The sequence below is a fragment of the Acinetobacter sp. CFCC 10889 genome, assembly GCF_003268395.1.
Taxonomy (GTDB): Bacteria; Pseudomonadota; Gammaproteobacteria; order Pseudomonadales; family Moraxellaceae; genus Acinetobacter.
Window position 1 is genome coordinate 1 of sequence record NZ_LQXQ01000035.1, and the last position, 42,762, is coordinate 42,762.

Consider the following 42,762-nt stretch of genomic DNA (forward strand, 5'->3'; position numbering starts at 1 on the left):
CTATACAAAAAATAAGCCAAATATTGAATTTGGCTTATGATCTCACTGACTATTTTAAAGCTTAGTCAATAAATGTCGCACCCGCCATATACGGACGTAATACTTCAGGAATTTCAATCGAACCGTCCGCACGTTGATAGTTTTCCATCACAGCAAGTAATGTACGACCTACTGCCAAACCTGAACCATTCAACGTATGCACAAATTCAGTTTTCTTTTGGTCTGCACGGTAACGAGCTTTCATACGACGTGCTTGGAAATCCCACATATTTGAACATGAAGAAATTTCACGATAAGTATTTTGGCTTGGTACCCAAACTTCCAAATCGTAAGTTTTACATGCACCAAAGCCCATGTCACCACCGCATAACACGATCTTACGGTATGGCAAACTAAGTGCTTGTAAGATGCCTTCAGCATGACCTGTTAAATCTTCCAAAGCTTGCATAGAATCTTCAGGTTTTACGATTTGCACCATTTCAACTTTGTCGAATTGATGCTGACGAATCAAACCACGGGTATCACGACCATAAGAGCCCGCTTCACTACGGAAACATGGCGTATGTGCCGCATATTTCAATGGCAAACGTTCAGGATCAACAATTTCATCACGCACGAAATTGGTGACAGGCACTTCCGCAGTCGGAATTAGGTAGTATTCTTTTTCACCTTGTAATTTGAATAAATCTTCTTCAAATTTAGGTAATTGACCTGTACCACGTAGAGAATCTGCATTGACCAAATATGGTACATAGGCTTCGGTATAGCCGTTTTTAAGCGTATGGGTATCCAACATGAATTGGGTCAACGCACGTTGCAAACGCGCCAAAGGACCTTTCAATACACTGAAACGTGTACCTGTGAGTTTGGTTGCAGTTTCAAACTCCAAACCACCCATCATTTCGCCAAGATCAGTATGGTCTTTGATCTCGAAGTCAAATTGGCGAGGTGTGCCCCATTTCAAAATTTCAACATTATCACTTTCGTCTTTACCTTCAGGCACAGACTCATGTGGCATGTTTGGAATAGACATGAGTTTTGCATCAAGTTCTGCTTGAAGTTCATTCAGTTCAACTTCTGCAGCTTTGATTTCATCGCCAATCGCAGACATACGTGCCATGATTTCAGATGCATCACCGCCTGCTTTTTTGATTTGACCGACTTGTTTCGCACCCGAATTACGTTCCGCTTGCAAGTTTTCAGTTTTCGACTGAATGTCTTTGCGGCGAGCTTCTAGTGATGCCCATTCGTCAACGTTAAGTTGTACACCACGTTTAGCTAAGGCTAGGTTTACAGCCTCGATATTATTTCTGATTAATTTTGGGTCGATCATAGTCAATCTAAATAAGAGAAAAAAACTGTCTATAGTGTAAGCGCTTCATTGCAAAAAATACAGTGACAGCGCTCACTCACACGATAGATTTAATTCATTGGTTGAAAAATTAGCTTATTCTGCCTGTGGTGCTTTTTCTGCAACCGCTTCAACTACAGGTAAACTTGGTAAATATTCAGCTTTGACCAAATCTTTTGCCACCAAATATGGCAACGTCAGCTCAGTCATCCCCTCTGCATAAGATGCCAACTCATACAGTGGATAGACAAACACAATGCCTTTAGGACCATAGTAATAGTTATCACTGAGTTGCAATTTTTCACGGGTAATATCGTGCTGTGTCAACCAATTTGCATTGGCATCGTATAATTGTTCTGCAACTTTGGCTTCAACATTGGGTTTTAAAATATCAGTCAATGCCAAACGCTTTTGTGTGGTCAAATCAAAAGTGACATATTCATTATGATACATGCCATGTGCTGCACCTGCTGCATAGCTATACGACTGCATCATAAATGTTGCTAAATTATATTGTTGAGAAATAAAGCGCACATAAATACTTTGTTGACTCAATCCTTTAAGATCAGCAGCCTCACTTGCTGCCTGTGTTGTATGTGCATCTTTTTCAAATGCTACAGGCACATCTTTTTTAATGCGATCCAAGAAATATTCATCAATCCAAGGCACATTGCTTTGCACCGTTTGCAAATCATATTGTGTACAACCATCTTCATCGCATGACTGTTTTTTTGACAGTTCGACACGGGTCATTTTGGCTTGGATCAGTGGAATTTGTATCGCTTGGGCTTGGCTAGCTGACTGTGCCTCTGTAGGTGATGCGGGTTTTTCTTGACAGCCTACTGCGAATAAAACCGCTGTACATACAGGAATCGCATACAACCATTGCTTTTTTGCACGAAGTAACATGTCTGGTTTCGACCTTTATACTTTATAAATCTACTAATTAGATACTATACAAATCTCTGTTATCTAATGAAATTAAAAAGTGTAGTTTTATCGTATTTCATAGCTTAAAACAGCAACAGTTTAAATATATAACCAATCAAATTTTTAAATGTACCAATAACAATCCGACATATATCAATGCCGCATCTACACAAATATTAACTTATCATTTTGATTTATTGAATAATATCTAAACCCACCCAATTACAATGAAAACCCAAAGGTACTCGAACACCCAAATCAATTTCAGCTTGCTCTTGAATTTCTAAACCATTTACTTTGAGAATAACCACTTTCGAACTTTCACCATCCAAGTGATGCAAATACATCATCAAATAACCTTGACCTTCAGTGCAGTGTTCATGCTCTGCAATAAAACTTACTTCACCAATCGCCCATTTTTCACCAAAATCATACGTCACAGATTGATTTAAAACCAAGTCATGAATAATCAGAAAGTTAAATAAGCCTGATTCGGGAAAACTTAATGTATAAAGATAACGATACGCAAGACCATTAAAGCGCATATCAATTTTTGGAAATTCTTGAATCCGATTATCCAGCGCTGTTCTTTTTAAATGTTTTAGATCTGAATCAACAACCCATCTTTCTAACTTCGCCCGCTGTTGTTCGTAAGCAGCGTGTTGTGAATGCTCAAAATCAGTATCATGCACCAATACATCTAAAACAATTTGTCCTGTTTGATCTCGATACGCATTGGCAGCATGAAAGACAAAACAAGGATCTACTTCAATCCATTGAATATCTTGAGCATTGCCATATTTTTTCAATATGCCTATTCGCGCAGTATGCTGAATATTCCAATGATATGGCACACTTTTACCCTGTAATAATCGCTTAAATGAATAGGTCAGTGGGAAATCAAAAATAATCACATCTAATTCTGTGATTAAACAATCATGAATCATTGGACCATGCTGTAATAGGATTTGTGTCAGGTGAATCAAATCACCATATTCATCAATCACTTGATAATAGGCATTTTGAGCATCCAAAGCATCATAACTAATCGCATGCAAATGCCCTGTTTTATTGTCTTTTCTTGGATGTGCTGTAAATGGTAAATCTGCATCACTATTAAACAACTGATAACGTTGCGCATTCAACTCACCATCCAAACAAATCGGAAATGCACCTGCTTCAATCACCGCCCATAATTCGCCTGCATGTCGGAAAATATTGGTATTGACCACATCATGTGCACCACGGCGATAACCAGCAATTTGGGGTAAATTCTTAATTTTTTGAATGCGATCCGTTGCAATCATGGTGCTTTTAAACCAAATGGCTTGACCGTCTTGCAACTTCAAACCATGAATCATTCCATCACCTAAGTACCAATCGAATAAAGTGGGATTTTGAACATAAACAGGATTTGAACCAATTCGAAGCAATAATCCATTTAAATGTTGTGGAATTTCACCAGCAACTTTAAATTCACGAAACTCTGTTTCTGCGACGGGCTGATAGACTATGTTTTGGTAAATATTATGCTCTGTAGATGTAGAACGTCTTCTTAAAAATGTTCCAATTATTGTAATTATTTTATGGAAAACCCTATTCTTCAATGATTTAAAAGTCGTCATCTTTGCATAGGGAAACTCTTTTTTACCTTGATGACAAGACATTCAAGCACCTTTTTTTATTTCAGAGAATATCTTTTAGCTTTTGAACTTATTCTTGTTCTTTTATATCTGAAAAATAGAGATAAAACAAAACATGTTCAAGACCTCTATAAAAATCAATCTCGCCTTGCTCAACTTCATTAGACATAAAAAAAGCAATCCGAAGATTGCTTTTGATCATGCCAAATCAATTTTTAAATAATCAAATCATTCACTTTATGAGCGAATGAACAATCATCAATTATTGATCAATAATATCCGTGCCTTTCGGTGGTGCAAAATTAAAGGTTGAAGCTGGTAATGACGGGTTGAGCTTCACATTGTTAAATTTTACATGCGTTGTTTGACCTAAGGAATCTTGTAAAATCATCAGTGATGGTGCTTTATTTACGCCAAAACTAATGGTTAAGCTTTGGAATGCACCCTCTTTATCTTTAGGGAACAAGGTGTAATACGTTTTGGTACGGTCAGGCTGAGTAATACGATAAGCTTTTTGAATTTGCGCTGTATTACCTGAAAGTAACAATGCTGGTGTATTTGCTACTTGTTCATCTAAACTTTGACGCACAGCTTGCTGCAAATCTGGATCATAAATCCATACCATTTTACCAGTCGTTGCAATGGTCTGTTTTGCAGGCGAGGTTGTTTCCCAGTAGAACTTACCAGGACGTGCAACTTTCATTACGCCCTTAAATGTTTGGTTCATATGTTGTGCTGTTAAGCCTTTTTGTTGTGCAACTTTACTGCCACCAGAAGCTTTTGTGGTTTGCTCAAAATTGGCAGACAAACTATGAATACCGCTGAGTTGTTTCACCAAGTTATTGGTTGCTTGTTGCTCCGTTGCGGCAGTTGCAGCAAAAACTGTTGTGCTCATTGCAGGTGCAAACAGCGCTGCACTGATTGCGACTGCACTCATGGTTTTACGAAGCATGTTCATAGGTTCACCTTTTATATATTTGCGCTATAGCAATTTGTTAGATGATTTATCATAAACCAATTTTTAACGCTAATATTAGAGAAAATAAGAAGTTTTGTATTGTTATTGGGTGGATTTGTAGAAATTCATTCATCATGATGAAGATCAACTTCAAATCTTAATATTTTTTGAATATAAAAAAACCCGCAATAAAGCGGGTTTTTCTGCATCATTAAAGCTTACACTTCAACAGATACATAGCGACGGCCAAACTGACCTTTCACTTCAAATTTGATCACGCCATCAGCAGTAGCAAATAAAGTATGGTCACGACCCATACCTACGTTTGTACCCGCGTGGAACTCTGTACCACGTTGACGAACGATGATGTTACCAGCAGTCACAGCTTGACCACCGTACATTTTAACACCTAACATTTTAGGGTTTGAATCACGACCATTTCGTGTCGAACCACCGGCTTTTTTAGTTGCCATGTCTACTTACTCCTAGTGATTAGCCTGCAATCGCAGTAATTTTCAACTCAGTGAACCATTGACGGTGACCTTGTTGTTTACGGTAATGTTTACGACGACGCATTTTAACAATACGGATTTTGTCGTGACGACCATGACCAACCACTTCTGCAGTTACTTTTGCGCCAGCAACAACTGGAGCACCGATTTGAATGCTTTCGCCATTCACAACCATTAATACATCATCAAATGTAATCGTTGCGCCAGTTTCAGCTTTCAACAATTCTACTTTAAGGGTTTCACCCTCAACAACACGGTGCTGTTTACCACCGCTTTGGATTACTGCGTACATAGTGTACTCCAACTTGCCCGTATCGTCGTGCCGAAAAAGGAATATTTCGATCTTATAACGAACGCTACTGGGGGTTATACAAGGGCAAGGATTTTAAGGGATAATGACATAAACAACAAGCCATTTCCGTTAAATATTCAAGTTGTATGTAAAATATGCAAATAGAAAATTGGTATTTAAGCTTGAGTGATTGAATTTGTATGGATTATTTTTAAATTTACAAAAATTGAAATAGATTTTAAAACGAATTCCGTTACTATGGAGCGCAAAAGAACGACTTACACAACTATTCAATCGATATCATATTTTGGACAAATTAAGAACATTTCATTAAGATTCAGTACAATGTCTGTTTTCTAAAGTAACATTGATCGTTGTTAATTGTTTACACTAGTCACTTAAAAATGCATTTGTATGAGGTTTCCTTCACATGACCATCGACTTTAAGCAAGATATTCTCGCGCCTGTTGCTACTGACTTTGCAGCGATGGATACATTTATCAATGAAGGAATTACTTCAAAAGTTGCTTTGGTGATGGCGGTCAGTAAACATGTGGTTGAAGCAGGTGGTAAACGTATGCGTCCAATCATGTGTTTACTTGCAGCAAAAGCATGTGGCGCACATGATGTAGACATGGATCAGTATCGTAAACTTGCTGCAATTATCGAAATGCTACATACCGCAACTTTAGTACATGATGATGTTGTCGATGAATCAGGTTTACGTCGTGGTCGCCCTACTGCAAATGCAACATGGAATAATCAAACTGCCGTTTTAGTTGGAGATTTTCTGATTTCTCGTGCATTTGACTTATTGGTAGATTTGGACAATATGATCTTGTTGAAAGATTTCTCAACAGGTACTTGTGAAATTGCCGAAGGTGAAGTTTTACAACTCCAAGCACAGCACCAACCTGATACAAATGAACAGACTTATTTAGATATTATTCACGGTAAAACTTCACGCTTATTTGAACTTGCAACTGAAGGTGCAGCGATCTTAGCGGGCAAGCCTGAATACCGTGAACCATTACGTTTATTTGCAGGTCATTTTGGCAATGCTTTCCAAATTATTGATGATATTTTAGATTACACCTCAGATGCTGAAACATTAGGTAAAAATATTGGTGATGATTTAATGGAAGGTAAACCTACTTTACCTTTAATCTCTGCTTTACAAAATACCACGGGCGAGCAACATGAAATTGTCCGTAAAAGTATTGCCACGGGTGGTACTGAACATTTAACTGAAGTGATTCAGATCGTACAAAACTCTGGTGCGCTTGATTATTGTCGTCAACGTGCAACAGAAGAAACTCAAACTGCTATGCGCGCTTTAGAACATTTACCTGAAAGTGTTTATCGCCAAGCTTTATTTAATTTAGCACAATTGGCGTTGCATAGAATTCAATAAACTCAACTTATAATTTGCTTATGCATATAAAATTTAATGATATTTTTCTAAAAATGCAGGAACAGCTTGAGTCTCCTCAAGCTATTCCTAGTGAATCTCTCCTCATTGAACTCATCAATCGCATTCGTCCTCGTGACAGCCATGATGTAGAACAGACACAGCAAAATGTGCAGGCTTTTATTCAAGCCTTGTTAATCACTCCAACCGCAGCTTTGAATGTGCAAGGTTATTTATTTAAAATAATTAATCAGCACAAACAAGCAAATTTGTATGCGGATAGTGGTATTTTATCGCTTGATGGCTTTTGGAATCAGCTCGCACAGCGTGTCGGTGCTTATTTTTTACCCTTACTCCGTGATGAAACAGATCTTCGTGATTTAGTTGGCAATGTTTTTCACCAACGAACTGATCGTTATTGGCTTGAACATGTGAAAGGTGAGCAATGGAATCAGCTTTTTCTGATTTTAACCCAAGGGCATTTCCCACAAGCTGAACTGAATGTTAAACGGGAAATGATCACTGCGATCACTGTTTTGTCTTATCGTATTAGTGGTATTGGTTTATATCCTGAGTTTATTAATGCCTATCCTGAACTGAGTGAATATGAATCGCCTTTTTTAGTGCAAAATCGTGAAATTGTAGAATTCATTAATGCCTACAAAAAGCAATATCGTAATGCTGATGATATCGCCGTCATCCCACCTCCTGATGCTGATCAAGCCTTAGTGATGATCGAACAATGTCGTGATGTGGTATTAAAAATTCGCCGTGCGACCAAACGAATCGGGGTCAGTTTAAGTTTGACCTATTTATTATCATTGCTTGAACAATGTTTGGATCGTGTCGAAATTTTACTGAATCTTATTGTTGAAGAAAATAAAGTTCGTGCACTTTCATGTGGCGAATTTCTGATTGATTTGGTCAATGCAAATTATAATGAAACCAGTGTACGTCATTTGCTGAGAACCAACAGCGAACTGATTGCTCTACAAGTTACTGAAAATGCAAGTAAAACAGGTGAGCATTATGTAAGTACTGACAAAAAAGGCTTTTTTGCCATGTATAAGGCTGCAGCAGGTGCAGGCGTGATTATTGCCACAATGGCAACACTAAAAATTCTGAGTGCACGCTTGATCTTAGCGCCATTTTTACATGCCTTTATTTATAGTATGAATTATGCCTTAGGTTTTATGCTGATTCATGTCTTGCATTTCACTGTTGCAACCAAACAGCCTGCGATGACAGCCGCCGCTCTCGCTTCTACCGTTCAACATCGTAAAGGCTCAAAAACGGCGCAAATTGCAGAACTTGCGGGTTTAATTATTAATATTATACGTACTCAATTTATTGCGATTTTGGGGAATATTTCCATTGCAATTCCAACCGCAGCACTGATCACATGGCTTTGGCAAGTGTCAATGCATGAGCCTTTACTCACGCATACCAAAGCCAATATGCTTTTACACAGCTTAAACCCATTTACTTCTTTGGCTGTACCACATGCTGCGATCGCAGGTGTATGTTTATTCTTATCTGGTCTCATCGCTGGATATTTTGACAATATGGCGATTTATCGCAAAGTTGGTCCACGTTTAAAGGCGCATCCAAAACTTAAGAATTGGCTAGGTCAGCCTAAACTTGATAAGTTTGCAGACTATATCGAACGTAATCTTGGCGCATTAGCAGGGAATTTTTTATTTGGTATCATGCTCGGTAGTATGGGAACAATAGGTTTTATTTTAGGCTTACCGCTTGATATTCGCCATATTGCCTTTGCATCGGCAAACTTTATACAGGGCTTAATGTCTGTAAATGGTTCACCTGATATTGGACTGATTATTATTTCCTTCTTGGGTGTATTGCTGATCGGTATGACCAACTTGTTTGTCAGTTTTAGCTTAACGATCACTGTGGCACTGCGTGCACGACAAGTTCGTTTTGAACAATGGAAGCCTTTGGCGAAATTGGTATTTACCCATTTCTTTACACGCCCACTCGACTTTTTTTGGCCACCGAAACAGCCTTTACAAGTAGAAGATCATTCATCCGTAGGGCATAAAAATAGTCATTAGCAAAATTGTTATCATTTTGTGCAAATGATTAAAACTTCAAAAAAAAGAAATTACTATAAATTACTCATTTATAGTGACTTGAAAAAAAGTGTACTGACAAGTACACTTTAGCACACTATTTAATCTCAACATGTGTGATTAATCATAGCAAGGTCAGTCAATATGCCTTATACCTATCTATTCATCCTTGGTTGTATTGGATTCAGTATAAGTTGTATTGGACTAAATATTTCATATATACAACAACTTGACCATACCATCCTACATTGGATGAGTGTGCATCGCATTGATTTTTTAAGTCATGTTGCGGTCACCTTATCTTACTTAGGGGGCTTACCTGTCATGTTATTCTTATGTGGACTATGGTGTTTGCAGCAAGCGTATGTAAAAAAATATGTAAACATTGCATTGATCAGTTTAAGTCTGTTAGGTGCTTCGGCTGTAGGTTGGGTATTAAAATATTATATTCATCGCCCTCGACCTGAAGCAATGTACCAAATGGTACAAACCTATGGTGCGTCATTTCCGAGTGCGCACAGCATATATGCAGCTGTACTTGCTTGTTTAATTATTTTTATATTTTATCGGCAAACACAAGCTAAACTCTTCATCATTTTTGCTTGTGTTTGGTGGCTGAGTATGGGATTTTCGAGGGTATATGTAGGTGCTCATTTTCCAACCGATGTTCTGGCGGGATGGAGTATTGGCTTTCTCTGGGTTGCATTAATCTGGCGCTTGCTTTTGAGACACATGTTGAATATGAACAAATTATTTTTAGATAAAAATCTAAACGAGGTGGAATAATGATGTCGGCAAAGCTTTGGGCTCCTGCCCTTACTGCTTGTGCTTTAGCAACAAGTCTTGCACTTGTGGGTTGTAGCAAAGATCCAAAAGATGCACAGCAAGGTGGCGCTGCTGCCCAAAAAATGCCGCCGACAGAAGTTGGTGTCATTGTTGCTCAACCACAAAGTGTGGAACAATCTGTTGAATTATCTGGTCGTACTTCAGCTTATCAAGTTTCAGAAGTTCGCCCACAAGCAAGTGGTGTGATTTTAAAACGTTTGTTTGCTGAAGGTAGTTTTGTACGTGAAGGACAACCTCTGTATGAAATTGATTCAAGTACGAATCGTGCGAATTTGGACAATGCAAAAGCTTCGCTTGTTCGTCAACAAGCAAACTTAAATGCACTACAAGTTAAAGCCAATCGTTATCGTCAGCTTGTTGGGATCAATGCTGTTTCTAAACAAGAATATGATGATTTATTGGCACAAATAAAATTGGCTGAAGCTGATATCGCTGCATCAAATGCTGTGGTTAAAAATGCACAAATTGACTTAGGTTATTCAACTGTTCGTTCACCAATCTCAGGGCAGTCAGGACGTTCAAGTGTCACTGCAGGTGCTTTAGTGACTGCAAACCAAGCCAATGCATTGGTTACCATTCAACAACTTGATCCAATTTATGTTGATATTAACCAATCAAGTGCTGAATTATTACGTTTACGTCAACAACTTGCTCAAGGCAGCATTGACCGTAGTAATAACACCAAAGTTCGTTTGAAACTTGAAGATGGTAGTACCTACCCTGTGGAAGGCAATCTTGCATTTTCTGATGCCAGTGTAAATCCTGATACAGGCTCTGTGACTTTACGTGCAGTATTCTCAAATCCAAATCATTTGTTACTTCCTGGTATGTTTGCCAATGCGCAAATCGTACAAGGTGTCATTCCAAATGCGTATTTGATTCCACAAGCAGCGATTACACGTACACCAACAGGTCAAGCTATGGCGATGTTAGTGAATGCAAAAGGTGCAGTTGAAGCACGTCCAATCACCACTGCGGGTGTTCAAGGTCAAAACTGGATCGTAACGCAAGGTTTAAATACAGGCGATAAAGTCATTGTCGATGGTATTGCCAAAGTTAAACCTGAACAACAAGTTGTTGCTAAACCTTATCAACCACAAGCTGCTGCGCCTCAAGGTGCAACACCTGCTGCAACTCAACAAAAAACAGGTGGAGCAGCACAACCTGCTCAGCAAGATAAAGCAACTGAACAAAAAGCTACTTCAAATGCATAAGGGGTAGACTCAATGGCTCAATTTTTTATTCATCGCCCGATTTTTGCATGGGTGATTGCACTGGTCATTATGTTAGCGGGGATTCTCACGCTGACAAAAATGCCTATTGCACAATATCCAACGATTGCACCACCGACAGTTACAATTTCTGCAACTTATCCAGGTGCATCAGCGTCTACTGTTGAAAACACAGTGACCCAGATCATTGAACAGCAAATGAATGGTTTGGATGGCTTACGTTATATCTCGTCTAACAGTGCGGGGAACGGTCAGGCATCTATCCAATTGAACTTTGAACAAGGGGTTGATCCTGATATCGCCCAAGTTCAAGTGCAAAACAAATTGCAATCAGCAACTGCGCTTTTACCTGAAGATGTTCAACGTCAAGGTGTAAAAGTCACCAAGTCTGGTGCAAGCTTCTTACAGGTTTTAGCGTTCTATTCTGAATCAGATAGCTTGTCTGCAAATGACATTAAAGACTATGTAAACTCTAATGTTTCTGAGCCTTTAAGTCGTGTTGCGGGTGTAGGTGAAGTCCAAGTATTTGGTGGCTCTTATGCCATGCGTATCTGGTTAGATCCTGCCAAGTTAACTAGCTTAGGTGTTACACCAAGCGATGTTGCAGCAGCTATTCGTGCACAAAACTCACAGGTTGCTGTTGGTCAATTAGGTGGTGCTCCTTCGATTGAAGGTCAGGTTCTAAATGCAACTGTCAATGCACAGAGCATGTTAACCACACCTGAGCAATTCAAAAACATTTTCCTACGCAACACCAGTGATGGTGCACAAGTACGTTTAGGTGATGTTGCACGTGTTGAGTTAGGTGCGGATACCTATCAGTTTGATTCTAAATTCAACGGTAAACCTGCGGGTGGTGTTGCAATTAAACTTGCGACAGGTGCCAATGCTTTAGATACATCAGAAGCTGTTGAAGCACGTATGGTTGAATTGCGTAAAAACTACCCAACGGGAATGAAAGATAAACTCGCATTTGATACAACACCATTTATCAAAATTTCAATTGAAAGTGTGGTACATACACTGATTGAAGCGATTATTCTTGTATTCTTTGTCATGTTCTTGTTCTTACAGAACTGGCGTGCAACCATTATTCCAACCATGGCAGTACCTGTTGTTGTATTGGGTACTTTTGCGATCATTAATATTTTTGGTTTCTCGATCAATACCCTCACCATGTTTGCCATGGTATTGGCAATCGGTCTCTTGGTGGATGATGCCATCGTTGTGGTGGAGAACGTTGAACGGGTAATGCAAGAAGATCATTTAGATCCAGTTGCAGCAACAGAGCTTTCAATGCAGCAAATTACGGGTGCCTTGATTGGTATGACATCGGTACTTACAGCTGTATTCGTTCCAATGTCTTTCTTTGGAGGAACGACTGGGGTTATTTACCGTCAGTTCTCGATCACCTTAGTGACAGCGATGATTCTGTCTTTGGTTGTAGCAATCACCTTTACCCCTGCGCTATGTGCGACCATTTTAAAACAGCATGATCCACATCAAAAGCCAAGTAATAATATCTTTGCACGTTTCTTCCGTTGGTTTAATGCTGCTTTTGATCGTACTGCGGACAAGTATCAAACGGGTGTCAATTTCATGACACATCATAAACTGTTCTCTGGAATTGTTTATGCTGCGGTAATTGGCGTATTGGTTGTATTGTTTAAAATGTTACCTTCGTCTTTCTTACCTGAAGAAGACCAAGGTGTAGTCATGACTTTGGTTCAATTACCACCAAATGCAACCTTAGACCGTACTGATAAAGTCATTAATACCATGACGCACTATTTCATGGAAAATGAAAAAGCCTCTGTTGAGTCTATCTTTAGTGTTTCTGGTTTCTCATTTACAGGGATGGGGCAAAATGCTGGTCTTGCATTTGTTAAATTAAAAGATTGGGAAGTTCGTACTACACCTGAACAACAAATCGGCAGTATTATTCAGCGTGGTATGGCGCTAAATATGATTGCAAAAGATGCATCGTATGTCATGCCACTCCAATTACCTGCTATGCCTGAATTAGGTGTAACTGCTGGCTTTAACTTCCAGTTAAAAGCCTCTGCAGGTCAAAGCCATGAACAACTTCTTGCTGCACGTAATGCAATTTTAGGTATGGCTGCTCAAGACAAACGTCTTGCAGGTGTACGTCCAAATGGTCAAGAAGATACGCCTCAGTACCAAATCAACATTGATCAAGCACAAGCTGGAGCAATGGGTGTAAGTATTGCAGATATCAACTCAACCATGAGTATGGCGTGGGGTGGTTCATATATTAACGACTTCATTGATCGTGGTCGTGTGAAGAAAGTTTATATCCAAGGTGAAGCTAGCGCGCGTATGATGCCTGAAGATTTGAACAAGTGGTATGTACGTAATAACAAAGGTGAAATGATTCCTTTCTCTAGTTTTGCGACAGGAACTTGGACTTATGGTTCACCACGTTTAGAGCGCTATAATGGTATTTCTTCGATGAACATTCAAGGTTCACCAGCACCAGGTACAAGCTCTGGTGATGCAATGCTTGCAATGGAAGAAATCGTGGCTAAACTACCATCGATGGGTTTACAAGGCTTTGACTATGAATGGACTGGTCTATCTTTAGAAGAACGTGAGTCTGGCGCACAAGCACCATTCTTATACGCACTTTCATTGTTAATCGTATTCCTCTGTCTTGCAGCACTGTATGAAAGTTGGTCAGTACCATTCTCTATTCTATTGGTTGTCCCTTTAGGTGTGGTTGGAGCAATGATATTAACTTGGTTAGGTTTAACCATTAAAGGTGATCCAAACTTATCCAATAATATCTATTTCCAAGTGGCGATTATTGCGGTCATCGGTTTGTCAGCAAAAAATGCGATTTTAATTGTAGAATTTGCCAAAGAATTGCAAGAAAAAGGCGAAAGCCTATTTGATGCTACGTTACATGCAGCAAAAATGCGTTTACGCCCAATTATTATGACCACACTGGCATTTGGTTTTGGTGTATTGCCATTAGCTTTAGCAAGTGGCGCAGGTGCAGGCAGTCAACACTCAGTAGGTTATGGGGTACTTGGTGGTGTAATCACTTCAACACTATTGGGTATTTTCTTCATTCCTGTGTTCTTCGTATGGGTGCGTAGTATCTTTAAGTACAAACCTAAAAATCAAAATCTTCAGGAGCATAAATCGTGATGCAAAATCTATGGTCTATTTCAGGTCGTGGCATTGCGGTATCTGCACTTGCGCTTGCTTTGACTGCATGTCAAAGCATGCGTGGCCCAGAACCCGTAGCACAAGCCAATATTCCAACCAATTATCTTGAAAGTGCATCGGGTACTTCTATTGCGGAACAAGGTTATAAAGACTTTTTTGCAGACCCACGTTTGCTCCAAGTGATTGATCTTGCTTTAACCAATAACCGTGATTTACGTACAGCGACATTGAATATTCAACGTGCGCAGCAACAATACCAAATCTCTGAAAACAACCAACTGCCAACAATTGGCGCAAGTGGTGGTGTGTTACGCCAAGATCAAGGCGTTGGTGCACAAACACGTTATAATGTTGGCTTAGGTGTTACTGCGTATGAGTTAGACTTTTGGGGTCGTGTGCGTAGCTTAAAAGACAATGCCTTAGATAGTTATTTGGCAACAGCAAGTGCACGTGATGCAACGCAAATTTCACTCATTGGTCAAGTTGCACAAGCTTGGCTCAATTACTCATTTGCCAATGCACAACTCAAACTTGCTGACCAAACATTAAAAGCACAGCTTGACTCATATAATCTCAACAAAAAACGTTTTGATGTAGGAATCGACAGTGAAGTACCTGTACGTCAGGCACAAGTTTCAGTAGAAACTGCACGTAATGATGTTGCGAATTATAAAACGCAAATCGCACAAGCACAGAACTTATTGAACCTTTTAGTGGGTCAACAAGTGCCTGCAAACTTATTGCCATCACAACGTGTCACTAAAATCACCAATAATGCAGCTTTAGCTTCAGGCTTACCAAGTGATTTGTTAACACACCGCCCAGATGTTCGTGCGGCTGAATACAAACTCTCTGCTATGGGTGCGAATATTGGTGCAGCAAAAGCACGTTTATTCCCAACCATTAGCCTCACAGGTTCAGCAGGTTATGCATCAACTGATTTAAGTGATTTATTTAAATCAGGTGCTTTTGTTTGGTCTTTAGGTCCAAGTATCGACATTCCTCTTTGGGATTGGGGTACACGTAAAGCCAACATCAAAATATCTGAAACAGATCAAGAAATTGCTTTATCTGATTATGAAAAATCAATTCAATCTGCTTTCCGTGAAGTAAATGATGCATTGGCAACTCGCCAAAACATTGGTGATCGCATCTCTGCACAACGCCGTTTGGTTGATGCAACCAATACAACGTATAAGCTTTCAAATGCACGCTTCCGTGCAGGGATTGATAGCTTCTTAACTGTATTAGATGCTCAACGTAGCTCTTATGCAGCAGAACAAGGTTTATTGTTGCTTGAACAAGCCAACTTAAATAATCAAGTAGAGTTGTACAAATCTCTTGGCGGTGGCGTAAAAGCCAACTCATCAGATCAAATCGTAGTACAACCTTCAACAGCTGAATTAAAACAACAGCAACCTGCAAAGTAATTTTTTACGTGCAGATTTGACTCAATAAAGAAAGCTCACTACGGTGGGCTTTCTTTTATGCAAAATAAAAATACTCAATTAAATGAGAAATCAAAAAATGTCACAACACAGAACACAGCTTTTATTTGAAATTCGGGATTGTTTAGATCACTTACATATTCCAACCCAAATTTTAGATGTTGAAATCACAGAAGTGATTAACCAATATTTATCACCATTTTGGAGAGGTTCAAGCTCTAAAATTGATTGGCAACTTCTAACAATGTTCAAAAAACTGATTTTCCTTACCATATTCCAATTGATGCACAACTCACACAGCAACTTCTATATCAAACAAATTTTCGAGTATTGCAACAAAAGACACCCATTATTTTATATTTTTCAGGATTAAGCCCATGTCTATTACTACACAATTGTGAATTGCCAAATATCATTTTCTATCTTATGGATGAATTTTGCTATTTAGATACCCTTTTCATCTTTGCTGCACAGCCTATTTTAGAACAACAAAAAATTACTGATTTCTTGGAAATTCAATTCTTTGATTACTTTTGTGGGCAAATATAAATGTTCAAAACTTTAGCCTAAATCACATCACCCAAAGCAGCACTATAGGCAAAGTTAATACTGAGCACAAAGTTTGCAAACTGATCACCCCTGCCATCAGTTGATGATCACCACCCAAAACTTTCGTTAAAATATAAGATGCAGATGCAGTCGGCAAAGCAAAAAACAGCACAAGCACTTGGGTTTCAAGCTGAGTTAAACCCAGCCATATACAGACCATATACGCCAAAGCAGGCATAATCAACAACCGAGCAAAAGTATTTAACAACAAAACCCAAAGCTGTTTTTTTAATGCCATAAATTGTAATGCTGCACCGACACAGAGCAAACCCAAAGGCAAACTACAAATCCCCAATTGCTTAATCAAATCAGCAAAACCTGCCCACAAAATCAGCCCTGAAAAATTAAAAATAATCCCTACAATGCACGCTAAAATCAGTGGATTTTTCAATAAAGAAACAAAAATAGATTTAACATTCATACTGTCCTGACGGGTTAAGGCGAGCACAGATAAAATATTGACTAGAGGAATACACATTGCCAAAGTAATCGCCAAAATCGTTAAGCCTTGCTGGCTAAATAATGCTGCGACTATCGCCAAACCCATATAAGTATTGAAACGTACCATGCCCTGCATATACACACCAAAACGTGCAGCATCGGTTTTTTGTACCGCACGAATGATATACAGCACGATACAAGTGATCAGTAAAACCAAAGCCAAAACAGTAAAAATGGTTTGCAGCATAGCAATATGAATCGTTGCCGTGGCTAAATTTGCAAACAACATTGCAGGAAATAGCACATAATAATTCAGCTTTTCTGCACCACTCCAAAACCCATCACTCAAAAAACCTGTTTTTTGTAGGATATTTCCTCCAACAATTAAGACCAGTAAAGGAAACAATGAAATGAGAATCTGAGCCATGTGCTATCCAGATGACGAAATTTTGCAACAAGAGAATAAGAACTTTACACCATTTATCAAAATTTTTATTTATATTTCCACTTTCATAAAGTATTTCATTTGACAAAGTAAATTTTCAAAAAATAAATAAACCAATATATTTCAATTATTTAAAATAAAATTATTTTAAATAAAATGCACCATTATGGTGCAAAAAATCCAACTTAGTGCAATGTTTTGCTTTATATCGAGTCTTATATCTTCTTTTGTATTTTTGATCATTTTTTTCCTTATCATCCCCTCTTCACGCCCACAAATAGCTCGTTATACTTGAACCAAACTGTGACACATAGCACCAAATCAGAGCCCTTATGCAAAATATAGACCTACTCTTTCTCTTACTCGGTGCAATTCTTGTACTTGCAATGCATGCAGGATTTGCCTTTTTAGAACTTGGTACAGTGCGCCATAAAAATCAGGTCAATGCGCTAAGTAAAATTTTAACTGATTTTTCGATTTCAGCGATCGCCTATTTCTTTGTCGGTTATTACATTGCGTATGGTCAGCATTTTTTCCATTCAGGGACACAACTTTCAGCAGAGCATGGCTATAACTTGATGCGCTGTTTCTTCCTGCTGACTTTTGCTGCAGCAATTCCTGCCATTATTTCTGGTGGTATTGCTGAGCGTGCCAAAATGCGTACCCAAGCAATTGCAACTTTATTTTTAGTTGCTTTGGTTTATCCGTTTTTTGAAGGTATCGCATGGAATGGTAACTTTGGCATACAAGATTGGTTAAAGCATACCTTTGGTGCATCTTTTCATGACTTTGCAGGATCTGTTGTTGTTCACGCCATGGGTGGCTGGATGGCGCTTATCGCTGTAATCTTACTTGGTGCTCGTCATGGTCGCTATAAAAAAGATGGTCGTGTGAGCGCACATCCACCATCATCTATCCCATTTCTTGCACTTGGTTCATGGGTTTTAATTGTCGGTTGGTTTGGTTTCAATGTTATGAGTGCACAACGTTTAGATGCCATTTCAGGTTTAGTGGCGATCAATTCACTTATGGCAATGGTCGGTGGTACGATTTCAGCAAATTTCTTTGGCAAAGAAGATCCGGGATTTTTACATAATGGTCCATTAGCAGGTTTGGTCGCAATCTGTGCAGGTTCTGATATTGTGCATCCAATTGGGGCTTTAATGATTGGGATGTTTGCAGGCTTCTTCTTTGTTAAATTATTCACCTATACCCAAAACAAACTTAAAGTAGATGATGTATTAGGTGTATGGCCTTTACATGGTGTATGCGGTGCTTTTGGAGGGATCGCAGTAGGTTTATTTGGTCAAACATGGCTCGGTGGTTTAGGGGGCGTTTCAATGATGTCGCAAATATTAGGAACTGTCTTTGCGATCATTATTGCTATAGTTGGTGCATTTGCAGTCTATGGGATTTTAAAAGTCACAATGGGCATTCGTTTAAGTCAAGAAGATGAATTTCGTGGTGCTGACCTATCCATTCATAAAATTTCTGCAAATTCAGAAGATGCTATTTTTTAAACATATTTTTGATTTAGATATAATTATTTTGGATGAAATCACTGAAGCTTGGGTTCCTGTGATTTCTCCCTATGGTCAAGCGATTTTAATTTGGAAAAATTGTGATTAAGCTTAAATTATTGTAAATAACTCAACGCTTGTGCAAATACCTCATCCTGACTTTGTGTAGCATCCAAACGTTTCATCCGCTCAGGCTCACGTGCATGAATTTCAACAAAGCCTGAACGCACTGACTCAAAGAAAGCGACTTTTTCTTGCTCAAAACGATCTAAAGCACCACGTTCTCTCGCACGGGTCATCCCCAGTTCAATCGGTGCATCCAACCAAAAAGTTAAATCAGGCATCCTTGCAACAAAATTCTGATTTAAAAGCTGTAACTTTTCACGGCTTAAACCACGCCCTGCACATTGATAAGCAAAGCTTGAATCTTATATTCCTAACTAAAAATAAGTAAACAAACATCGTTATATCCTAATTAGTTATAATGTAAACTTTTATACAGCTTAAATTAATAAACTTCTTTAGAGTCAAAAGAATCTATGTTGAAGATGTCTTATAATATCTAAACTAGGTATTAGGAACTAAATTGAGAATGACTAAGATCATCGGAATTGCAGCTGTAGCTAGGTCAGGGAAAGATACTGTCGCTTCTATGTTATTAAAGCATGAAGGAGTAGCTACATATGCATTAGCTGATCCTCTAAAACTCGGGTGCCAAATTTTATTTGGACTTACCGATGCAGAGACTTGGCATGATGATCTAAAAGAAAAAGTGATACCACATTGGGGATGGTCACCTAGAAAAATTTTTCAAACCGTTGGAACAGATTGGCTTAGAGATTTAAACTCAGATCATTGGCTATTACGAGCCAATTTGGCATTCAAACAATATAAGACTGATAAATCAGATAAATCACAAGTAGACTTCACTGACCCTATAGCGCCGTTCAAGTTAGCTGCTCAGGCCATATTTGGAATTACTCAAGATGAAGCATGGAACCCTTTATTAATAAATAATAAAATTGAATATTGGGATATGACACCAAATGAAATGATCAACTTTCTTTATAATCATACTTATAAAGAATTCAAAGACTATGATTTTTTGAGAAGCGAAAGACCTCTGACATTTTTTTCAAAAGAAATCCCTGTCTATGGTAATGATAATATTGTAATAATCAAAGATGTTCGATTTGAAAATGAAGCTGATTTTATACGGTCTCATAATGGAAAGATATGGCATATTAAGAGAGATAATGCTACAAAAGTGATAAGTCATTCTTCTGAAAGAGGAATAGAAATTAAACCAGAAGACATCATTATTAACAACAATGGCTCCTTAATGGATTTGGAAGCAGCTGTACAAAAAGAATGGAATGCTTATTATTAACTAAATCTATCAACTATGGTCATGTAGCCTACCAATACCCCTTTACAATGTAGGCTACTCAATCTCAATTTATATAATTAACATTAGCCTTATTGCCTAAATATTTCATAACTATATTGTTTTAAAGGCTTTAAGGCTATTTGCATTTTAGGGTGGGATTTTTATAAATCTCACCTTATTTTTAACTTAACAAACTCTAATTTTGCAATCTAAGGTTGAAACTACTTGAGCTAATCATTTTTAAAATTTGCATTATAAGGTTGAAAGTGAATTTAGCTTTTTAATAATCCTTTTAGTTGACTCAAATACTCATTTGCTTTTTGTTGAGAATTTTCTTCTGATAAATTTAAATCGGATTGAATCTTAATGATGCTTTGTTCAAACTGGCTCAATTCCACATCACTCAATCGTTGTTCATCTTTGTACATATCTATAGTTGCCCGACACAAATGAATGAAGTGTGCTGTTGTTTTGTGCTGATAATTACAACAAGCATGAATTATATTTTTGAGTCGTCTGTGGCGTAGCTCAATATTGATTGGTTTATAAGTTGGATGGCTTGCGCTAAAAAATAGTGCCTTATCTATGGCATCACCGCTATACCAACCTTTATCCAAATTTTCTTGTGCTGCTTGAATGTAAATTTCTGCTACTCGCTTCCTGTCAGCCAAAATGTATTTCTCAATTTCAGCTTGGTCAGTTAAAAGCTCAATTGGTTCAAACTGAACTTTAGTGCCGTATCTGTTTTGGGTAGATTGATCATTTACTCGCAGAAAAATGGTTGCACCTATTTCTATATCTGATAGCACGGTATTTTTGACAAGTTGGGCTTGATAATTTTTTACACTACCGATCAGTTCAGCTTGAATATACTTTGTTCCAATTTTTAAGATACGAAACTGTCCAAATGCTGTCATTTTTTCTTGCTTATTTGGCATCTCACACCAAGCCTAATGATTATCCTGTGATAAATTTTAACATTAAGTCTTTATTATGAAATGAAAAAGTAGTCAGATTTGAAATTTTTAAATATTGCATTTCAAGGTTGAAAAACCTACGTTTATTGCATAATATTTAAGTATTGCAAAATAAGGTTGAAAATAAAATGGCTTCTGCACCAAACAATACCGAATCTACTCTCGCTAGTTTTATTTGGAGTAATGCCAATGACCTTCGTGGAGGTGGCTTTCAGCATATAGATTTCGCCAAGGTGATTTTACCTTTTACGATTTTAAGACGTTTGGAATGTGTACTTGAGCCAACGAAAGAAGCGGTTCTCAACACTTATACGCAATTTAAAGATCAAGGTTTAGCCATTGATGACATTCTAACCAATGTCAGTACAAATCCGTTTTATAACAAATCCACCTATAATCTTTCTAATTTAGGTGGTACAAAAACCAAAGCTAATCTTGAAGATTACATCGCCAATTTCTCTGAAAATGTACGTGTCATCTTTGAACAATTTGATTTCAATACAACAATTAATAAATTAGCCAAAGCCAATCTATTACTGCGTATTTGCAATAATTTCGCTGCCATCGACTTACATCCGAATGTTGTGCCTGACCGTACCATGAGTAATGTCTATGAACATTTAATTGCGAAGTTTGGTGCAGAAGTCGGTACGGGGTCTGAGGACTTCATGACTCCGCGTGATATTGTGCATTTAGCAGCAACTTTATTGCTTGAGCCTGATAATGAGCTGTTTGAACAAAAGAACGGTTTAATTCGTACCATCTACGATCAAACCTGTGGTACTTCGGGTTTTTTAACCGACATGATGAACTATGTAGAAGGCTATAAAGACCGATATAGTGTTGCTCCTGTACTTGTGCCTTATGGTCAAGAGCTGATAGAAGAAACTCATGCTGTCGCATTGGGTTCAATGTTACTCAAAAAATTAGAATCTGACCCAAGTCGTGATCTTTCCAAAAATATCAAATTAGGCAGTACATTAAGCAAAGATCATTTTTTAGATCAGCGTTTTCATTACCAATGTTCCAATCCGCCTTTTGGACTGTCTTGGGCAAACGATGCCAAAGCCGTACAGTTAGAGCATAAAGAAAAAGGCTTAAATGGGCGTTTTGGTGCGGGTTTGCCTAAAGCCAGTGACGGCTCAATGCTTTTTTTACAAAATCTAATTTCCAAACTAGAACTGCCTGAAAATGGTGGTGGTCGTGGTGCGATTGTGCTATCAGGTTCACCATTGTTTAACGGTGGTGCAGGCTCAGGCGAGTCGGAAATTAGACGATTCATTTTAGAAAATGATTATCTCGAAGCAATTGTGGCATTGCCGACTGATATTTTCTTCCGTACAGGTATTGGTACATATATTTGGTTAATTTCAAACCGTAAACCTGAGCAGCGCAAAGGCAAAGTGCAGCTCATTGATGCAACAGGCATGGGTTCATCCATGCGTAAGAATGAGGGCAACAAACGCAAGTTTATTGACCAAGATGCCATTGATGAAATTAGCCGTATTTATGCCGACTTTGAAGAAAGTTCGGTGAGTAAGATTTTTGACTATACCGATTTTGGCTACCGCCGAGTCAAAGTCTTGCGTCCTCTACGCATTGATCTGCAATTTGATGCGGAAAAACTTGAACTATTTAAAGAATCAAAAGAATTTGGCAAGTTATCAGATAGTGATCAAAATTCAGTATCGGCTTATATTGAACAGCAGTTTGGTGACAGCAAAGACTATGCTTGGTTTGAGAATACATTCCTGAAAAAACTACCACTCAGCAAAGTCAGCAAAGGCTTAAAAAATGCCTTGATCGCTGCGTTTGGGGTGCAAAATCCTGATGCAGAAGCCGTAGAAATTAACGGTGAAGTGCAAATGGATAGTGACCTGACTGATTATGAAAATATTCCGTTAAATCAGAATATTCAGGACTATATGGCGAAAGAGGTACTTCCTCATGCGCCTGATGCGGTGATTGATACCACTTATACCGATGCCAAAGACGGTCAAGTCGGTGTGGTGGGTTATGAAATTAATTTTAACCGCTATTTCTATGTATTCGAGCAGCCACGCCACCCGAATGAGATTATGGCTGAAATTAAAGAGCTATCTGCCGAAGTGGCGCAATTGCTTGGGGAGGTTTAAAGATGCAGTTTAAGCAATACCCAAGTTATAAACCAAGTGGTGTGGAATGGTTAGGTGATGTACCTGAACATTGGCAACAAAAACCTATTTGGAGTTTATTTAAGCGTATTAAAAGGACTAACTTTCCAACTGAACGCTTACTTTCTGTTTACCGTGATTATGGTGTTATTCCTAAAGATAGTAGGGATGATAATCATAATAGAGCATCAGAAGATTTAACTCCTTATCAGCTTGTATGTGCAAATGATCTTGTCATCAATAAAATGAAAGCATGGCAAGGCTCTATTGCTATCTCTGAGTTAAGAGGTATTGTTAGCCCTGCATATTATATTTACCAACCTAAAGCTGAATATCACTCAAAATATATTCATTTTCTGATTCGTTCTGCGTATTACATTCAAAGTTATAAAAACTATTCAAAAGGGATACGAGTTAATCAATGGGATTTGGAGAGCGAAGCATTTACCCATATTGACTTATTGCTTCCTTCTTTAGATGAACAACAAAAAATCGTTGCATTCCTCGATACGGAAACCACCCGAATTGACAACCTCATTGCCAAGCAAGAAAAGTTAATCGAACTTTTAGAAGAACAGCGTAAGTCGATTATTTCTCATGCTGTCACTAAAGGTTTAAATCCTAATGCACCCATGAAAGACAGTGGTGTGGAATGGTTGGGGGAAGTGCCTGAGCATTGGACAGTATTAAAAAACAGGCATATCTTCAATTTTAGTAAGGGTCTAAGTATCACTAAAGAAAACTTACAGGAAAATGGAGTTCCATGTGTAAGTTATGGGGAAGTACATTCAAAATTTGGATTTGAATTTAACCCTGAGATTAATGACATGAAATTTGTGTCAGAAGAATATTTAGAAACCTCAAAAAACTGCCTTTTGAATAGTGGTGATTTTATATTTGCTGATACATCAGAAGATTTTGAAGGTTCAGGTAATTTCTCATATTTAAATAGTAATTCCCAAGTTTTCGCAGGGTATCATACTGTTATTGCTCGTTTAAAATCGAAACAAAAACCGAGATTCTTTGCATACATATTTGATTCAAATGCACATCGCAAACAAATTCAAACACAAGTTAAAGGTATTAAAGTTTTTAGTATTACCCAAGGTATATTAAAAGACATATATTCTTGGCTGCCGCCAGTTCATGAACAAGATTTAATTGTTAGGTATTTAGATAATGAATGTAAAAAAATATCATTATTAAAAGCCAAGCAAATAGAACTAATCGAAAAGCTTAAAGAATATCGTTCTTCGATTATCTCCCATGCTGTTACAGGGAAAATTGATATTCGGGAGTTCTGTTAATGAATTTTTCGATCATGGCTCAATATTTATGTACTTTGGTACATAAATATTGCATTATTCTATTCAACATACCTGCCATGCCTAGGTTCAAGTTCGCTTGTTCACGCACAAATCGGCAGGTTTTTTTGCCTGAGAAATGATGATGGTTCAATTCACTAAACAGGCAAAAAGCAACCAAGAGCATCTTCAAACATGGCAAGACCGTGGTTTAACTATTCCTGATCTTGTACGGGCAGACCGCTATTTAAGCTTTATTGGCTACTATCGTTTATCGGCTTATACCATTCCTTTTCAGATAGTAAATAATATTTATTTGTCACCTAACGAGAATGTTCATTTTCCTAAAAGTCAAATTCCTTTTATTTATTTACCCCTTACAGCCCGTATTATTCCTCATAAATACAAAGTAGATACTTCATTTGATGATGTACTCAACCTGTATATCTTTGATCGGGAGTTAAGGCTCTTGGTCATGGATGCGATTGAACGTATCGAAGTCGCTATACGGGCACAAATTTGTAATGTACTGTGCCATCAATCAGGCAATGCCTTTTGGTACACTGATGAACAGCATTTTAATTATAGCTATGCCCACATGCGTTTACTTGCCAGTATTGAACGGCAATTATTAGATGAAAAAGAACGCTTGATACGTGACGAGAAAGCCATTGATAAACGCCCACTCTCGCAAGCTGATAAAGATGCTTTAAAAGACAAAGTGCGTAAAGAAAACTTCTTACGCCACTATTTATCTAAATATGACAGCCCGAAATTACCGCCTTCGTGGATGATGATTGAAATGCTGACTTGGGGTGAACTCAGCCATCTTTATGTTGGACTCAAATCGACTCAAGCCAAAAAACAGATTGCTCAAAACTTAGGAATACATGCCGAAGTTTTAGAATCATGGCTGAAAACCCTGAATGATGTACGCAATATTTGCGCCCACCATAGCCGACTATGGAATAAAGAACATGGGCGCAGCATTAAGATTCCAACTTCAAATGCAATTCAATGGCTTCAACAACCAATCATATTGAGTAATACCGCGATTCGCTATGAGAAGCGTACCTATATGCTTTTGGTGGCAATACAAACCTTACTTTATAAGATCAGCCCAAATTCAACATGGGCAAAACGACTCAAAGATTTAATTGAGCAGTATCCATCACTCTCTAAAGCCAATATGGGAATGCCTGAGTTATGGCATCAAGACCCATTTTGGCAACAGGCATTACAACAGAATTAAAAATTAGGGGAAAAAGCATGAATATTTTGGCAGACAAAGCCCATTACGAAAGTCACTTAGAAGCCTATATTGTGCAAAAACTGCAAGCGCAAGGTTGGGTGGTTGGGCAAAGTAAAAATTATCATACCGAATATGCACTCTATCCCGAAGATTTAATCACATGGATTCAAGCCACACAGCCTGAAAAGTGGGAAAAACTGCAAGCCTTGAATGGCAATAATACCGAAAAACGCATCATCGACCGCTTGGATGATGAACTGAATAAAAAAGGCACAATCCATATCTTTCGTAATGGCTTTAGCATGGCGGGCGCAGGCACAATCGACCTCAGTGAAAGCGCACCCGAAGATGGACGCAATCAAGCTGTCATTGACCGCTATAACGCCAATATTTTACGTGTTGTACCACAACTTAAATATCACCCTTCTAAAGATGCAGGCATTTTAGACCTTGTATTCTTTATTAACGGCTTGCCAATGGCAACGGTAGAAATTAAGACCGAGTTTAACCAGTCTTTAGAAGATGCCATTGAGCAGTATAAAAATGACCGCAAACCGATAGACCCGAAAACAAGACGTAAAGAGCCATTGCTGACACCTAAGCGTGGTGCAATTGTGCATTTTGCTTTGTCTGAATCTGAAATTGCCATGACCACGGCTTTAGATGGTGAAAACACCTATTTCTTGCCGTTTAACAAAGGTAATCAGGGACATGCAGGCAACCCCCCTGCGGATGCAGCCAAAGGTGAAGATTATCCAGTGGCGTATTTTTGGGATTATGTCTGCCAACGTGATAATTGGCTGAAAATATTCCATAACTTTGTCTATGTGGAAAAGAAAAATAAAGTCGATCTATATGGTAATTGGACGGTACAGGAACGCCTGATTTTCCCGCGTTATCATCAATTTGATGCGGTCAATAAAATCATTGCCGATGTGCAAGAAAAAGGCGTAGGACTGAATTATCTGTGTGAACACAGTGCAGGCTCAGGCAAAACATCGACAATCTCTTGGGTGTGTCATTCACTGGTGCGTTTGCGTCACAATGACGGTACACCGTTTTATAACTCCGTCATTGTGGTGACAGACAGAACGGTACTGGATGACCAGTTACAGGAAGCGATTCAACAATTAGACCATCAGAAAGGCTTAATTGCTGCAATTAACCGTGATGACAAAGAACATGCAGGCAAATCGAAAAGCAAACAGCTTGAAGATGCACTGTTGTCCAATAAACAGATCATTATTGTGACCATTCAGACTTTCCCGCATGTGATGGAAGCGATTCTGACCAATACCAGTTTAAGCGACCGTAACTACGGTATTGTGATTGATGAAGCACATACCTCGCAAACAGGCTCAACAGCATCTAAACTGCAAGCGACATTGGCATTGCAGTCGGGTGAAGCAATGGCTAACCTGACTGTTGAGGAATTGCTTGAGCAGATTCAAAAAGCCCGTGTACAGTCCAAAAACATCAGTCACTTTGCCTTTACTGCAACTCCAAAACACTCGACTAAAATGTTGTTTGGGCGCACTAAAAATGGTGAGCCTGCCAGTGATGATAACTTGCCTGAATCCTTCCATCTATATCCGCAACGTCAAGCCATTGAAGAAGGCTTTATTTTAGATGTACTGCAAGGCTACGTGCCTTATAAAACAGCTTTTAAACTCGGCGGTGAAGCTGTTGATGATGATAAACGGGTCAATTCTAAAGCAGCCAAGAAAGCCTTAGCCCGTTGGATGGCTTTACACGCGACCAATGTCACGCAAAAGGTGCAGTTTATTATTCAACACTTTCACCACAATGTTGCCAATTTGCTTAATGGTCAAGCCAAAGCCATGATCGTGACCAGTTCACGCCCTGCGGCAGCACGTTATAAAATTGCCTTGGAAAAATATATTGAAGATAACCCTGAATACAGTGCCTACCGTGTCTTGGTGGCATTTTCGGGTAAGCTCACGGGCAAACAGATTAGCCATGAAGCAGATGGTGATACCGAAAACGGGGCGCTATTTCAAGTTGGTGAAGATGCTGAATTTACCGAAGCCAATATGAATGCCGATGCACCTAATTCTGATTTACGCATCGCATTTGACCGCCCTGAATATCGTTTAATGGTAGTGGCGAATAAATTCCAAACAGGTTTTGACCAACCCAAACTCTGCGCCATGTATCTTGATAAAGTGATTGCCAATGAAGTTGAAGTGGTACAAACCTTGTCACGCTTAAACCGTACCACCACAGGCAAAGATCAAACCTTTGTAATTGACTTTGTAAATGACCCTGAATGGATTTTAAAGTGCTTCAAGAAGTACGACAACGGGGCAAAAATGGTTGATGTACAAGACCCGAATGTGGTTTATACCATCAAAGATAATATTGAAGAACTTGATCTGATTACCGAGGATGATTTGGAGGAGTTTAAAGCAGCTCGTTTTAAAACTATCCGCGATATTAGCAATCATGATTTCAAAGAAACCACACATCCCGACCTGTTTAAAGCAACAGATCGTGTCGCCCGCCTGTTTAACCAAAAACTGAAAATGCTCAAACAGGCGATTGAGCTACAGGAAACCGCATTTGATCAAGCCAAAGCAGACGGCAATGATGAAGGCGCAGAAAAAGCGGAATTTGAGCGCAAGCAGTTAGACGTAGAACTACAAACCTTGATGCGCTTTAAGGGCAATTTGGATAAGTTTAGCCGTATTTATTCCTATGTGGCACAGCTTATTGACTTTGGCGATCCTGAACTTGAAAACTTCTCGGCATTTACCAAGCTCTTATCCAAACGATTAAATGGTATGTCTGCTAAAGAAATTGATATTTCAGGCTTGGTACTGACTGGCTTTGGCATCTTTAAAAAGAAACTTAAAACCGATGATACCGATCATCCCGAAGCGGATGAACCTCAACCATTAGCCCCCATCCAAGGCACAGCGAACGGTGACTTGCAGCCAAACAAAATGACTTATCTCAAAGAAGTGATCGAGCTGATTGCACAGACCTTTGGGGATATTTCTACCCGTGAAGAACAGGTGGTGTACATCAATCATTTAGTAACCATTCTACGAAATAACGATGTAGTTATGGCTCAGATTGAAAATAATCCTGAATCCACAGCCTTGCAAGGCAACCTACCATCGGCAACGAAAGGCGCAATTATTCAAGCACTGACCTCACATCAAGACTTATCAGCATTGTTGCTCAAGACCGATGCACAAGCGATGCAGAACGTGATCAAGGTACTGTATAAGCTGCTAAAAGATGGTGAAACCATTGATGTGCATCGTCTAACATAACGGAGTATGGACATGATTGATATTCTGCAACTGGAAGGTGTACAGCCGATAGATTACCGTAATGAAGATGGCTGTATTATGATTACCGTACAGCCAAGCGGTGAGCATTTGGAAACATGCCCTGAATGCGGTGGACGCTTATATAAGCACGGCCAGCGTATCAATCATTTTGCTGATACCCCCTTGCAGATGCAACCTGTAAAAATTGAGGTGATACGAACACGCTATCGCTGTTCTGAATGCAAAAGCATGATTACCCCTCAACTGAGTTTCTTAGATGAAAAACGTAGAGCGACCCATCGGCTGATTCAGCAAGTACGCAAGCGTTGCTTAGATCGAACCTTTACGCAACTTGCCGAAGATACGGGGGTGGTGGTCAATACCATTAAAAACATTACGCTTGATTTTGTAGAGGAATTAGAACGTGATGTAAAGTTTGAAACCCCAACGATTATGGGTATTGATGAACTCATGCTGATGGGTTCATATCGTTGTGTCATTACTAACCTAGCTATGAACAGCTTGTATGACATGCTGCCCGAAAGAACTCAAGATACCTTGCTACCATACTTCGCCAAACTGCCTGATGCAGACAAAGTAGAATGGATTTGTAATGATATGTGGCGACCCTTCAAAAAGTCATTCCGTCTGCACCTACCAAATGCCAAGTTGGTTATTGATAAGTTTCATGTAGTGAGAATGGCAAGTGAAGCTTTAGACACTGAACGTAAAGCTTTACAAAGTAGTTTGGATCGTGATTCCCGACTGAATATGAAAAAACATTTACGATGGATACTGCTAAGACAACCAAATTCATTGACCGAAGATCAACAAAGAATTTTAGGAAATTTAGAAAAATGGCATCCTGAATTTAAGGAAGCTTATGACCTCAAAGAGCAGTTTTATAATATTTATGAAGCAACAACCAAAGACGATGCCATACAAAGGTTTCATGAATGGGAAAGCAGTATTCCCAAGTATTTAAAGTCTTTTCGTGACGTTGCTAAAACTGTGAATAATAACTTTGAGGATATATTTACCTATTGGGATGCGCCAATAAGAATTACCAATGCTTATACTGAGGGGCATAATGGTATTACAAAGGTCGCAAATCGAATGGGACGAGGAAATACCTTTGAGGTGCTTCGAGCAAAATTGTTATATAACAAAGTGGCTCGATCTATTACAACTTTAAAGACTCCATCATCTTCATTAAAATCAACCAAAGGTTATGAGGGTTTAACTGCATTTCCAACCAAGCAAGAGAAAACTAAGTTGGAATATGGCGCTTATATTCCAACCTTGGTTGAATTGTATGGCGATGATGAAGATTTGGATGAAGAACTAATTTCAACCATATAATGCAAATAGCCGGCTTTAATTGGAAGCATTCGCTAAACATACCTTATCAAGCGCTCCCATGGTAATCCCCCATAAACATAATGCCCATTTAATAAATAATGGACATTATCGGGATATTGAGCAAATAAGAAAAGTAGGGGCAGCGGACGCTTATAGCCATAGTTAATTTAATACCACTCCATAAGACTTTAATCTCATGAACTTTGATCGATAATTTTTTGAAGGAAGTTTGACCTTTAAAAGCTCGTAAAAATTCTCATCATGAGTTGATAAGATAATTTGCCGCCCAAATCGAGTGGAAATATTGCGTAAAAGATCAATAGTAGAAAGAATATTTATAGAGTCCATAGAGTGGATGGGATCATCAATAAGTATAGTTTCTACAGGCCGACCTTCATGCTCTACATGGAGCGCACGAGCTAAGAATATACTTAACTAAGAATATCAAGTTGAGCTGCACTAAAATAAAAAGTAGGGCAAATAACACTATCTTCATCTTCGTGAAGATAGATTTCTAACCTCGGTTTCTCATTTTCAGGAAAAAGACAAACGAAATTGATTGTTTTAAATGACGGATGTGGATCAATTTTAGAGTAAATTTTGTTAATTAATTCAATACTTAGATTGGCATTTGAAGTTCAACACCATGTTGTTGGCATAATACCTGATTCGGACTTTTAAAGCCGAGTCTTTTTCTAGGGCGATGATTAATACGTTGTGTGATTTCTAAAATATATTCATCTGTATAGAGATTTAAATCACTGCCTTTTCTAATATATTGCCTGATTAAGCCATTTGTAATTCATTCGTGCCTCGTTGCCAAGCGCTATAAGGATCAACCAAGCTTCGACGATGATAACCTGACCATTTTTTCCATAGTGTTCTACCTAAATGTTTAACTGTTCGAAGTAATTCATTTCTCTCTTGAGAATGTGCTTTTGTTTCTTTCCAAGGTCTTGCATTTTTTCTGGTGGGAATAACTGCATGAGATTTTCTAGATGAAATCAATTGACGGCGTCGCTTTGTATCATAAGCACCATCAGCATAGACTGAGTCCATTTGTTCTTCTTGTGGAATTTGATCAAGTAAATTATTGAGTACCTGTGAATTGCTGACATTATTTGTGGTGAGTTCTACAGCCCGTATTTGAAGGGTTTCAGCATCTATACCAATATGTAGTTTACGCCATTGGCGACGATATTCAGATCCATGTTTCTTGCATTTCCATTCACCTTCACCTAGGAACTTCAAGCCAGTAGAGTCCACGAGTAGATGGAGACCATCACCACTTTTTTGATAGCCAACCGCAATATCGATATGTCTTTGTCTTCTGCACAGTGTGGAGTACGAATATCACTGTTATTCGGAGCTATCCAATCTAATCCGCAAAGCTTAATCAGACTTTGGACAAAACCAGTAACCATTCGCAAAGACAATCTAAATAGAGACTTAATCATTAAGCAGCATTGGATAGCTGCGTCAGAGTAAGTTTGATTTCGTCCGTGTTTGCCCTGTGGGTGAGCGTACCATTGAGTCGTAGGATCAAACCAAATCGAGATATTTCCTCAATTTATTAATGCTCGGTTATAAGCAGACCAATTCGTTGTGCGGTAGATTTTAGGTGTCGGCTTCTTCATGTGAAAATTATATTGCTAAAGAAGGCTTTAAGAATACCTCCTCTTGCAGATATTTTTTCAAAAACTCTTGAAAAAACAACATAAAGGATTAAAAGGTTAAATACTTTCAACTAAAATATTATAATCAAATGACTCTATTCCCCTTAAAAAAATAGAATTTATGTATATAGTTTTAAAAATGGTTTATTGATCTTTAATCATTCAAAATCCAAATTATTGTATTTCCAGAAATAACATAATTAAAAAATTAATTATAACCACTTTATAAAAATATTATCAACTTTTTTCGCAAAAAAATATTTTCAAACATACAATTAGAGAAAAGCACTCCATCAAACATTCATAATTTAACCTATTTTAAAACACCATAAACTGTATTTTAAATTATTTTACTTAAGAGATAAAATCTATTTTCATAAAATAATTATGAAGTTAAAATTAATTTTTTGGATAATTTTATCAAATAATTTTCCAGTATTATATAAATCATTATTTAAACTATTTTTAATAAAAACAATGAATTATACAAAAAAACAACTTGCATTAAATTTTAAAAAAACATATTATTCGTCAAAGTTATTCAAAATTAATTTTATATATGGTCAAGACAATCAAATAAGTTAGAGGTAGTTTTTATAATTCAGTAATTTCAATTGCAGAATGGGCAAGGGATAACAACTTCTCCTCCAATCTTGTATATATAATATTAAAAAAATAAAGTCCCACAACGTAGTAAAATTCATAAAATAGCAATAAAGTTAGGAATCAAGGAATATACATTAAAAATTTAAGTTAATATTTTAATTTAAATAAGTATAAAATATTATATAGGAACAATACAAAAATGAATAAATTAGACATTCGAAACATTACTTCAGTTAAAACATCTTCTAATCACACTATCAAAGCAAGATACTTGAACATTCCTAACTTTGATCTCAATAATAAACTGTGCTTTGAATTGCATGCAATGTTTCTGTTTAATTCAAAAGATAGAGCACAATCGTCAGGTCACCTATTGAATCAAGCAATTGAAAATTTCTTTATATTCATCAACCTATACAATACAAACCAACCACTTAAACTGAAAGTAGATTCACTTTCAAAAGTACAATTTGAAAACTTTAAGGCTTTTATAAGACACTGCCAAAAAAACAAAATTACTCTGGAAATGGCATCAAAACTCAAAGCAGCAATTGTTGATTTTGCTGAAAAAACAAAGTTAATACCAATCCCTTTATTACCTAATGTTACTGCTTTTAAAAGCAAGAACAAGCCAACAGAGCCTTTAGATGAAAATTGTTATAATGATTTGACACAAACCTTAACATTAGAAATTGATCGCCTTTATGAAAAAGTTAATTTCATTGAAAAGGTTAAAAAAGCAGAGCCATATACCTTATCAGAAGCTCTTTTAGAAATATCTCCCCCCATGACTAAAGAGCGCATTTTTGCATGGTATGAGATGATACTTAGTAAAGAGATCATTAATAAATTTACTGTAAGAAGTCTATCTGTAAAACTAAAAAATTGCATCGATACTGAGCTGTTAGAATTAATGCAACAACCTGATTCTACAATGCTCGAAAAATTCAAAGTTATTTATGAAAGAGATAAAAAGTTAATAGATACTTCTCAAATAATCCTAAAATTAAGGAAGCAGGAAGGATTTGGATTATGCAATTGGAATTTCGATGTTGTAAGAGGATTAAAAACATTAATTGCTAATGGCTATCCAATGCAAAAGACTTTAGATGAAATTGATACAAAATATTCGGCTGAATCTTGCATTAAGATAGGAGAGTGTGAAGATATTATCCAACTATTGATCTTACGAATATCTCGTTCACCACAAAAATATAAGCACCCAGAAATAAAAAATTGGGATGATTTTCTAGGAATGTATTTTCCTTCTATGATTGATTCAGCTGCAATTTACTTAATGCTAGCACTTCAGACAGGGTGGAACAAAGAAACTATTTTAGCAATTAATCCAAACAATTATGAGCATGTATTAAGCGGTACTTTAAATGAAAATCAATCTATTATCTTCTCAGAAAAGCATAGAAGCCAAGATTCTACCCTTCCCTATATTAACGCTAAGGAATTTATAGCTCCAAGTAATAAGGAGGATAAATATTCAATCTATAATATTATTCAATTAGCAAAAAATATTACTTTACCGCTTGAAAAATATTCCTTTGATTATATTCATATGCATCATCAAAAAGATGATTTAAACCCACTATTTCTATGTCTTAGATATTGGGCTGACTGGGTGTCTAAAGGAGGAAGACATACTTCAATATCGCAGAATAAAGCCTTCCAAACAGCGATTAAACATTTTATAAACAAACATAAAATTGAAGAAAATGGCAAGCAAATTTCAGCAATTGGTGATCTCACCCTGAGACTTCGAGTTACTTGGATTCAAATCAAACGTAAAGAGCTTCCTTTAACAGTGATTAGACTAATACAAGGACATAACACCAAAGATACTACTGATCGATATTACGATAATTCTGGCGTAGCAAAACAAGATAGGAAAAGACGATTAAGAATTGAACAAGAAAAAGTCATAGCTTTACTTAGAAATAGAGAATTCAAAGGAATTATTGGAGCAAAAGCAAATCAAGATGCAAGCACAAATCATGGATTAAAGATTTTTCACATCCCTGGACAAAGAAATAACTTATGGGGATGCTTTAATCAATATGAACCTACATGGAATGGTTCAGAAAATAAAATTTCCAATGGTGAAAAATGTTATTCAATTCAAAATTGTATTTTCTGTAAACAAGTTCGGCTTTTTGAAGAATCCGTTCCCTATCTCATGGAAAGGCTTCAACATATCAATGATTTAATGACTGATATCTATGAATCTGACTCAACACTAAATGAAGAAAAATTAATTATTGAGTCTATTTTAGATAATTGGAATGATGATGATCACATTAGAGAATCCGTAAGGTACCAAAGAAAAAATGCACCTTTGCTACCTAGAAACTTAAATGATTTAAAAGTAATTTTTGAGGACAATTATGATTGATCTTGATGAATATTTTACCATTGAATCGTTACAGAAAGATCAGAGTAATATCGCTGATGAGGAATTCAAGCATATTTTAGAGACTACAGGGGGGGAAATGGCTAGTTCTGTCATTTCACTTTCTGTAAAACTAAGTGAATATCCTGATGAAGACATTCCTATTTCCGAATATTCTTTATATAAAGACAATATATGGTTACTCGAATACACGACTGGCAAAAATCCTACAAAGATTTACTTTTACAATGAAGACAAAAAATACAATGGTCTTAAACGAGCATTACTGTATTACCTAATCCCAGATTTTTGCATTTTTGGCAATATCAAAAGTTACAGCACCACCAAATCTTATGCTCAAATTTTTAATACTTTCATTTCCTATGTTTTTAAACACAATCATTTGTCTCCAGATGACCCATCTGATATTAATTGTATTACTCCAGCAATGTTAAATGAGGCACTTGATAGAGCAAAAAATAATAATGATGCTGTAAGACATTACTCTTCACTATTTCGCATAATTAGATTATGGCTATCATTATCTTCTCAAGGAGCTATACCCAAAATATATAGGATAAATATAGATCCCACATCTGTTGATAATAAAAAAAGGCACAAGGATGTTGTTAATCATTTTCAGGGCACATTATCTACATGGCTTCCATTTTCTCAGGATGAACTTTCAAAATTAATAGAATATTCGCTATTTTGGCTTGAGATTGCATTACCCCAATTAATAAAAGTACGTAATTATCTTAGTGAAATAGCTTTAACCAAAAATAGCAAGGCTAATTTTTATTGTTCGAAGCCTGATAAAGAGTTTGAGAAGAATACAAATATTACAATTAATAAAATCAATATAATGTCAAGCATTAGTAATTATAATAAAAACAACCTTAAAAATCATCAAAAACCCTACTGCTATACATGGAAAAATCAATATGCGGTAGCTCTAGATCATGTGAGAAATGCTCTGTTTATACTTATTGGTCTCACTATAGGAATGAGAGCTAGAGAAATTGGCCAAACCAAGTTAGCTGATATCTACAAAGATAATAACGATGAATATTGGATCAACATTACAAGGTTCAAAACAACTAATGACCCAAATTATCTAGGTGAAACAGAATTAATGCCTGTTCCTTATTTTATCGGTGACTGCGTAGATTCCTTTAGACATTTAAAGAGCTTATCTGACTTTAATAAGAATGGTTATTTATTTCAGTCAAACAAAAGCAGAAAGATTCTAAATAATTTCACAAATTCACAAATTACGCTCATCACAAATGAGATTAGACAATTTACTGGAGTAGAAAGAGTTCATAATCATAGATTTAGAAAAACTGTAGCTGAAATCTTAATTAATCAAAGTGAAAGGAATATAGATTTAATACGAATGTTATTTGGTCATGAAAGCTATGCAATGACACTGAAATATATATCTAGAAACCCATTTATGGTTAGCACAATTGCAGAAGCGATTGAAGTAAATTTTACGGAGGATTTTCATGAGATAGTAAGAAGCATTAGAGATGAGTCTTATTCGGGGAGATCGGCCGAAAGAATTGCTAACGCAATGATCACTATTCCAGAAAAGTTTGTTGGAAAGCAACTTAAACTCCAAATCATGAATTATGTATCACATATGCTTTCTAGTGGAGAAATGTTATTTATCCACAGATCCGCTTTAGGCACCTATTGTATTCATAGCGGTAAAATAGAAAAAGATGCCCCCCTTCCATGTCATGTAGAAAAAGATAATTCAGACCAATTTTTAATCCCTGATGTGAATAATTGCCAACTGGATTGCCAATATTGTGTTGTCCTAGAAAAATCCAGGAAAGCTATTTCTGACAACATTAACTTTTACCACCGTGTTTTAGAGTCTACTGATAACATTGGCAAGAAAGCAGAAGCAATGATTCGCAATAAACTCGCAGCAAATGAAAAACACCTAGAAAACTTAGATATGAATCATTATAAAGTTAAGAAGGCTCGTAAAATGGATATAGTACAATTATGAGCTCAATACTAACTAGATCTAAAATTATTAATGCTATCATTGAAGAAAAGGTGAAGAACCCTAGCATTAAATTAAAAATACAGGATATCTGTTCAATCGTAGAAATATCTAGACAGGCATTTAATAGATATTATTCTGATTTAAAACCCTATATAAGCAGTGAAAAACCTATTAGTGAGTTAATTAAAGGTGAGGATGAAATTTCTTACAATCGCTTATTATCTAGCTATCAGTCAAGAATTATTGAACTGCAGAATAAACTTAATGAAATTAAAGAAAATAATCGCAAAGAAATAGCTAATATAGAAAATAGTTTGACAACGTCAATGATGAATAATGATCTTACTTTATATGATGTAGATTCTATTAGATTACAGTTGCAGAAACAAAGCTTACATAATGAAAAATTACTAGATAAGATCAATTTTTTACAAACAGAATTGAGCAAACAACAAATAAGAAAAGTTAGTGAATCTGTAACCACTTCATTCTCTACCAAACATGACGTTTTGGACGAAAATTTTGAGTTAATTTTTAAAAATTATACAGATAATCATGATATTGATGCTTTTGAAGAGGAAAAAGAAAGTGCTATTAATCGTATGATAACAAAGTTAAATAAATTTTCCATCAATAGAGAAGTTATCATCATCATATTTATGGAAAGATATCTATGTAGTTTTAATAAATTTGTCCAACGTTATGTATTCGATTCAGATACCTTTCATTTGTTTGTCAAACTCCCAGTACACTCAAGATCAGAATTAAAATTAATCTTGAAGAAGCTAAACAACCAACCAACAATACAAATCTATATTCCTCATTCAGAGTCAGAGACCATCATTAAAACACAGCGTCAATTTTTTTTTCAAAAATATCCCTGAGATGGAATTACAGGCAGCTGATAAACCATTCATACCTTCAGTGCAAGATGGCTTCAAAAAAGTATGCCAATATCGAATCAATCAGGGGGACTAATGATAAAAATACAGTCCACACTGATCGAATATAAAAGTGTTGATACACTTAATGATAGTCAGCATTATGTTTTAAAAGCTTTATTACCCGATGACAAAAAAATTCTACTCAGCCATCCTAATTTATTTCTATACTATGAAACAAATGGAGTCATTAACACCTCCAAAAGATATGCAAATGTCATATCTCAATTCTATTCATATTTATCTACTCAGGAAAAATTCCATAATATTGATGTTAGTAAATATCATGTTATTGCTGATAACAGCGACATCAGAAAATGGCAAATTTATCGCCAAATAAAACGAGTTCAAAAACAGTCTATTAGACCCACTTCAGCGACAATTTTTGAAGATGCAAAGATTATTTTAAATTACTTCAAATGGCTAAATAATGTTGGTTATATAACAAATGTATCTATACAACATAAAGACTGGATTGCTGATTTCAAAAGTGAAAGAATGCTTAATTATATTCAACAAAAAGCTAAACAGATCTTAGATACTAAAAATATAAAAACTCTAGATAAAGAAAGACGACAAAGCTCTTCAAAGTCTCTTATCACAAATCGAGAAATTAGGGCTTTGATTGATGCTTATACTGATCCCGCCTATTCTGCCTTATTTAAGCTTTCTCTAGGTACTGCTATGCGCCCTATGGAACTGGTCCAATTTCCATACCTTGGAAATGGCGAGAATAAACATATAATGCCCTATTCTGAGATGGATAAAGATAAAAGTACCATAGAATTTAAAGTAATAGGCAAAGGAAATAAACATCGAAAAGTTAGAGTTAATATCAATGATCTAAAAGAACTGGACGATACTTATATCAAGCCTTTTTATAATGAAAGAAGAAAATTATATCGAGAAAAATATGGTGTTGAATGCCCACCTTCAATCTTATTTTTAAATAAATCAGGCAAACCTATAACACCTATAATGATTTCTAGACGCTCAAATGATGCCAAATTAAAAGCAAAGAAATCATACTCAGATTTTAGAGAAAAAATTACGTTTTATGAAGCTAGGCATTGGTGGCCCACTATGTTTGCAATTGAATTTTTTAAGGCAAAGCTTCTCAATGATTCCTCAGAAGTTATTTATGCAGCTTTTGCAGAAGCATTAAGAAATCAGATGGGGCATGATGACTTAGAAACCACTTATAAGAATTACATCGATATGGCAAGACTAGTCTATTCAGCACACTGTGGCACTATTCATGAGTTGCTTATATCACCTCAAAAGACAGTTCAAGAGAGACTTGAAGAAATGGAACCTAAAAGTATATCTAAATAATTGTTTGTTAGGAAAAAAATTAGAAATCACTTTACCACATTGTAATAGCCCCCAATTAAAACGGACACTTATGAATTAAGACCTAGTCATAGCACTAGGGTTAGGGAGTGTTTTATGGAACGTATTGAAGTTATTACATCAGTTCAGCGTCGTCGACGTTATTCAGGTCAGGAAAAAGCCCAATTTGTTGCCATGACCATGCAACCAGGCTCATCCGTTTCTTCTGTTGCCAGACAGTATGGCATCTCGCCAAGTTTGCTGTTTAAATGGAAAAGACTTATGCAGGATGGTGGAGTCACTGCCGTGGAAGCCAATGATCAAGTTGTTAGTGTATCTGACTATAACTCGCTGTTAAAAAAGGTCAAACAACTGGAGCAAATGCTGGGCCGTAAAACTGTAGAGGCTGAAATTCTCAAAGATGCCTTAGAGATTGCCCAAGCAACAAAGTACATATCGCACATGCCCTTCTTAGCACGCGACGATACCCAACACAACAAATAGTGCATACCTTGGGGGTGTCGAGATCTAATCTTTATCGGCGATTGAAGCAGCCAGATGCTGCTTCTCGTTTACGATACTGTAAGACTGATGATATGGCTTTATTGCCCATCATTCGGGAGATCTGTGATCAACGGCCGAGTAATGGCTATCGGCGTGTGACTGCTCATTTAAACCGTTATCTGAAACAGCATGTGATGAAACTTGCCCGGGGCAACCCTAAACGTATTTACCGGATTATGAAGCAGAATCAGTTGCTTCTCACGCGAGCTGAGCCATTAAGAATGATCGGACGCATGATGGGAAAGTTGCAGTATCTGTTTCAAACAGCCGCTGGTGTTCAGATGGCTTTGAGATCAAGTGCTGGAATGGCGAGAAAGTACGGGTAATCTTTAGCCTGGATTGCTGCGATCGGTAAATCATGAGTTATCTTGCAACCACCACGGGCATCAGTAGTGACATGGTGTGTGATGTACTTGTACAGAGCATGGAAAAACGCTTTGGTGCAGTCAGTTATTTGCCTCAGCCAGTTGAATGGCTGACAGATAATGGCAGTTGTTATATTGCGAAATCGACACGGCAATATGCACATGCACTTGGCTTTCAGATCTGTACCACACCGATTAGAAGTCCACAGAGCAACGGGATGGCGGAAGCATTTGTGAAGACATTCAAACGGGATTACGTTTATGTTAATGATGTTCCAGATGCTGCAACTGTGCTTAACGCTTTGCCATTATGGATAGAAGATTACAATTGCAATCATCCACATAGTGGATTAAAAATGAAATCCCCTCGGGAATTTCTGTCGCTAAAATTAGCGAGTTAACTGTCCGTTTTTACGGGGGCTAATACAAGTAACTAGCACCTCTTAGGTGAATACATTTTCGCCTAATTGGGTCTCCAACTTTATTAAGCCACTACATGATATCTAAATTAATCAAACGTCCTATTTATTAAGACAATCTTAATAGAGAAAAAATAAGGCTAAGGGTACTAAAGTTCATAATGGATTTATTTTTTAAATCAGAAACTTATGATATAAATAATTTATACAAGAATTTACTGACTTTAAATAGCATAACTTATGTACTTATCAAACATAAAACTTTGGAACTTTAGAAAATACGGTAAAGTTACCACTACATTTGATCTAACAAAACCTAATTTAGACCTTAACTTTACAAAAGGTCTTAATGTGCTAATTGGTGAAAATGATTCGGGAAAAACAGCAATCATAGATGCCATTAAATTGGTTTTAAAAACTCATAGCTACGATTACATCAAGGTAGAAGATAAAGATTTTTTTGATGGCTCTACACGATTTAGAATTGAACTTGAATTTTGTGGCTTAACTGATGATGAAGCTAAAAATTTTACAGAATGGTTAGGATGGAAAGGTACTGGAGCTGATACCCAAACATTTTTAAAGTTAAATTATGATGTTACGCGTAATAAAAACAAAATTAATCCATCAGATGTAAAGGCAGGTACAGACTCAGAGGGTTATTTACTAACAGCCGAAGCTAAAGAATATCTTAAAACAACATATTTAAGACCTTTAAGAGATGCCGAAAATGAGTTAGTTTCAAAACGAAACTCTCGGCTTTCCCAAATTTTATTGGGTGATCCTACTTTTAAAAACAAAGAGCAAAATCATGAACTTGTTCATATGTTTGAAGGTCTGAATACAAATTTAAAAAAATATTTTAAAGGTGAAGAAATAAGTTTTATAGATAAAGATGGTAATACTGCAACAGAAACTTATGAAGATGGAAAAGCAATTAAAGATAAAATTGATGGTTACATTAAAGATTTCTATAACGAAGGTATTTTTACTGAATTTAATGTTTCTGCAACAGAACTAAAAAGTATTTTAGAGAAATTTTCTCTTTTTTTAGAATCACAAAGAAATGTAGGTTTAGGAACTTTAAATCGACTTTTTATGGCAGCGGAGTTGCTTCACCTAAATAAAGAAGATTGGCATGGTTTACGTTTAGGATTGATTGAAGAACTAGAAGCACACCTACACCCTCAAGCTCAAATGCAAGTGATTGAAGCTTTACAAGGACAAACAAATATTCAATTAATTCTTTCAACACATAGCCCTAATTTAGCGTCAAAAGTTCCACTGGAAAATTTAATTCTATGTAATAAAGGCAATGCTTTTCCTTTAGGGAAAGAATACACAATGCTAAAGCCTGATAGTTATAAATATCTAGAAAAATTTCTCGACACCACTAAGTCAAACCTATTCTTTGCTAAAGGAGTAATTCTAGTAGAGGGATGGGCGGAAGAAATTTTAATTCCAAGTTTTGCTAAAGCTATAGAAATTGATTTAACAGCCAAAGGTATATCTGTCGTAAATATTGGTGGTGTTGGATTTCAACACTTTGTCGATATTTTTCTTCGAAAGCAAGAACCTCATATGACTATTCCTGTTGCAGTGATTACAGATTCCGATGTAAGAACTTATGAAAAAGTTGGCGAAGACTACAACCCCAAATCATCTAAAGTACTAGAAAGTGAAATAACTAATAAACTAAAAGAAATTAATGAAAAAACGAATCAAAATGTTAAATATTACGCTGCTGAGCAATGGACTTTAGAATT

General features: G+C 36.9%; 27 protein-coding genes and 4 pseudogenes. 21 read left to right on the plus strand and 10 right to left on the minus strand.

The genetic code is table 11. The features are described from left to right. Positions 1 to 61: 61 nt before the first annotated feature. The 6 genes from serS to rplU all read right to left on the minus strand — a co-directional run bounded on the left by serS (position 62) and on the right by rplU (position 5,686). Positions 62 to 1,333 carry a serine--tRNA ligase gene (gene serS / locus AVJ19_RS13495; RefSeq protein ID WP_111860203.1) on the minus strand — a complete coding sequence of 424 codons (1,272 nt, stop codon included), beginning with the start codon at positions 1,331 to 1,333 and terminating at the stop codon, positions 62 to 64. Positions 1,334 to 1,447: 114 nt separating this feature from the next. Next, positions 1,448 to 2,260 carry an RsiV family protein gene (locus tag AVJ19_RS13500; RefSeq protein WP_111860204.1) on the minus strand — a complete coding sequence of 271 codons (813 nt, stop codon included), beginning with the start codon at positions 2,258 to 2,260 and terminating at the stop codon, positions 1,448 to 1,450. 215 nt (positions 2,261 to 2,475) lie between these two features. Then, on the minus strand, positions 2,476 to 3,948 hold the full coding sequence (locus tag AVJ19_RS13505; protein WP_228203367.1) for a carotenoid oxygenase family protein: 1,473 nt from the start codon (positions 3,946 to 3,948) through the stop codon (positions 2,476 to 2,478). Between the two features lie 238 nt (positions 3,949 to 4,186). After that, positions 4,187 to 4,882 (minus strand): outer membrane lipoprotein chaperone LolA, encoded by a 696-nt coding sequence (gene lolA / locus AVJ19_RS13510; protein ID WP_111860205.1) that lies wholly within the window; start codon positions 4,880 to 4,882, stop codon positions 4,187 to 4,189. 218 nt (positions 4,883 to 5,100) lie between these two features. After that, complete coding sequence (gene rpmA / locus AVJ19_RS13515; RefSeq protein WP_111860206.1) at positions 5,101 to 5,355, minus strand: 50S ribosomal protein L27; 255 nt, start codon at positions 5,353 to 5,355, stop codon at positions 5,101 to 5,103. Between the two features lie 19 nt (positions 5,356 to 5,374). Next, a complete protein-coding gene (rplU, locus tag AVJ19_RS13520; RefSeq protein ID WP_010113102.1) occupies positions 5,375 to 5,686 on the minus strand; it encodes a 50S ribosomal protein L21 in 312 nt (103 codons plus the stop codon). Between the two features lie 430 nt (positions 5,687 to 6,116). Here rplU and sdsA point away from each other — a divergent pair, with 430 nt between their 5' ends. The 7 genes from sdsA (at position 6,117) to AVJ19_RS22065 (ending at position 16,284) form a co-directional block, all read left to right on the plus strand. Continuing rightward, positions 6,117 to 7,100 carry an All-trans-nonaprenyl-diphosphate synthase gene (gene sdsA, locus AVJ19_RS13525; RefSeq protein ID WP_111860207.1) on the plus strand — a complete coding sequence of 328 codons (984 nt, stop codon included), beginning with the start codon at positions 6,117 to 6,119 and terminating at the stop codon, positions 7,098 to 7,100. 20 nt (positions 7,101 to 7,120) lie between these two features. Beyond that, entirely contained in the window at positions 7,121 to 9,172 is a 2,052-nt protein-coding gene (locus tag AVJ19_RS13530) for a site-specific recombinase (RefSeq protein ID WP_213067232.1), read from the plus strand. 162 nt (positions 9,173 to 9,334) lie between these two features. Then, on the plus strand, positions 9,335 to 9,976 hold the full coding sequence (locus tag AVJ19_RS13535; protein ID WP_111860209.1) for a phosphatase PAP2 family protein: 642 nt from the start codon (positions 9,335 to 9,337) through the stop codon (positions 9,974 to 9,976). Next, on the plus strand, positions 9,976 to 11,250 hold the full coding sequence (locus tag AVJ19_RS13540) for an efflux RND transporter periplasmic adaptor subunit (protein WP_111860210.1): 1,275 nt from the start codon (positions 9,976 to 9,978) through the stop codon (positions 11,248 to 11,250). The genes AVJ19_RS13535 and AVJ19_RS13540 overlap by 1 nt, the downstream gene beginning before the upstream one ends. Positions 11,251 to 11,262: 12 nt before the next feature. Then, on the plus strand, positions 11,263 to 14,442 hold the full coding sequence (locus AVJ19_RS13545) for an efflux RND transporter permease subunit (protein WP_111860211.1): 3,180 nt from the start codon (positions 11,263 to 11,265) through the stop codon (positions 14,440 to 14,442). Beyond that, the gene (gene adeK, locus AVJ19_RS13550; protein ID WP_111860212.1) at positions 14,442 to 15,893 is read left to right on the plus strand and encodes a multidrug efflux RND transporter AdeIJK outer membrane channel subunit AdeK; all 1,452 of its coding nucleotides are present in this window, start codon (positions 14,442 to 14,444) and stop codon (positions 15,891 to 15,893) included. Before AVJ19_RS13545 ends, adeK begins: the two co-directional genes overlap by 1 nt. Positions 15,894 to 15,990: 97 nt before the next feature. Next, a complete protein-coding gene (locus AVJ19_RS22065) occupies positions 15,991 to 16,284 on the plus strand; it encodes a hypothetical protein (RefSeq protein ID WP_162626613.1) in 294 nt (97 codons plus the stop codon). A gap of 198 nt (positions 16,285 to 16,482) precedes the next feature. On the opposite strand, the gene AVJ19_RS13560 is transcribed toward AVJ19_RS22065, so the two are convergent. Then, entirely contained in the window at positions 16,483 to 17,388 is a 906-nt protein-coding gene (locus AVJ19_RS13560; RefSeq protein ID WP_111860214.1) for an AEC family transporter, read from the minus strand. Between the two features lie 350 nt (positions 17,389 to 17,738). Between AVJ19_RS13560 and AVJ19_RS13565 the strand changes: the two genes are divergently transcribed. Continuing rightward, positions 17,739 to 18,926, plus strand: a complete 1,188-nt coding sequence (locus tag AVJ19_RS13565) for an ammonium transporter (protein ID WP_111860215.1) — start codon at positions 17,739 to 17,741, stop codon at positions 18,924 to 18,926. Positions 18,927 to 19,042: 116 nt separating this feature from the next. On the opposite strand, the pseudogene AVJ19_RS13570 reads toward AVJ19_RS13565, so the two are convergent. Then, a pseudogene (locus tag AVJ19_RS13570) lies at positions 19,043 to 19,354 on the minus strand (dTMP kinase); the annotation flags it as partial. A gap of 164 nt (positions 19,355 to 19,518) precedes the next feature. Between AVJ19_RS13570 and AVJ19_RS13575 the strand changes: the two are divergent. Next, entirely contained in the window at positions 19,519 to 20,316 is a 798-nt protein-coding gene (locus AVJ19_RS13575; RefSeq protein ID WP_111860216.1) for a deoxynucleotide monophosphate kinase, read from the plus strand. 272 nt (positions 20,317 to 20,588) lie between these two features. Here AVJ19_RS13575 and AVJ19_RS13580 read toward each other — a convergent pair whose 3' ends face one another. Then, positions 20,589 to 21,254 (minus strand): hypothetical protein, encoded by a 666-nt coding sequence (locus AVJ19_RS13580; protein WP_111860217.1) that lies wholly within the window; start codon positions 21,252 to 21,254, stop codon positions 20,589 to 20,591. A gap of 167 nt (positions 21,255 to 21,421) precedes the next feature. Here AVJ19_RS13580 and AVJ19_RS13585 point away from each other — a divergent pair, with 167 nt between their 5' ends. The 5 genes from AVJ19_RS13585 (at position 21,422) to AVJ19_RS13605 (ending at position 30,666) form a co-directional block, all read left to right on the plus strand. Then, a complete protein-coding gene (locus tag AVJ19_RS13585; protein ID WP_111860218.1) occupies positions 21,422 to 23,428 on the plus strand; it encodes a type I restriction-modification system subunit M in 2,007 nt (668 codons plus the stop codon). 2 nt (positions 23,429 to 23,430) lie between these two features. After that, a complete protein-coding gene (locus AVJ19_RS13590) occupies positions 23,431 to 24,753 on the plus strand; it encodes a restriction endonuclease subunit S (RefSeq protein ID WP_111860219.1) in 1,323 nt (440 codons plus the stop codon). Positions 24,754 to 24,895: 142 nt separating this feature from the next. After that, entirely contained in the window at positions 24,896 to 26,002 is a 1,107-nt protein-coding gene (locus AVJ19_RS13595) for an Abi family protein (RefSeq protein WP_111860220.1), read from the plus strand. 17 nt (positions 26,003 to 26,019) lie between these two features. Continuing rightward, positions 26,020 to 29,304 (plus strand): type I restriction endonuclease subunit R, encoded by a 3,285-nt coding sequence (locus tag AVJ19_RS13600; protein ID WP_111860221.1) that lies wholly within the window; start codon positions 26,020 to 26,022, stop codon positions 29,302 to 29,304. Between the two features lie 12 nt (positions 29,305 to 29,316). After that, positions 29,317 to 30,666: an ISL3 family transposase gene (locus AVJ19_RS13605; protein WP_111860227.1), complete on the plus strand. Its 1,350-nt coding sequence runs from the start codon at positions 29,317 to 29,319 to the stop codon at positions 30,664 to 30,666. A gap of 786 nt (positions 30,667 to 31,452) precedes the next feature. Here AVJ19_RS13605 and AVJ19_RS13610 read toward each other — a convergent pair. Continuing rightward, a pseudogene (locus AVJ19_RS13610) lies at positions 31,453 to 32,303 on the minus strand (IS5 family transposase). A gap of 646 nt (positions 32,304 to 32,949) precedes the next feature. Between AVJ19_RS13610 and AVJ19_RS22795 the strand changes: the two are divergent. From AVJ19_RS22795 to AVJ19_RS13645, 7 genes and pseudogenes are all read left to right on the plus strand, one after another. Then, positions 32,950 to 33,094, plus strand: a pseudogene (locus AVJ19_RS22795) (DNA-binding protein). Positions 33,095 to 33,147: 53 nt separating this feature from the next. Beyond that, on the plus strand, positions 33,148 to 35,352 hold the full coding sequence (locus tag AVJ19_RS13620) for a hypothetical protein (RefSeq protein WP_111860222.1): 2,205 nt from the start codon (positions 33,148 to 33,150) through the stop codon (positions 35,350 to 35,352). Further along, entirely contained in the window at positions 35,345 to 37,375 is a 2,031-nt protein-coding gene (locus AVJ19_RS13625) for a tyrosine-type recombinase/integrase (protein WP_111860223.1), read from the plus strand. Before AVJ19_RS13620 ends, AVJ19_RS13625 begins: the two co-directional genes overlap by 8 nt. Further along, positions 37,372 to 38,259: a hypothetical protein gene (locus tag AVJ19_RS13630; protein ID WP_111860224.1), complete on the plus strand. Its 888-nt coding sequence runs from the start codon at positions 37,372 to 37,374 to the stop codon at positions 38,257 to 38,259. The genes AVJ19_RS13625 and AVJ19_RS13630 overlap by 4 nt, the downstream gene beginning before the upstream one ends. 93 nt (positions 38,260 to 38,352) lie before the next feature. After that, positions 38,353 to 39,651, plus strand: a complete 1,299-nt coding sequence (locus AVJ19_RS13635; protein WP_111860225.1) for a site-specific integrase — start codon at positions 38,353 to 38,355, stop codon at positions 39,649 to 39,651. 114 nt (positions 39,652 to 39,765) lie between these two features. Next, positions 39,766 to 40,978 (plus strand): annotated as a pseudogene (locus AVJ19_RS13640) (IS3 family transposase). Between the two features lie 258 nt (positions 40,979 to 41,236). Continuing rightward, positions 41,237 to 42,762, plus strand: a 1,526-nt coding sequence (locus tag AVJ19_RS13645) for an ATP-dependent nuclease (RefSeq protein ID WP_111860228.1), incomplete at its 3' end; no start/stop codon positions are given.

Excerpts from the sequence above, each read along its gene's own strand:
- serS (WP_111860203.1), bottom strand. The coding sequence starts at position 1,333 with ATGATCGACCCAAAATTAATCAGAAATAATATCGAGGCTGTAAACCTA.
- AVJ19_RS13500 (WP_111860204.1), bottom strand. The coding sequence starts at position 2,260 with ATGTTACTTCGTGCAAAAAAGCAATGGTTGTATGCGATTCCTGTATGT.
- AVJ19_RS13505 (WP_228203367.1), bottom strand. The coding sequence starts at position 3,948 with ATGTCTTGTCATCAAGGTAAAAAAGAGTTTCCCTATGCAAAGATGACG.
- lolA (WP_111860205.1), bottom strand. The coding sequence starts at position 4,882 with ATGAACATGCTTCGTAAAACCATGAGTGCAGTCGCAATCAGTGCAGCG.
- rpmA (WP_111860206.1), bottom strand. The coding sequence starts at position 5,355 with ATGGCAACTAAAAAAGCCGGTGGTTCGACACGAAATGGTCGTGATTCA.
- rplU (WP_010113102.1), bottom strand. The coding sequence starts at position 5,686 with ATGTACGCAGTAATCCAAAGCGGTGGTAAACAGCACCGTGTTGTTGAG.
- sdsA (WP_111860207.1), top strand. The coding sequence starts at position 6,117 with ATGACCATCGACTTTAAGCAAGATATTCTCGCGCCTGTTGCTACTGAC.
- AVJ19_RS13530 (WP_213067232.1), top strand. The coding sequence starts at position 7,121 with ATGCATATAAAATTTAATGATATTTTTCTAAAAATGCAGGAACAGCTT.
- AVJ19_RS13535 (WP_111860209.1), top strand. The coding sequence starts at position 9,335 with ATGCCTTATACCTATCTATTCATCCTTGGTTGTATTGGATTCAGTATA.
- AVJ19_RS13540 (WP_111860210.1), top strand. The coding sequence starts at position 9,976 with ATGATGTCGGCAAAGCTTTGGGCTCCTGCCCTTACTGCTTGTGCTTTA.
- AVJ19_RS13545 (WP_111860211.1), top strand. The coding sequence starts at position 11,263 with ATGGCTCAATTTTTTATTCATCGCCCGATTTTTGCATGGGTGATTGCA.
- adeK (WP_111860212.1), top strand. The coding sequence starts at position 14,442 with ATGCAAAATCTATGGTCTATTTCAGGTCGTGGCATTGCGGTATCTGCA.
- AVJ19_RS22065 (WP_162626613.1), top strand. The coding sequence starts at position 15,991 with ATGTCACAACACAGAACACAGCTTTTATTTGAAATTCGGGATTGTTTA.
- AVJ19_RS13560 (WP_111860214.1), bottom strand. The coding sequence starts at position 17,388 with ATGGCTCAGATTCTCATTTCATTGTTTCCTTTACTGGTCTTAATTGTT.
- AVJ19_RS13565 (WP_111860215.1), top strand. The coding sequence starts at position 17,739 with ATGCAAAATATAGACCTACTCTTTCTCTTACTCGGTGCAATTCTTGTA.
- AVJ19_RS13575 (WP_111860216.1), top strand. The coding sequence starts at position 19,519 with ATGACTAAGATCATCGGAATTGCAGCTGTAGCTAGGTCAGGGAAAGAT.
- AVJ19_RS13580 (WP_111860217.1), bottom strand. The coding sequence starts at position 21,254 with ATGCCAAATAAGCAAGAAAAAATGACAGCATTTGGACAGTTTCGTATC.
- AVJ19_RS13585 (WP_111860218.1), top strand. The coding sequence starts at position 21,422 with ATGGCTTCTGCACCAAACAATACCGAATCTACTCTCGCTAGTTTTATT.
- AVJ19_RS13590 (WP_111860219.1), top strand. The coding sequence starts at position 23,431 with ATGCAGTTTAAGCAATACCCAAGTTATAAACCAAGTGGTGTGGAATGG.
- AVJ19_RS13595 (WP_111860220.1), top strand. The coding sequence starts at position 24,896 with ATGGTTCAATTCACTAAACAGGCAAAAAGCAACCAAGAGCATCTTCAA.
- AVJ19_RS13600 (WP_111860221.1), top strand. The coding sequence starts at position 26,020 with ATGAATATTTTGGCAGACAAAGCCCATTACGAAAGTCACTTAGAAGCC.
- AVJ19_RS13605 (WP_111860227.1), top strand. The coding sequence starts at position 29,317 with ATGATTGATATTCTGCAACTGGAAGGTGTACAGCCGATAGATTACCGT.
- AVJ19_RS13620 (WP_111860222.1), top strand. The coding sequence starts at position 33,148 with ATGAATAAATTAGACATTCGAAACATTACTTCAGTTAAAACATCTTCT.
- AVJ19_RS13625 (WP_111860223.1), top strand. The coding sequence starts at position 35,345 with ATGATTGATCTTGATGAATATTTTACCATTGAATCGTTACAGAAAGAT.
- AVJ19_RS13630 (WP_111860224.1), top strand. The coding sequence starts at position 37,372 with ATGAGCTCAATACTAACTAGATCTAAAATTATTAATGCTATCATTGAA.
- AVJ19_RS13635 (WP_111860225.1), top strand. The coding sequence starts at position 38,353 with ATGATAAAAATACAGTCCACACTGATCGAATATAAAAGTGTTGATACA.